Raw genomic sequence first — 57,671 nt, 5'->3', positions numbered from 1 at the left:
GACCAACATCCGGGCGGACGACGGCGTGGTCTGGGTCAGAGAACTAGGTCTGGGGATGAACCGCGCCTTCAACAAAGAGCGCACTGTGCGTGATATTGGTACTTATGAACGCATGTGCGGCATCCACTTGTCGCTAGGTTCCAAGCACGGCAGTTATGCCAAACCCCATATCAAACGCGGCGAAGGCCGTCATCATGTTGATGTCTTTGCAGTCACTAAATCGGTCAGGTTTGGTGATGATGAAGTGTATCGTGATGGACATTGGGTGGTCTGAGACCAGAATTTGTTTAAGTAAGCTTACGCTGCCGCATCAAGCTGACGCCTATTTCCAGAGTCAAATCAACAACATACCGACTGTTATTGTTTCCTTTCGGCAGATGTATTCCTTGCCGTATGCGAATGGTGGCTGCGGTTTGCCGCAACAAATTGGCCAAATCAGGTCAAAAACAATCGTTTATATCGACCAAGCGCAGACTTCTGCGCTGACAGGCGCTCTCTGTCAGAGATTCGCTGTTAAAATAATGCCCTTGTCCGTTAATTCTAAAAGTGCATCAACATGACTCGTAAGCTGTTCGTTACCACTGCTCTTCCATACGCTAACGCGCCCTTCCACCTTGGCCATATCATGGAATATATTCAGGCTGACGTCTGGGTAAGGCATCAGCGAATGTCGGGTAACGAGGTGCACTTTGTTGGTGCTGATGACGCGCACGGCGCACCGATCATGATTGCCGCTGAAAAAGCAGGCATTACGCCACAAGAATTTGTGGCACAGATTGCGGCTGGCCGTAAGCAATATCTGGACGGCTTCCATATACAATTTGATAACTGGCATTCAACGGATGGCCCTGAAAACCATGCTTTGTCACAAGACATCTATCGTAAATTAAAAGCTGCTGGTTTTATCACCAGCAAGACGATAGAACAGTTTTACGATCCAGTCAAAAACATGTTCTTGCCTGATCGCTACATCAAAGGCGAATGCCCAAAATGTGGTGCCAAAGATCAATATGGCGATTCTTGCGAAGTGTGCAGCGCTGTGTATGCGCCAACAGAAGTTATCAATCCTTATTCTGTCCTGACTGGTGCGACACCTGTCATGAAGTCTTCTGAGCATTTTTTCTTCAAATTGTCGGATCAGAAGTGCGTTGACTTTCTACGTGGTTGGGCTTTGCAAGACAATCGCTTGCAGTCAGAAGTCGCGAATAAATGCAAAGAATGGCTGGAAGGCGAAGGCGGTCTGGGCGACTGGGATATCAGCCGCGATGCACCGTACTTTGGTATTGAAATTCCTGATCAACCAGGTAAATACTTCTACGTCTGGCTCGATGCGCCAGTCGGCTACCTCGCCTCATTAAAAAATTACTTCGGCAAAACTGGTCGTGATTTTGATGCGTTTATGGCAGACCCAACGACCGAGCAGATTCATTTCATCGGTAAAGATATTACCTATTTCCATACGCTGTTCTGGCCAGCAATGTTGAAATTCTCTGGCTATAAAACACCTGACAATGTGTATGCGCATGGTTTTGTGACGGTATCTGGCGAAAAAATGTCGAAATCCCGCGGCACAGGTATTTCACCTTTGCGTTATCTGGAAATCGGCATGAACCCAGAATGGCTGCGCTACTACTTCGCCGCCAAACTGAACGCCAAAGTCGAAGATCTGGATCTGAATCCCGACGACTTCGTGGCGCGTATCAATTCCGATCTGATTGGCAAATACATCAACATCGCTTCACGCGCCGCTGGCTTTATCAGCAAGCGCTTTGATGGTGTGGTTACCACTGACTGGGCACATGCAGATGATGCATTCCTTGGCAATTTGTACAAAGCGGCACCAGAAATCAAAGCCTTGTATGAGGCGCGCGAATATGGCAAAGCCTTGCGCGCTGCCATGGAGCAAGCCGATCTGGTCAATGCCTACGTGGATGCCAACAAGCCTTGGGAACTGGCGAAAAAGGCAGAAAACGATGCCAAATTGCAAGAAGTATGCAGCCGCCTGCTCGAAGCTTTCCGTATTCTGACGATCTTCCTGAAACCAGTATTGCCGCAACTCGCAGCACAGGTCGAAGCACAATTGAATATTGCGCCATTGCAATGGGCTAATGTGACGGTAGCGATGCCGCATCAACATAAGATTCATCCTTATGCGCACCTGATGCAACGTGTAGATCCTAAGATTTTTGATCAATTGTTTGATGCTCCGGTGGTGGCGCCTGCCGCAACTGCTGCGCCTGTTACTGCGGAGGCTTCTGCTGTCGCCAATACAAACAGCACAGTTGCTGGTAACCCGAACGATATCGAGCCGTTGGCAGAAGAAATCAAAATCGATGACTTTGCCAAAATTGATCTGCGCATTGCAAAAATCGTCAACTGTGAACATGTTGAAGGCTCAGACAAATTATTACGCCTGACTTTAGATGTCGGCGAAGGTCGCACCCGCAATGTATTCTCTGGCATCAAATCAGCATACCAACCTGAACAGTTGATTGGCAAGTTCACGGTAATGGTCGCCAATCTGGCTCCACGCAAAATGAAATTCGGCATGTCTGAAGGCATGGTACTGGCAGCTTCCGCCGCCGATGAAAAAACCAATCCAGGTCTGTACATCCTCGAAGCGTGGCCAGGTGCACAGCCTGGTATGCGCGTAAGATAAGTAACACCTTACATTGAGTAATTAGTTCTCATAAATTGGCGGTCTGAATAAACAATTCAGACCGCCAATTTTTTTAGGTCTGCTTGTTTAAAAAGTACAGCGGCATTTTCTTGCCACTTCAATAAGTGCAAAATCTGCACGGCGGGCGCAGCCTGCGATGAGCTTACCGATTAGCTGATATTGGCAGCTTGTACCCGCCCTTGGCTTTCAGCATTAAATTAGGCGCATCCAGAAATTTTTCCAATGCAATTCAGAAGTTATGCGTGAATACTTAAGAAAATGACGAAATTGGCATATTCGGCGCATGGAAATTCACTTCAAGTATACTCAATCACTTCAATAAGCATTTATAGATACGTACTCCTGAAAGAACATGTCATGAACAGCCCAAGCAGCCCTAACGCCATCACCTCACCGATTCCTGCCCGCCTGCTGCAATTGCGCAGCGCAATGAAGCAACATGGTATAGATGCCACCATCATTCCTTCCGCCGATCCGCATTTATCAGAATATTTGCCGGATCGCTGGCAAGGTCGCAGCTATTTTTCCGGTTTCACGGGTTCCGTCGGCACTTTGATCGTGACAGCTGATTTTGCTGGCTTATGGGTCGATAGCCGCTACTGGAGTCAGGCAGAAAAAGAACTTGTGCCGACTGGCATACAGATGATGAAAATTGCGTCTGCTGGCTCAACCACGCATATAGATTGGTTGACGGAATCGCTCCAAGCCGGACAAACCGTTAGCGTTGATGGCATGGTGCTGGGGCTCATGACTGCACGGCTTCTTGAGCAAAATTTAAAAGCCAAAGCAATACATTTAAAAACGAATATCGACTTACTGCAAGAAATCTGGACCGACAGACCTGGTTTACCCTCGTCACCGATTTTTGAACATCTTGCACCGTTCGCGGTCATTTCTCGCCAGGAAAAATTAGCACTGGTACGCGAACAAATGCGCGTCAAAGGCACTGAATGGCACTTCGTTTCAACCGTCGACGATCTGGCGTGGATATTCAATCTGCGTGGTAGCGATGTCAGCTATAACCCGGTATTCGCTGGACACGCGTTGATAGGAATGAATGACGCAACTATCTTTGTAGCAGACGACAAAATACCCGCTGCTTTACAAGCAATTCTCGCGCAAGATCATGTCAAGATCGCCAGCTACAATAACGCAGCAGATGCACTTAAAGCGTTGCCAGCCAATAGCAGCATTCTGATTGATCCACGCCGTATCACACTAGGATTTCAGCAAGCAATTCCAGCGGGTATGCGTGTAGTCGATGCGATCAATCCCTCCGTTTTTATGAAGTCACGCAAAAATGCACAAGAAGCAGCATTTGTCCGTGAAGCCATGGAACAAGATGGCGCCGCCTTGTGCGAATTTTTTAGTTGGTTAGAAGATGCTTTAGGTAAAGAACGCATTACTGAACTCACCATTGATGAAAAAATCTGCGAGGCACGTGCACGCCAGCCCCATTTTATTTCACCAAGCTTTGGCACGATCGCTGGCTTCAATGGCAATGGCGCGATGCCGCACTACAGAGCGACACCAGAATCACACGCTGTCATTGAAGGCGATGGTTTGCTGTTGATCGACTCTGGTGGTCAATATCTGAATGGTACTACGGACATTACCCGTGTTATGCCTATTGGTACCGTCTCTGATGCACAAAAGCGTGATTTCACGCTGGTTCTGAAAGGGATGATCAATCTGTCCCGAGCAGTATTCCCACGTGGCACACCATCTCCAATGCTTGACTCTTTGGCACGAGCACCAATCTGGGCAGAAGGCATTAATTATGGTCACGGCACCGGTCATGGTGTTGGTTACTTCCTCAATGTTCACGAGGGTCCACAATCGATTTCGGCCGCTCTTCCGGAAGCACATACTGCAATGGAAGAAGGTATGATTACATCGAATGAACCTGGCATTTATCGACCTAATCAATGGGGTGTTCGCATAGAAAATCTTCTGCTGAACATTCCTGCACTGCAAACTGAGTTTGGTGAATATTTACAATTTGAATCGCTGACCCTCTGCCCTATCGACACGCGCTGTATGAACATCGACATGTTGAGAGAAGATGAAATTAAATGGATCAACGATTACCACGCACTGGTGTTTGAACGTTTAAGCTCACGCGTTTCAGGTGCCGCACTGAACTGGCTAACGGAGCGTACTCAGGCAATCGTCAAATAAAATCTACACTCACTAAAAATGCCACAGCGGTTATTCAGCTGCGGCATTTTTATTAAATGACATACGAAACTGTGATGCCGGCGGCACAATTTTGGAAGATAAATTGACCTAAAAAATGGTCGTTATTCAGAAGCCAGATTGGCGTAAGCATCCAGAAATTTTTTCAATTCCAGGGTCAACAGCTTTAATTCTCCAGCAATTTCAGTCAGTAATTCTGATGTGCCTTCGAAATTCTTATCCTTACCTTTCTGCTCTAACTTAAAAGCTAATTCCTCTATGGGATAAGCACAAAAATTACCCACGACGCCTTTCATCGTATGTGCGGAGCGATGTAAGAGTTCTGGATCCTTAGCTGTGACAGCATCAGAGAGTTCTGCAATATACTTATCACACACGTCAAGAAATGAATGTCCGATAATGTGAACAATCTCTGGATCCGCTGATTGCAAAGCATGTGCATAATCAAAATGGGGGAACTCCGCTGTGCGCTCATACGATACTTCAGTCATGTTTATATTCCTCTCTATTACCATCGGTGACGCGAGCTGCTGGTACTGACTCAAGAAGTTTTGCAAAAGTGCGGCTTTAATCGGCTTGGATAGGTAATGATCCATCCCTGCGTCAAGACACCTCTCCCAGTCACCGGGCATTGCATTTGCAGTCATAGCAATGATAGGTGTATGTTTGCGATCTTTTTGCTGCGCCTCTAACGATCTTATCTGTTGAGTTGCTTCTATTCCACCCATTTCGGGCATTTGCATGTCCATTAAAATCAGATCAAAATTTTCTTGCTGAAACTTCTCCAAAGCGACCAGACCAGTCTCAGCAAGCACAGCGGTATGGTTCCATTTTTTCAACAAAGACAAAACCAGCTTTTGATTGACCAGATTATCTTCAACTACCATTATTTTTAACGGTGCCAAGCCAGGCGATATTTCCGAAGCCGGTACTTGTTTTCTGACACCTCGTGACGCATTGCCGGACATAGCAGTAACAATTGAATCCAATAGCTCATGCTGACTAACAGGCTTAGTTACGTAATCTCGTATTCCCATATCCCGACATTTGCGTGCATCATCCGGTGACCCCGCAGAAGACAAGACGACGACTTTTTGCCGTACACAACCATTAACGGCTTGTAGCTCCTGTATAAAATGGAATCCATCCATCTCTGGCATGCAGACGTCGAGCAGAATAAGATCAAAACAATTTTCACCTGCTTGTTCGTCAGATAATCTCACCAAGGCATCAGCGCCGGAACTCACTGCAACCGGATGCATACCCCATTTTTTTAAAGTGTCTGAGAAAAAATGTCTGTTAATCGCATTATCGTCAACAATTAACACTCTCAAACCAGAAACATCTGGCACTGCAACTTCAGGTATATAGCCAACGCCCTCTTCAAAGCGAGCCGTAAAATAAAACGTACTCCCCTTACCGAGCACACTATTGACCTCTAACATCCCGTGCATACTTTGCACCAGGCGAGAGGAAATAGTAAGCCCGAGACCGGTACCGCCATATTTACGCGTCGTTGATGCATCTGCCTGGCTAAACGCACTGAAAATACTTGCTTGCTTATCCAAAGGGATACCAATACCGTGATCCGTCACCGAGAAGTAAATATCGAGCGATTCCGTGCTTTGATGGACAAGCTGAACGTCAAGGATAATTTCACCTTGCTCACTAAATTTAATGGCATTCCCAACTAAATTAGTAATAATTTGATGCAAACGCCCGGGGTCACCAAGAATAACATCAGGAATTGCACCGTCAATTTTATAAACTAACTCTATGCCTTTTTGAGAAGCCCGGATTGCCAACGCCTTAAGGCAAGAGGCAAGTAACTCCCGGATTTCAAAATCGATCTTTTCAAGTACTACTTTGCCCGATTCAATTTTGGAAAAATCCAAAATATCATTGATGATACCGAGTAAAGAATAAGAAGAAAATTTAACTAACTCGAGATATTCTCTTTGCTCAGGTGCAAGATAAGAATCCAAAGCCAGTTCGGTCATTCCTATGATGCCATTCATGGGCGTTCTGATCTCATGACTCATCATGGCCAGGAATTCACTCTTGGCGGTGTTGGCCGCCTCCGCATCTTCCTTTGCCTGTATCAATGCAGACTCAAATCGCTGACGCTCAGTAATATCACGACAAGAACCATAGATGCTGCCATCGGGAAGTAAAGCAGCATTTAACTCCACTGGAACTAATTCGCCATTTTTCTTTAATAGTAAAATTTCTATGCGTATAATTTTTTGTTCTAACAGGCGATGCAAGAAACTTTTTTGTATTTTTTCACGCTGTTCGCGAGGAAGTAAATCATAAATACTTTGACCAATTAACTCTTCCCTGACGTAACCTAACATATTGAGCGCAAGGTCATTCACATAGGTCCAACGCTCTTGTGTATTGGCGACAAACACTGCATCGGCGGCGTGATCAAGTAACATGCGTTGCTTAGTTTCACTTTCGCGTAGCGCCTTATCAGCTTTAATCCGACTGGAAACATCTTGAAAAGCTGCCACCGATCCAACAATAATGCCATGTTCAAAAATAGGCGAAACAACAATCGCAACCGGAAACAAAATGCCGGATCTGTGCTGAAAATACTCCAACTCTGATCGGAATACCTTACCCGCTGACACTGCCTGATCAATTGCGCAGTCTTTCATTTCCACACAGCGACCATCTGGTTGAATCGCGTGAATAAGGTCATGCATGCGCTGACCAAGTAGCTCAGAGGCGTGATAGCCGAGTATTTTTCCTGCTTCAGGATTTACGAACGTACAGAATCCTTTAGCATCGAGGGTATAGACGCCCTCCCCAAGGGTATCCATGACGTTTTGCAACAATTGCTGGCTAGTCTGAATTTTTTCACGTAAGCGTAACTGCTCAGTAATATCAGTGCGAATTGAGATGTATTGATAAGGCTGATTATCCTGATTCAGGAAAGGCACGATGGTTGCATTGGTCCAATAAAATCCTCCTTCTTTATCGACATTGCGGATTTCACCATGCCACACATTACCTGATTGAATGGTGTGCCACAGATTTTGGAAAAATTCTTTGCTGTGGAAACCAGAATTGACGATGCGGTGATTTTGACCGATCAATTCTTTCGTTTCAAATTTACTGATGGTGCAAAATTTTTCATTTGCATAGATCAAGGTGCCTTTTGCATCTGTGATGCTGACAATAGCATGCTGATCAAGCGCAAATTTTTGTTTTTCAACCTCTGCTAAGGCACGTTGAACATCTTTTCTGGCGTCGAGTAACTCGGTAACCAGGCCGGACAATAATTGCGACAAGCCTTCAAGACTACGATCATCATCAAGATGTTTACCCAATTGAGCAAGAACTTGATTGGTGGTATTGCGTAAAGTTACCAGCACCTGCTGACGTGCCTCAGCATCTTGCCGTAAGGTTTCATTGGCCTGACTCAATTCATTGGAACTCAACTCCAGACTAAGTTTTCCCAACGCCAAATCGCGATCGGCCTGATGGTAGGTTTCCTCGACATGCGATAAAAACTGCCGGAAACCTGCAAGCGCGTTTTTTGCTGAAGCACTGATTAACTCAGTAGACGCCAGCGTTTCAAATTCTGACAATACGGCTTCAAGTTGAACTTCATCTGCGATGCCAAGCAACCTTTTGTACTGACGTGAGGATAGCTTGTGTGGCATCAGCTTAACTCAGCCAAATAGGTTATGGTCATCGTCTGATTATGTAGACTACATGCTTCCAACTTATATCCGGGGCAAATCTCACCGTTCGAATAAAAACCACACAGGACTGTATTTTTTCCCAGGATGTCCTGAACAGCTTCAACCTCTTCGTCGACGCGTCCACCCATCACTAATTTTCGCCCTACACAACTAACCAACAAACCCAAACTCTGTCCACTTGGGCTTGGTAAGCCATCTACTGTTGCATGCGCTGCCATTTCAGCTCCATCGACCAAATCATTGGTATGCGCGTGCATTAAACGCAGGTAACCGTCGGGGTTAATCGCACCAGCTAAAATCAAACTTCCATCACCTTCGTTGATGCCAAGAATAGTGCGTATCTGCCCCAATGATTCGCGACTATCACCTAGCATTTCGAATGGGAATAACAAACCCGAACCAGGCAAATCCTTTGCATAGTCGCCCAAATAGCGCTTATACACATCGAGTGCAGGATTGCCATCAAGTTCATATAGAACGTTACCCACACATTTTGTTACTTTCCTGGTTGGACCAAAAGCCCTCCACCCGCCGAAGCTACCATGTGAGAACAGTAATTTTTCGCCTTTCAAGCCAATTGCTACGACATCAGACGTCGACACACCTTGAGGTGAAAGAATGAACGTTTTAGAAAATGCCCCATCATCACCAGCCAAACCACCGGTAACCGGCAAGCTGGTTCCAAGAACATTCACCAGTCCCTCAATCAAGGCGCTACCATTGATATTGACCCCTTGCCCGAACAACATAACCGCCTTTAAATCTGACGATTGCAATTGATGTGCCAATACCTTACCGGCCTGAAATGATGCATCCATCTCCTTGAGTTCAGCCGTTGCCACCTGAAAACTAGCTGATTCAAAATGTATTGCCGTAATGATTGATGTCGAATTGCTGACTACCGCGGAAGATATTTCCCCAGCCGTGGTGCAGCCGACCATTTCAGCTGCAGGAAATGCAGATTTCAGTATTCGAAAAAAATCCGGATGAGAAAAATGCTCAACGCAGCCAAAGACCAGTATCAACTGCGGAGAGATTTCTGCTAAGTGCGATAGCTTTCCAACGATCCCAGAAATATCCTGAATTGCGATTTGTGATATTTTCATATTCAGCTCACGAAATTGAGAGATTTGACGCAGACCATGATCTACATCGTTTTTGCATAGGGTATTGCCACAGACACGATAAATTTTGATAATTTTTGAGAAATCGAAACGATTACAAATTCCACTCAGCGCCAAAAGTTTTTTTGTCGTCGTTTTCTTCGCGGTAGCGATTTTTAATTTCGAGAATTTGTTCCAAGCCAGCATTAAAAGCTGCAATGCACTTAGGATCAAAATGATGTCCAGCACCTTCTTCGAGAAAAGCAAGGGCTTTATCTATCTCCCACGCTGCCTTGTAAGGACGTTCGGAAGTAAGTGCGTCAAATACGTCCGCAACGGCGACTATTCTCGCAAACAAGGGAATATCATCGCCTTTCAAACCACCAGGATAACCACTGCCATCATATTTTTCATGGTGAGCTAAAGCGATCACGGCCCCCGCATTTAACATCTCCGAGCTACTACCAGCAAGAATTTCATAACCCAGGCTAGCATGCCGTTTCATGATCGTGAATTCATCGACTGTGAGCTTGCCAGGTTTCAGCAAAATACTATCAGGGATACCTACCTTGCCAATGTCGTGCATGGGAGCGGCTTCCAGCAACAATTGCTGATCAGCTTCTGACAATCCAAGATGTTCGGCAATGATTCTGGAATAATTCGCCATACGCAAAATATGGGCGCCGGTTTCTGGGTCGCGGGAGTCTGCGGCTTTGGATAAACGGAAGATCGTTTCTCTCTCTCGAGCGCGAATTTCAGACGTGGCCTTTTTAACTTCAACGTCCAGCCAAATGGCACGGTCTTCAAGGAAACGTTGGCTTTTTCGCAGCGCCAACATATTTTTGGTACGTGCCAAAAATTCGATTTTATCAATAGGCTTGATCAGGAAATCATTTGCGCCAACATCTAAGGCTTGATAACGCAATGCCAACTCGTTATTGGCAGTAATCATCAACACGGGGATATCATGGCATCCGGGTAATTCACGGAAACGTCGTATAAACTCAACGCCATCCATGGTCGGCATCATGTAGTCGACCATGACTAAATCAGGGACATTACCAGCACACCAGAGCAAAGCAGGCTCAGGCTCTATAAAAGAAACAGAATTACAATTGTCTATTTTCTTTAGCAAAAGACACAACAGGGTCACGTTGATCTGCGCATCGTCAAGCACTAAAACGTTCATCTCCATTGAACATCCTCCCACGCCGAACCCAGTTCGCCAACGACCTGTTGAATAATCTCAAATTAGTTTGAGTGTACCGTATTTAGAACCCAGAACAAGCCAGGTATAACAAAATTTATATATTCTGGCATGCTTGAATAACAACGATTTTAAATTTTTAGGCGTCAATGACAATTGCCGGTGGGAATTGAACTGCAAATTTACTACCTTGATCAGGCACGGAATCAATGAATAAATTCGCGTTATGTCTCAATAAAACGTGCTTGACAATCGCCAAGCCCAAGCCTGTTCCCTGAGTTTCTCGCGAGCGGCTCTTATCGACGCGGTAAAAGCGTTCAGTCAATCGCGAAATATGCTCCGGACTAATTCCTATGCCATTATCGATCACCAGAAATTTAGGGCCTTGCGGGGCATTGCACCACTGAATCTGGATTTCACCGTGTTCTGGAGTGTAACGGATTGCATTTGTGACCAGATTGGTCAATGCGCTACGAATTTCATCGGTGCTTCCACGAATGTCCGGCCCCTGACAATCAAGCGTGATTTTGTGTCGGCCAGCAGAAAGTGCATGAGCTTCTTGTAAAATTTGCTCAAGCAGCCCCCGCATATTAATTGATTCCGTCCTCAACAGATGATCCATCGACTCGAGCCGTGTCAATGTCAGCATATCCTCAACCAGACGTTGCATGCGCTCGCCCTGTTCGGACATCAACTTTAAATGCGCATTTCTGGTCGGAATATCGAGATCCGGCTGCAATGAAGCAATTTCTAAAAAACCATTGATCACCGTCAAAGGGGTACGCAATTCATGCGAAGCGTTGGCAATAAAATCGCGCCGCATCATATCAATACGCTCAGACTCTGTAACGTCATGCGTGACCAGAATTTGCCGGCGGTTTTCAAATGGAATAATGTGTGCAATCAGCTTGCGGTCGCGGAATGATAAGGTCAAAGGAGTATCGTAGCGCCCCAGAATAATATAGTCCATGAACTCCGGACTGCGCACCAGATTGGTTACGCGCATACCCTTGTCTTTTGTCAGACTCAATCCAAGGTGGCGTTCAGCGGCGGGATTACACCATTCTAGAAACAGAACGTCATCCATAATCACCACGCCGTCAGGCAACAAGGTCATCGCCTGCCGGAAACGCGCTAACCACTCAGTGAGTTCTGTTTGATTTTTTTCGTCGCCACGACGCAATTTATACAATCTGGAAAAAATATCAGTCCATGCACCCCAGCCGTCTGGTAAGCGCGAACTAGTGGGATGATCGAGCCAGTCTGCCAATCGTTGCAGATAAAAGAGTTGCACCAGTACCAACGATGCCATTGCCAGGATACCCAACAACAAACCTATAACGGTACCCCACATATAGCAGGCAGCCGCAGTGCCCATTGCCACTAACAAAATACGTACTGAATTCGAAATCCAGAATATAAGGCGAGACGACATGTAATATCCCTGATATTTTTTTAATTGGGAGTATGGATAGAGAACTAAAAGAACAATATGTCTTCTTAAATAAGTCTTATCAGTCTGAATATCTTAAGATGTTAAGATTCAGAGGGATCGCAATGCATTCAACAATAGCTGGTAGATTGCATTAGTGCTCATCTACAATTTATCTACAACTCATCTACAATTCATCTACATCCATTTGAATGCGAACCAGGAGGATTTACAGTAAGCACAGCATCCTCCCGACAGAATTTTAAGATTACTTCTCAGACAACATATAGCCAACGCTACGTACTGTTTTAATCAAAGACTCGGCTGATTTCAAGACTTTTCTCAAACGCAAAACGTGTACGTCTACAGTACGCTCTTCAATCACCACGTGATCACCCCAGACTTTATCGAGCAATTGGCTGCGCGAGAATACACGCTCAGGATGTGCCATAAAAAACTTTAATAGTTTATATTCAGCATGCCCGATATCGACTTTTTGTTCTTCGATTTTCACTGTACAACTGACCGGATCAAGCACAACAGTTCCTGCAGTTAAAGCTGTCTGTGAATGTTCAGGGCTCTTGCGTCGCAAAAGAGCTTTAATGCGTGCAGTCAGCTCGCGCGGTGAAAATGGTTTTGTAACATAGTCGTCAGCGCCGTGATCGAGACCGGCAATCTTATCTTCTTCCATGCTTTTAGCAGTGAGCATGATGATAGGAATTTCATTGAACTGACGATCAGAACGAATTTTAGATAACAAGCGTAAACCGCTTTGGTCAGGCAACATCCAGTCCAGCAAGATCAGTTGTGGCGTACGACGCTGGATAAAATCCCAAGCGTCTGCCGTGTTGTTGACGGAAAATGTGTTCCATCCGGCGGCACGCAAGGTAAAGCTCACCAGCTCAACAATTGCAGGCTCGTCTTCGACGATTAATATTGTGGTATCAGCAGCCATTATCCGTTATCAACTTTTTGATCTTGTTTAATTGCGACATAATCAGAATGTCGGATATCTTTACCTTCAACGATATAAATCGTATGTTCAGCAATATTTTTTGCGTGATCTGCAATACGCTCAATGGCTTTGGCAACCCACAACGTATTCAGAGAAGATGTAATCGTGCTTGGATCTTCCATCATGAATGTGATCAGATTACGCATGATAGAACGGAAATCATTGTCAATAATTGCATCTTGTGCGATTAATTGCACCGCTTTGGCGTCATCCAGTCTGGCAAACGCATCCAATGAATGATGCAACATGTCGGCGACACTGCCAGCCAGCACGCGCACTGTTTCATAACCATTAAACATTGCAGTACCACGGCGATTAGCATGTGCCTCTTTGGAAATCCGAGCAATCTTCGTTGATTCATCACCAATACGCTCGAGGTCGGTAATCACCTTTCCTGTCGCCATTACTGTGCGCAAATCATTTGCTGCAGGTTGACGCTTAACAATCAGGTGGCTACACATATCGTCAAGGGAAACCTCAAGGCGATTGACTTCCAGATCAGATTGAATGACCGCCTCGGCCTGATCAGCATTACCAGTGCGAAAACATGACATCGCATCATGGAAATGACTTTCCACGAGCCCGCCCATTAACAATACCTTAGAGCGTATCGTCTCAAGGTCATGATCATATTGTTTTGAAGAATGTTCGCCAGTCAAGGTAGTCTCCTGAATTCTGTATCACTAAGGATAGGTTATTAACCGAAACGGCCGGTAATGTAATCTTGAGTTTCTTTTTTCACCGGATTCATGAAAATATGATCCGTCTCGCCAAACTCAACCAATTCGCCCAAATACATATAGGCAGTATAGTCAGAGCAACGTGCCGCCTGTTGCATGTTATGTGTCACAATGGCAATTGTATATTCTTCTTTCAACTCACTGATCAGTTCTTCGATTTTTACCGTAGAAATCGGATCCAGTGCTGACGTCGGCTCATCTAACAATAAGATTTCTGGTTTCACAGAAACGTCACGAGCAATGCATAAACGCTGCTGCTGACCACCGGATAAGCTCAAACCACTTTTATGTAATTTATCCTTAACTTCAGTCCAGATCGCTGCTTTTTTTAATGCCCATTCAACGCGTTCGTCCATTTCGCCTTTCGACAAATTTTCATAAAGACGCACACCGAACGCAATATTGTCGTAGACAGACATAGGGAAAGGTGTTGGTTTTTGAAACACCATACCAACTTTGGCACGCAACAAATTAATATCCTGATCAGCGTCCAGAATATTTTTACCTTTGTAGATAATTTTTCCCTCGGCACGTTGACCTGGATACAAGTCATACATGCGATTCAAAGTACGCAACAAAGTTGATTTACCGCAGCCTGAAGGCCCGATAAATGCCGTCACTTTTTTATCAAAAATATTTAAATTGATATCGCGCAAACTACGGGTAGCTCCGTAGAAAAAATTCAGCCCATCAATCTCGATTGCTTTTTTTTGTGTATTTGCTGGTGTAGTAGTCATATCGATGTCCAGATTAATGCTGTGATTTTTGATTAAATAATGTACGTGACAAAATATTCAGACCCAGAACGCTAAACGTAATGAGTAAAGCACCGCCCCAGGCAAGGTCACGCCAATTATCGTAAGGACTCATTGCAAACTGATAAATTACCACTGGCAAGTTTGCCATGGGCTTATTCATATTTCCATTAAAGAACTGGTTATTCAACGCGGTAAATAACAATGGCGCTGTTTCACCGGAAATCCGCGCAACAGCCAACAAAATGCCGGTAATCACGCCCGCTTTTACAGCACGCAAACGTATCATCAGCGCGACTTTCCAACGTGGCGCCCCAAGTGCAAATGCCGCCTCCTGAAGACTAGCTGGCACCAGACCCAACATATTATCAGTGGTGCGAACAACTACCGGAATCGCAATCAAAGAAATCGCAATACTCCCTGCCCAACCGGAAAAATGTTTGACGTTCGCAACGTAGATTGCGTACACAAACAGGCCAATAACGATCGACGGTGCAGACAACATAATGTCAGTAACAAAACGTGTAACGGCACCAAACATGCTCTTGTTGCCGTATTCCGCCAGATAGATACCAGCAAGAATACCGATAGGAGTGGAGATCAATGTAGCACTGCCGACCATCATAAAACTACCAACGATCGCATTCATCAAACCACCACCTTCGCTACCAGGCGCAGGAGTGCTTTCGGTGAACATCGCAAAATTAATTGCCGACACACCTTTAATTAACAATGTAAATAAAATCCACATCAAGAATGCGACGCCCAGTGCCATCGCTGCGGATGATAAAAAGATCCCAACTCTATGCACCCACAAACGGCGACGGTAGACCGGGTTATCAGGTGACTGTGTCAACGTGTCGTTCATTATTTTGTTCCTTCTTTACGGCTCAGACCCAACAACATTAATTTAGCGGCAGACAACACAATGAATGTGATCACGAACAAAATTAAACCCAACAAGAATAATGACGACACGTGTAGTGGTGTTTCAGCTTCCGCAAATTCATTCGCCAATGTCGATGCGATACTATTACCGGCGGCGAAAAGTGACCATGACAATTGATTCGCGTTACCGATCACAAACGTAATCGCCATGGTTTCACCCAAGGCACGTCCTAAACCCAACATGACGCCACCAACTACACCGATTTTGGTATAAGGCAAAACAATTTTGCGCACCACTTCCCATTTTGTACAACCCAGACCGTAAGCAGATTCTTTCAACACTGGTGGAACGACTTCGAACACGTCGCGCATGACTGAGGAGATGAATGGGATGATCATAATCGCCAAAATAATACCGGCAGACAAAATACCGATACCTATCATAGGACCTGAGAACATGGCGCCAATGACCGGTAAATTACCCAATGTCGCGTGTAAGACTGGCTGAATATATTTCGCAAAAAGCGGTGCAAAAATAAACAAACCCCACATGCCGTAAATAATACTTGGCACGCCAGCCAACAGTTCAATCGCAGTGCCCAATGGACGCTTGAGCCAGGCAGGGCAAATTTCAGTCAAAAACAAGGCAATACCAAAGCTGACCGGAAAGGCAATCAACAACGCAATGATAGACGTTGTGAGCGTACCAACAATCGCAATCAAACCACCGTATTTATCATTAACAGGATCCCACTCTACGGTAGAGATAAATGCCAGACCAAATTCCTGCATCGCAGGAATGGCGCGCATAAACAACGAGAAAATAATTCCAAGCAAAACCACCAACACAAAAGCGGCGAAACTCAGAGTTAATTTATGGAAAAAGAAATCTTGCCAACGTTGGCGACGCATCACTTTAGCCAGCTTTTCATCACTGAGTTGGTTACTTTGTGAGTAATCTGGACTGGAAATGCTAGGACTTGCTGAAGGTACGGTCATATTGACAGAGGACATTGGAGTTGGCATAGGTGCTTTTTCACTGAAAGGCAATTCAACACGGGTCGAATTGCCTTTGCAAGAATCGTTCAACTAAATACAAAAATAAAATTGACCACTAACTATGGTGAATCCTGATTTACCAGACAGCTTTACCAGATGCATCCTTGATATTTGCTTTCCAGCCTTCTTGGATTTGCTTCACCAGTGCTGGAGGCAATGGAACATAATCCAATTCAACCGCCATTTCTGCACCATTTTTAAAAGCCCAGTCAAAGAATTTCAATACTTCTTTTGCTTCAGCTGGTTTATCCTGAGATTTGTGCAACAAGATAAATGAAGCGCCAGTCACAGGCCAGGATGCTTTACCTGGCTGGTTGGTGAGCACCAAGAACATACCAGGCGCCTTCGCCCAATCAGCATTTGCTGCGGCGGCTTTAAAGCTATCATCTTCTGGCTCGACAAACTGACCATCTGCATTTTTCAGTTGTGTATAAACCATTTTATTTTTCTTCACGTACGCGTACTCAACATAGCCAATGGTGTTTTTGATACGCTGAACGTTAGCGGCAACGCCTTCATTACCCTTACCACCTAAGCCAACAGGCCATTTAACTGCCGTGGAAGAACCGATTGTAGATTTAAATTCAGGGCTTACTTTACTCAAAAAATCTGTCCACAGGAACGTTGTACCAGAACCATCAGAGCGGCGAACAACGGTAATATCTTCCGCTGGCAGCTTCAAACCCGGATTGATTGCAACGATCTCTGGTGCGTTCCACTTGGTAATTTTGCCTAGATAGATGGAAGCCAGAACCTCACCCGTCATTTTCATCTTGCCTGGTGCAACACCATCCAAATTTACGATAGGCACTACGCCGCCGATAATTGCCGGGAACTGAATCAAACCTTCCGTGTTCAATTCATCTGCCTTCAGTGGCATATCTGAAGCACCGAAATCAACGGTTTTTGCTTTAATTTGTTTAATACCACCACCAGAGCCAATAGACTGATAATTCAATCCGTTACCTGTTGCTTTTTTATAAGCATCAGCCCACTTTGCATAAATCGGATATGGGAATGTTGCTCCAGCACCAGTAATATCAGCAGCTTGCGCAACATTGATTGACGCTGCAACACCTACCATAGCAACTAAAGTTTTAATAACACGATTGATTTGCATATTCACCTCAAGATTCGATTGCAAGGGGGGATTTTCTAATGCCGCAACTCTACAATCCAATTATGACAATACGATGACTTCATGAAATATTTGTGAAATATTTAATTTTCTTATCACGTTTTTTGTCATAAAATTGTCATGCGAAGCAACTAAAATAAGGTCGTATATATATGCAAGCCTTTATGACAAGCAGGGAAATATGCCAAATCAAGAAGTAAATCCATCGACCGAAAATATTGTGACAAAAAAAACAACTCGGGAAGATGGGGCCGTCATTACCAATTCTGGTGAGCAAAAAAAGTCATCAAAAAACACCCCCCTTGCCACCACACAAGCGGCACCCACGGAACTATCAAGATCAGTGATATTTCTCGATCGTGAGATGTCGCAAATTGCCTTTAATTGGCGCGTTCTGGCACAAGCTGAAGACCGTACTATTCCATTATTAGAGCGCCTGAAATATCTTTGCATCGTTGGTAGTAATCTGGACGAATTTTTTGAAGTCAGAGTAGCCAGCCTCCTGGCGCAAAATACCGTGGATGGAGAACTAGTCCAGCATCCAAATTTTCAGGCCAGCCTCAAACGCATCAGTACCGAGTGTCATCAACTCGCACAACGTCAATACGAATTACTGAATCAAGAAATTCTGCCGCAATTATCCAAAAAAGGCATTAATCTACTGCGTCACTCTGAAAGAAATGAAGCGCAACGTGCCTGGGTAAAACAGTATTTTGAACGAGAAGTACGCCCACTTTTAACACCAATCGGTCTTGACCCAGCTCACCCTTTCCCGCAAGTCGTTAATAAGAGTCTCAATTTCATCGTTTCCCTCGCAGGAAAAGATGCATTTGGGCGCGGCACCGGAATTGCCATCGTGAAAGCACCGCGCGTGTTACCGCGGATTATACGGTTGCCAGATGAACTCTCTGAAAAGGGCATGTCATTTTGCTTGCTCTCTTCTGTTATTCACTCGCACATTGCCGACCTGTTCAATGGTCGCGAAGTGATTAACTACTCTCAGTTCCGCGTCACCCGCGATAGTGATTTATGGGTAGATGAAGAAGAAGTAAAAAACCTTCGTCAAGCTTTGCAAGGAGAACTGCAGACGCGTCAGTTCGGCGCCGCAGTCAGGCTCGAGGTTGCCAAAAACTGTCCCGACGATTTGGCACGCTTTTTATTGGAACAATTTTCACTCAGCGAAGATCGCTTGTATCCAGTCGACGGTCCGGTCAATATGGTTCGCCTCGGCGAATTGGTCGACCACGTCAAACAAGCTAATTTGCGCTTCCCTCCTTTTTCTCCAAAGGCGATTGCGAAATACTCTCACACAGATATTTTCACTCTGCTGCGCAAACAAGATATCTTATTGCACCACCCGTTCCAACCATTCCAGACGGTCATCGACTTTATCCGTTCCGCCTCGCTCGATCCTAGCGTCGTAGCCATCAAGCAAACCATTTATCGCACGGGAATGAACTCGGATTTGATGGAATCCTTGATTACCGCGGCGCGACTGGGCAAAGAAGTCACCGTCATTGTTGAATTAATGGCGCGCTTTGATGAAGAAGCGAATATTAATTGGGCAGATAAATTACAACGTGCAGGAGCACAAGTTGTGTATGGCGTCGTAGGACTCAAAACGCATGCCAAACTCGCACTTGTTATTCGCCGCGAAGAAGGCGGAATCCTGCGCCACTACGCTCATTTAGGAACGGGCAACTATCACCCGTCCACTACCCGTTTTTACACGGATTTTGGTTTACTTACTGCCCATCCAGCAATGGCGGCGGAAGTTAATGAAGTGTTCATTCACTTAACTGGCCTGACCAAACCAAAGAAATTAGATTACCTATGGCTGGCACCGTTTGCATTGCAGCCGCAATTAATCAAAGCGATACGAAACGAAGCGCGCATTGCCCGCGAAGGCCGCCCAGGCAGAATCATTGCTAAAATGAACTCCCTATCTGATGAATCTGTCATTCGCGCTTTATACGCCGCCTCCGCTGACGGGGTGAAGATAGACCTGATTATTCGTGGCGCCTGCACTTTGCGGCCTGGTGTGCCAGGATTATCGGAAAACATCCGGGTACGCTCGATCATCGGACGTTTCCTCGAACATAGCCGGATTTATTATTTCCGCAACGACCTGGCGCATGACATTTATCTGGCCAGCGCCGACTGGATGAACCGCAATTTGTTCCGCCGCATTGAAGTAGCATTTCCGGTATTAGACAAATCACTGAAAAAACGTATTCTTGCTGAAGGACTTGACCCCTATCTGAAGGATAATATGAACGCTTGGGTGCTCGACTCCAATGGCCATTACGAACGCAAGAAAGCACGCGGACAGCAAGCCAACTTCTGCGCCCAGCAATACCTGATGCAACAATTAGGCTCCCTATCAACTGCGGATAATGAATAATGGACTTAATACTCTGGCGACATGCGGAAGCCGAACCGGCAACGGAAGAAATCACAGATGAATTCCGGAAACTCACCGGCAAGGGATTAAAGCAGGCCAGTAAAATTGCTTACTGGCTTGACAGTACATTGCCAGAAACTTGTCGTATTCTGGTCAGCCCAGCTGTACGCACGCGCGATACCGCCGAAGCGCTGAATGCCAGTGGAAGAAAATTTAAGGTTGCACCTGAGCTGGCCCCTGACGCAAAAATCGAGGATGTGCTACGCCTGGTGAACTGGCCGAATAGTCGCGAACCAGTCATGATCATTGGCCATCAACCCTACCTCGGCCAAGTGGCGGGTGAGTTGCTCGGACACCCTTTACAAGAATACAGTATTCGCAAGGGCAACGTCTGGTGGATATCACAAAAACAAAGGCAAGGTGAAGAATTACAAACCTACCTTAAAGCGATCATGTCGCCAGATTTGGTTGTTAAGTAAAATATAGGTGACCAGCTAACCGAATTTATTTTAAGCATACAAAATAAAGCGCCCCAAAAAATGCTGGGGCGTTTTATTTTAGAAGACTTGTATTTTTATACCGCGATGCTTATTTCACCATCTATTTCAACATCCGCATCCATATCTCCAACTGGCAGATTTGCAGGAATAGCATGCATAATGTCATGCCAGGTTACTAAGCTCAATTGTCCCTGAGCATCCTCGACCAATGCCGATAAGCTCTCGACCCAGTCACCATCATTGCAATACAAAATGCCGTTAATGTCTCGAATTTCGGGCTTATGAATATGGCCGCAAATAATGCCATCCACTCCTTTTCTACGCGCCTCGTCAGCTAATGCATCCTCAAACTGAGTGATATAACTCACCGCATTTTTTACTTTTAACTTCAGATATTGCGACAGCGACCAGTAAGGCAAGCCAGCTCGAGCACGCCAGTTATTGAATACCTGATTGAATTTCAAAATTACCGTGTAGAGACTATCCCCAACATACGCCAGCCATTTAGCACAAGCAATTACACCGTCAAATCGATCGCCATGCAGCACCAACATACGGCGACCATCTGCCGTCGTATGAACCAGCTCATCTCTTACTTTAATGCCACCAAAATCCAAGTCGATAAACTGGCGGATAGACTCATCATGATTGCCAGGAACAAAAATAACGTTGGTTCCTTTTTTAGCCTTCTTAAGAACTGTTTGCACAACATTGTTATGCGTCTGGTCCCAGTACCACCGGCGTTTCAATTGCCAACCGTCAATAATGTCACCCACCAAGTACAGGGTTTCAGATTCAGTTGCGCGCAAAAACTCTAACAGTTTTGCTGCCTGACAACCGCTAGTCCCAAGATGCAAATCAGAAATCCAAATCGTCCGGAAGCGAGTAACATCTCGCTTCCCTGTTTTGTGCATTTTCTTGCTCAGGAACTGTTCTGCTGGCTTCACAATTACTGATCTCCTGTATTGTAATGACGCGCATAACGATCATCCAGATTCGCCAATGGCAACATCACAAACAAATCAGCACTATGGAAATCAGGATCCCATGCAGGATCTCCGCACACCCACGCGCCTGCGCGTAAATAACCTTTTAATAACGGGGGTATTCTCGCTTCGACGTTGCTAGTATCGATTTCGTCCAGTGGGAAAGGGACATGTGGTGTCACGCGATACTCTAAGGGACAAAAGTCTTTTTCAGTCAAGCTACGATAAATCGCAGCGGCATTCTGGCCGCCGTCAGTAAGGCTGATACTTGCACAACCAATCAAATGCGAACAACGTTCACGACGCATATAAGCTGCCAGGCCTGCCCACAGCAGCATAATCACAGCGCCGCTACGATAATCCGGGTGAATGCAAGCACGCCCCGCTTCAGCAATAGAATGACGAACGTTTTGCAGTCGGGACAGATCAAATTCGGTTTCCGAGTAATAGCGACCAATTTCACGCGCGGCGTTAGGCCCCAAAATCCGATAAGTGCCGACTACCTTCAGTGTTTTGGTGTCACGCACAATTAAATGGTCGCAATGAGCATCAAACTCGTCTTTATCCAGACCATCTGGATTGGATAGGGCTGATAAGCCCATACTTTCAATGAATACTTTGTAGCGCAAACGCTGCACTTCTCTCACTTCTTCTGGCGTCGTCGCCAGGCTTAGATTGAGTTTGGAAAAACTGGGATTAGCATCCGCGGGTATCGTGAGTAATCGCATTCATCGTCCTTGTTATGTCTCAAGATGTCGTTGGTTCAACGAACGAAGAATAGAGGACGATTACTTCAACAAGATGACAGATTCATGTCGGTTTTATGACAAACAAAAAAACAACAAGCCTTCAAAACAGAAAATGTCTTGAAGGCTTTTCAGAAAAAAACTCTGAACAAAATATTATTTTTCTTTTTTCGGGCGACCTGCTTTCAGAGGCGCCAACTCGCTAATGAGTTTTTTCAACGCAGGCACATCAGTTTTATTTAACAATGCCAAACCTATGCGCAATAACTGACTTTTCTTGACTTCAACACCCGCTTTCAGGCATGCGCGTTTAACGTGCCCCAATACAGCGTATTCAGCCTCTGGCATAGTGAAACTATCCCGTATTAACTTGGCTTTTTTTACCTTGTCGACAATTTCAACTGCCGATTTAGGCACATCAGCTTTCGCCGCGACTCTTCTGACAGTTGACTTGGCAACGCCATTTGCTTTTGCTATTGGTTTTTCCTGCGCATTTTTTTTCTCAGAAGCAACAACAGGCTTCTTTGCAACGACTTTTTTTGCCACAGGTGCTTTTACAGCTGCAACCTTCACTGCAGATACTTTTGCTACTGTTGCTTTTGCTATCGGTGCTTCTTTTTTGCTTGTAACGGTTGCCATTTGAGCCTCCAAGTTAAATGCGTATAAACAATATAAACAATATGTGCATAAACAACAAGGCTTAAGCATAACCGCATCAGATGACAAGCACATTACCAAAAATACACTCAAGCAATTCATTTACTGTCATGCGATAATCGCGCCGACAATTCTGCCACTATTGCTTTTTATTATCAAAAACCTATGAAATATTCATACTACCTACTCTCTGTTGCCCTATTGCTTACGCAATCAGTACAGGCTATCGAATTACATGGTGCAGGATCCTCTGCTGCTGCACCACTGTATAAGATATGGGCGGAAGCATATGCTAAAAATGTTGACAGTAATATCGTTTATGAGGCATCTGGTTCGTCTTCTGGTATAAAAAAGATAAAAGAAAGCAGCATAGACTTTGGTGCAAGTGATGTTGCTTTACCACAGGCAGATTTGAAAAAATTCAAACTTATCCAATTTCCATCGGCAATTTCTGGCGTAGCGGTCGTCATCAACCTGCCCGGTTTAAAATCAGGTGATGTAAAACTAAATGGCGACATCGTCGCTAAAATTTTCTCAGGCCAAATCGACCAATGGAACGACCCCGCAATTGTTGCATTGAACCCGAACACCCGCTTACCATCAAAAACAATTTTGCCTCAGGTGCGTCAAGATGGATCAGGCACTACCTACAACTTCACAGATTATCTCTGCAAAGTAAGTAAAGCATGGCAATCTGGATTCGGCAAAAACTTCACTATTACGTGGGATCCCAAATTTACTCAAGTCAAAGGTAGTGGCGGAATTTCTGCTGCGGTTCGTAAAAATCCTTACACCATCAGCTACATCGATTACAACTATGTGCTCCAAGATAAACTCGATGTGGTGCAAATTCAGAACCGCGATGGACGTTTCGTGATGCCTTCGCCTGAAGGTTTTTCAGCTGCATTAGCGGCAAGCAATTGGAAAGCGCAGGGGACGTTTGAAGAAATGTTGACCGATAAGGCAGGTCCAAAAACGTGGCCGATTACTATGGGCACCTTCATTATTCTGCAACAGGCGGCCAAAAATATCGACAAATCAACTGCAACCTTGAAGTTCTTTACTTGGGCATTTATGAATGGCGATCGTTTCGTTAATACCGTTGACTTTGTACGCCTTCCAGATCCGGTACAAGCCCGCGTGTTTAAGGAAATGACCACTGTAACCGATACAACAGGCGTTCCATTGAAGTGGAGTCTGCAATAAGCTGATGCCATCCATACCCACTTAGGCTAAGTGAATAACAAAAAAAGGAGAGCGATAATTATTCGCCCTCCTTTTTTTTATTTCACTTGCTCCTTAATTCACAGGCGCATTCCGATAACGATTTACTTCCGCCACAGTCACGGCACCTGCCTGATTCCCCCAACTATTACGAATATAAGTGAGTACCAGAGCGACTTCATTATCATTGAGCACCGGACCGAAGGGGGGCATGCCATATGGCCTGGTATATTGCCTGGAAACAGGTGGAAAGCCACCGGTCAAAATAATACGAATCGAATTCGCGATACCAGGCATAGTGACAGAGTTATTTTGCTTCAGTGCTGGGTAAATACCGCTAACTCCCTCCCCCGAAGTTCCGTGACAATCAGCACAATGTGTCTTATATAAAGCAGCACCCTGCGTCATCAATTGGGAAAATACTTGCTGAGAATATTCGGTTTTATAAGATTGTGTTGAGTCGGGCTTTGAAGCTAAAGACCTTAAATACGAAGTCATCGCTTCCAGATCAGTAACCTCCAAATATTGCAAACTATTGGCAAACACTTCCGCCATCGGTCCGGACATCGCGGCATTGTTTGCAATCGCGCGATTAAATAAACTACTGGATTCAGTCTCACTCAACTTTGCCAGATGTGCTTCATTCATGCGCAACAAGGAAGGCGCGTACCACGCAATCCCTGGCATTGGACCACCATCCAAATCCTGTGTTCCGGCATTGGCACCAAGCATATTGCGACTACTATGACAAGCACTACAATGTCCTAGCCCATTCACCAAATAGGCGCCACGATTCCATGAGTTGGATTTTTCGGGAACAGTTTCGTAAGCGTGAGGCTTAAAATACAAGGTACGCCAAACAGCCAGCAAAGCACGCTGGTTGTACGGAAACGCCAATTGATGCGACTGTGATATCTGACTTACTGCAGGAATACTTTTGAGGTAAGCAAACATCGCGTCAGAATCACCACGCGACACCAACGTGTAATTCGGATACGGAAAAGCCGGGTACAACAAACTACCATCGCGAGCCTTACCAAAATGTAGCGCACGCCAGAAGTCGTCCGCCGTCCAACCTCCTATTCCTGTTTGTATGTCAGGCGTAATATTAGGGGAAATAAAATTACCAAATTCTGATGGTATTAATTTACCGCCAGCATAAAGTGCACCACCACGGGCAGTATGGCATCCCATACAATTACCAACCCGCGTTAAATATTCGCCACGTTTAATCTGTTCACTAAGTGCAATATCGTTCGTCAAGGTGGACTGACGCTGAGCATGATCTTCATTGACATCATCATGGATAAGATAACCGACTTCGTAAGCATACCACCCCAAACCGAATACCAGCATCACCATTCCTGACATAAAATACTTTATCGCTTGTGTCATCACTTATCCATCTCTGTGATTGTATTCAAATTCATGACATTCATTACGCGCATAAATCGCCCCTAAAAACGTCTCTAAAAATGCTGGCTTAGGCGGATGAATCAACTGCCCGGTATGCTGCCGCAAGCCAGAGGAAAGTGGCCTTTAACTTTACCGCTGAAGGCCTCCGCTATACCATCGTCAGCCACGTATTGCATTGCCAACCAACCTGATAGTGCGCCAATATCTTCGGGTCGCAATTTTTTTGCAATCGACTGCATACAATCGGGTACAGCAGCATGTCTGCTCCCTGTCTGCCACGCACCTAGTTGGGCAATCAGATAGTCCCTGGGCAATCCTGCAATACCTGGCACAAATGGCGCCAGCCCCGTCAATTTTTGACCGTGACAACCAATACAAGCCGGTATCTTTTTTTGCTCATCACCATGCAGCACCAATTGACGCCCACGCTCAAGCAAACCGGGCTGTATATATGGCTTTTGCGGTGCTGCATATGGCGGATGTAGATTCGAAAAAAAAGTCGCAATTTCATGAAGATAATCATCACTCATATTTGCAACCATATAAGTCATCATGGGAAATGTTCGCTTACCATCGCGAAAATTTTTGAGTTGATTAAACAAATACCCTTCTGGCTTACCAGCAATTCGTGGATAGTAACCATCGGTTCCTGCACGTCCTTGCGCTCCGTGGCACGAGGTGCAAGCCTTTAATCGCTGTTCAAGTGTATCGGGTACATTTTGCGCACTCGCTGTGATTGAAAACAACAGCGCTATCGACAGAAAAGAAAGTCGATACGAGAAACGACGCACAGATCGAAAGTTGACAAAATTTAACATTATTGAATGCGCAAAAAAAAGAAAGGATTGAAAAAGCAGATTAGCAGCTTATCAAAAAAGCCATGCAAGTTTTTAACCCCGCTTACTTGAGACCAATAAAATGAAGTCTCCGCTCACATTAAAAGCTTTTCAGTGTCAAAAAACCTTATACATCCAAACAAGATCCAGACAATATTTAATAAAAAATAATGTGTATTTTATTTATGCCAGATAACGTTATTTTTTAACAAAGCCTTATTTCACAAGGCTTTTGGAGCAACAACTAATATCGATACACAATATTGCATCAATTTTCTTTTCAAGAAATGCAGACAATCCTTGTCAAGAAGTGCTAAGCCGAGGATAATTCTGCCCTCGCGTCTCTTTCCGAGATCTAGTTTGAGCAAGATGAATGAATCGCCTTCATCAGCGTGGCCCGCTTTTACCAGCGGGCTTTTTCGTCCGTGTCGGCCGTTGATCAGAAAATATGATCGTCAACAGCCTATCGCCATTGCCATCGCCATATACTATTGACAAGCTTTTGTTGTCGCACTCGATTTTGTTACATGAAAAACAGCTTAACTGACTCAACTATTTCTATTCCCAAAACAGGCTCTACTCTCACTTTAGGTAAAAAAACCCTCCAGTTGAATCGTCCTGCTACTGCCTCGCAACCAAGTGCTGCGAAGCCAGTCGACGCCCTAAAAGTGCAGAACGAACAACCACAGCAGACAGAACCCCTGTTGGAAGTGGATGCAAGCGCATCCACCGCTCCCGCAATAACCGTACTGACCAAACGTCGCTCACGTATGCAGGCAGTCACGACTGAGGCCATCATCGCGCCGGCAAAAGCCTGGACGGCCGAGGATATTGAAGCCATGGCCGCCATGCCTTTTGACGCTGCTGAATTAACAGCAGAGCCAACTGCAAGCGATGAACCTGTCACGCAACATGACAACGAAGTAACCGCAGCAAGTGAAGTAGCTACTGACGTAACAGAAAATTTTGCCAAGCCAGAAATCAAAGCGGAAGTAAAAGCAGAAATTCGCGCCGACTTAAAAGCTGGATTACAGACACTCTCAGGTGCTGACATCGCCAAACCGCGTGCCGCTGTTATACGTAAAACGGCACCAAAAGTCGCAAAGAAATTATTGCTATCCGATCAGCAAGCATCAAAACCTGTTGTGCCAACAATCAAACGTGAAGCACGCATAGGATCAGGTAAATTTGCGCCTGCAGCGCCTGTCACAACATTAAAGCCAATGGCAGCTACCACCACTATCCGTGCGGCAGCACCTGCGGAAAAAGTGATGGCAACCCAAGCAGTTGCAGCGACACTGATGTCCAAACCTGCTGCTGTTCCGGTAATGACTCGGGATACTACTCCAGTTGTTGCGGATAAATCGTTTTTCGCAGAATCAATGAGTGCAGTACCAGTCGACAAGACGATGGCTGCGCCTTCGATCGCAGTTGAAAAAATCAACGTCGTCTCAACAGAAAATAACATTAACACCGTTGACACTTCAAAATACGTATTACAAGCCAATAAAGAGCCTGCAAAGCGCGGTCGTAAGCCTTCTGAATTTCAATTTGAAAATGATGAAATCCAGGCCTTAAATGCAGCCGAATCTGCCGAGTTAAAACGTGCTGCCCGTGCCAAGTCAAAAAAACCAGGTACATCAGCCAACACCGAAGAACAACTCGAACAATATCGCAAGCAATTAACAAAATTAATTCGCTTAGGTAAAGATCGCACGTATTTGACTCACGCTGAAATCAATGACCATCTGCCAGAAGAATTAGTTGATCAGGAAACGATACAAGACGTAATCAGCACCCTCAACGATATGGGTATTGCTGTCTATGATCGCGCCCCTGATGCCACCATGATGCTGCTCACCGACAACGTCGCAACCGCGGTCAGTGATGATGAAGCCGAATCCGTGGCCGCTGCAGCGCTGGCGACCGTCGATTCCGACTTCGGTCGTACTACCGATCCGGTACGTATGTATATGCGTGAAATGGGCGGCGTCGAATTACTGACACGCAGCGGCGAGATTGAAATCGCCAAACGCATAGAAGAAGGTCTCAAAGACATGGTGCAGGCAATTTCTGCCTGCCCGGGTACGATCAAAGAAATTCTGATCATTGCCGACAAAATTTCGGCTGATGAAATACGTATTGATGACATCATTGATGGCTTGATCAGTCCGGAAGATAACGATGCAATGGCATTGGCAATCGCCGACAATGACGAGGAAGACGAAGACGATGATGAAGCTGTATCAGACAATGTCGGCGGTATCAGCGATGAACAACTGTTGCAATTAAAAACTATTTGTCTGCAAAAATTCGCTATCGTCGCTAAAAATTTCGAACTCATGCAATTGGCGCGCGAAAGAGATGGCTACCAATCAGCCGCTTATGTCACTGCACAACAAGCAATCTCTGCCGCATTGCAAGGCATGCGTTTTACTGTAAAAACCGCAGAAAAATTGTGCGACACCTTGCGTAAGCAAATGAAAGATTTACGTAACACTGAAAAGCAAATGCTGGAATTGCTGGTTAATAAATGTGGTATGCCACGCAGCTATTTTGTCGATATGTTGCGCACACATGCAACCAATGCAGCCTGGCTAGAACATGAAATGCAAGGCACACAAGCCTATGCTGCCGTGCTTGGACGTCATATTCATGCTGCACGTGAATTGCAACAAAAATTTATTCAGTTGGAACAGCGTGTAGAACTGCCATTGAGCGCATTGCGTGATATCAATAAACAGATGATCGCCGGTGAAAAACGCTCGAGCGAAGCGAAACGTGCCATGACTGAGGCAAACTTGCGCCTGGTCATTTCCATTGCCAAAAAATACGTCAATCGCGGCCTGCAATTTCTGGATCTGATTCAAGAAGGTAATATCGGCTTATTAAAAGCTGTAGACAAGTTTGAATATCGCCGAGGCTATAAGTTCTCAACCTATGCCACCTGGTGGATACGCCAAGCAATTGCCCGCGCAATTGCCGATCAAGCGCGCACTATCCGCGTACCGGTACACATGATAGAAACGATTAACAAGATGAATCGCGTCCGCCGTCAGTTATTGCAAGCCACTGGCTTAGAGCCAGAGCCAGCTGCGATTGCGGAAAAAATGGGCTTACCTGAAATCAAGGTACGCGAAATTCTTAAAATCGCAAAAGAGCCAGTCTCGCTTGACGTACCTATCGGCGACGATGGCGATTCGCAATTGGGCGACTTTATCGAAGACAGCATGACCATGTCACCAATGGCAGCAGCAATGCAAGCGTCGGTTCAAGAGAAACTAAAAGAAGCACTTGACTCTCTGAGCCCACGCGAAGCCAAAGTATTGCGCATGCGCTTCGGCCTGGAAACCACCAGCGAATTTACCCTCGAAGAAGTGGGCAAACAATTTGAAGTTACCCGCGAACGGATTCGTCAGATTGAAGCCAAAGCAATGAAAAAATTGCGCCACCCAGGCAAGGCGGATCACTTGAAGAGTTTGATGGAAAGCCAGTAAGATCAACACTCTACAAATAAAAACCACTCAATGACGAAAGTCTGAGTGGTTTTTTATTTTCATCAATAAGTAGCAAAAAAAAATAAACAAAGTTATTTAGAACGGGAGCGAGCCACACTACGCTTGAGTCTGAACTGCTTCGGCGGGTCGCACGCACACGACACGCGAACCTATGCTTTTCTCAAGTCTTTATGTTCACTTTGTTATATGCGGCAGCCACATCATCAATGCCGCACCGAAAATTCCAATATCCATTGCGATAGTGAGTAGAAATATCCCCGCCGCTGTAGTCAATTGCGCAGCAGGACGCTGGTCATCTTTAACACGCAGATATATCTCTAAAACAGTCAATGGAACGATATATTGAGCAAAAGAGAGAATACTCAAAAACGGTCCGGTAAAGGTGTCCGGATTAAATCCAACGGCACCTCGATTGACGATTAAAGAAAACATGAGTGCGACTCTAAAGAACCATACGCCACTGACCGCCAGATAAAGACGCAATGCCCAGCGTCGATGTATTGCAAACTGTCCCGCCAGAGCATGTCGCAGGGTAAAAAAGGCACATAATACAATCACCACTGCGTTCGATGTCGTACCAATATGCTGAGCAAGGTCACCAACAATCGGGCGCGTCCAGACCATGTAAGATCCAACAACACTCGTGATGACGGCAATCGATAAATAAATCCTTCCATTCCAACGATGAAACCTTGGAAACCTGACACGTAGCTTTGGCATGAGTTGCAATGGACCACTGGCAGTAATCAATGCGGCGATTACAAGGTGAATAACAAGCGCCACATTACCCATAGTGTCACCGCGAATATAGCCCGCAACGAGTACTTTATTCACCCGCATTAAGTCTCCACCCAATACCGCCCCGCCATAGAAAGATATGATGTACACGAAAAGAAATGCCTGGCCTATGATAGCCGCCACAAACCAAAACACTGTTGCGGCAGACAGTGTTTTTGTCGCAAGCTCCCTCAGTGAACGCTTTTGCGGGAATTGCGTTGTTGATGCAGATTGTGATGCAGGATCTGACGATCGATTAGTGCTTGTTTCTGTTATACCTGAGATAGACATCGACATACTCCCTTATAGTTAATCACCGTTGATAATGAACTATCGCCAGATAAAACCATAAGAACCAGTTAAATGCGACGAGCTACGACCCTATCGGGACAAACCACGGCAGATGACGATGAATGACGAGTAGCGTAGAACTTTTGGAGTTTGCCTATTTAAAACAAAGTCTGTTCTATCACCATCAGCGGTCACATACTAGATTTAGCAAAGAGCGTCGAATATACTTGGCGCATGTTGACGACAAACACAGCATTCAATTCAAAAAAACCTGCACGGGGCATTGCAGCACTGTTTAGCTGGCCTCGTCTGCGTTTTACGATTGGCGCCTCAATCCTTATTGGGATACCACTTACCATAAGCTTTGCTTCGGCAATATCGCGCTCGATTCTGCTAGGACTTCTTGCGATGACGGTGTTTGGTATTATTGAACAATGGCCAAAACACTTACCAAAATGGATGGCACGCTGGGTATTACAAGTGCTACTCGTGGGATTGGCTATGCCGATAGGAACCTACCTGATCTATCGGTTTAATACTCCCTTAGGAGCACCGCCCTTCTGGCAGGACATGAACCGTATGCGCGGTTTTGCGGGGCTTACCTTGGTAAGTATGTTAGTTGTTCCTTGGATAGCTCTTGGCGCCTTGGTGCGACAAAAGGATGCGCTCGCGCGCCATCAAGCATTGACCTTCGAGCTTGAGCGTAGTGAACTGGAACGGAATGCGCTCGATTCACGTCTGCGCCTCTTGCAGGCGCAAGTTGAGCCACACTTTTTATTCAACACCCTGGCAAACGTACGGGAGCTGGTCGACTCAGGATCACCAAAGGCCTCTCATGTGCTCGCCAGTTTAATTGCGTATTTGCGCGCCGCCGTACCTCGCCTGCAAGAGCAAGCCACGACGATAGGGCAAGAAGTAGAATTGGTTCGCGCCTATCTGGAACTGATGCATTTGCGCATGCCGGATCGACTGCAATTTATTTTAAACGTCTCCGAAGACGCATTGATACTGAAGTGTCCACCGACGACATTGTTGACCTTGGTGGAGAACGCCGTACGTCATGGCATCGATCCAAGCGAAGAAGGTGGTTGTATAGAAATACATGTATCCACGAGCGGTGACCGGTGCCATGTAAAAGTCTCCGATACTGGCGTTGGCATTGAACCAATAAGCACCAACCCGCCGCGAAACGGACGCTCCACCCGGGGCACAGGTACAGGGCTGGCTGCACTTAAAGAACGGCTCGAATTAACATTCAATGACGACGTAGCGCTTTGCCTGACTGAAATTGAACCGCATGGGGTATCAGTCTCAATTGATTTTCCTGCGCAATGGAGTAATGCATGAATAGCACAAATCACAATTTCAATGTTACTGCATTAATCGCAGATGACGAACCACTCTTGCGACAGTCGCTATCACGACTGCTAGCGCAGCAGTGGCCGACACTAAAAATAGTAGCGCAAGCACGCAATGGTCGTGAAGCCATAGAGCAATTCGACCTGCTGCAACCGGACATTTGTTTTCTCGATATTCATATGCCGGGAGTGAGCGGGATAGACGTCGCCCGACGGATAGCCAGACGGGCGCACATTGTATTTATCACAGCACACACTGAGTATGCCATTGACGCTTTCAAGCATGGTGCTCTCGATTACCTTGTTAAACCAATTGAGCATGAACGTTTCGCTGATACTATCGCGCGTCTTCAAGAAAGATTGAATTCGTCACATCCTGCATCGAATACTGAACAATTGATCGAGCAATTGGCAGCGCAATTACAAAGGCCAAATACCAATGCACCTTTACGTTGGATCCGCGCTTTGGTGGGCCAGGCGCTGTGCATGATCCCGGTCGACAAAATCGACTTTTTGCGTTCTGACGAAAAATATACTTTAATTGCCTGGCGCGATGAAACGTCCAAACAGTGTGAAGCGCTGATTCGTACGCCTTTAAAGGAACTGATAATACAATTGGATACCACACAATTCGCGCAAGTACATCGAGCGGTAGTCGTCAACCTTGCCGCAATCAGTCATGTTACCCGCGCTGAAAATGAAACTGCTCAGATCGCATTGAAGGGTCGCGATGAAATCCTACCGGTAAGCCGCAGCTATCTTCATTTGTTTAAACAGATGTAAAGTCGGTATTGATTGATCGTGATAAAAATCAATATCGCATCACCAAAACATCAATTATCAAATCACAAATGGTGCGTAAAATCGCAATAAGTGCACACTAACTTCACCGATCATTGCATCAAAAACGATAAAGCAAACTCCACCTGCTGCACACGATCTTTCAGGCTTCCCTCAATTAACATATGCGGAATTTCACGCTCTTCTAAGATCTCCAACAACTGCTCATGAATCATCTGCCTGACCGCTGGCGACTCGCGTTGCAGGCCGTCCGGCATCCATGGAAAATCAAGAGCAGTCACCAATGTGAATGCGTATTGCTCTGCGTGGGTCGACGATAAATCGACTAAATCTGGTTCCGCCTCGTCAAAATAATGCTTGCTATATATCTCAGTCATTAATGGTGTCGTATCGCAAAACAACCATTCACGCGCATCGACCATCGCTTGCTCTTCGCGTCGCACTTGCGTCATGGCGATCAGCAATTGCTCATCGGAATTTGGCACGCGTGCTTGCACTTCGACAAATTCACGCAAATATTCTGGCACCCACAGCGTTTTGTAATGCGCAGCCAGCGCCTCCGCCAACGCGGACTTGCCTGAAGATTCAGCGCCGAGTATCGCGATTTTTTGCACCCGCTTTAATGATAAGTCAGTCGATAAATTTTTAGTTATTTTTGACATGCTTTACTCCAGGAACGTAAGCCCATGACGGCCATCACAACAAACACCGCATACAATAAAGCAGTCAGCTGCAAATTTTTAAACACATATAAACCGACATATAAAATATCGACAATGATCCAGACTATCCAGTTTTCCAGCTTTTTACGCGACAATAAAAATTGACCCAATAAACTTCCTGCTGTGAGAAACCCGTCCGCATAAGGCACATCGGTATCGGTAAATGTCTTCAGAAACCATACCAAGGCTGCAAAGGATAGCAACCAGAAAAAAACTGAAGTGATCTTATGTTGCCAGGTCAGACGCGCCACGTGTAAAGGAGTTTCTCCATCAATCCCTCGCCACCACTGCCACCATCCCCACATCGAAACCAGAATGAATACGAACTGCAAGCCCATATCGCCGTAAAGTTTGGCATCAAAAAACACAGCAGCATACAAACCGGAAGAAACGATAGAAAACAACCAGCCCCAATGGATCTGGCGTATAGTTAATGCGACGGTGATGACAGACAGCAAGAATGAAACAAGCTCCAGCCAACTTGTACTAAACCCCCATATTGTTAACGTCTCACTCATCATAATTTTCGTTTTTTTTGAATGCCGCATTATCGGTCAAAGTATCGCTGGTGTCATGCTAACTTGCATTGCACTCGTTCGTTGTTGACGACGATGTTCTATTTTCTATGCATTAAAATGGGGGCGCAACTATTGCGCATTTCAATTATATTGTCTGCATATTCGTCATATTCTCAGCCTATGAAAAAACATAATGGCTTTACATTGATAGAAATGTTAGCGGTTATCGCAGTTATGGCGATACTCGCCAGTATTGCTATGCCCTCGTTTTTATACAGAATCGTGCGCAATCAAATCACACTGGCACTGCCATTAGCCGATCTAGCAAAGAAACCAACCGAAGCCGCCTGGTTGGCTGCACTCCCCTTCCCTGCCAATAACACTGAAGCAAATCTGCCTCCAGCGGAGAAAATCGTCAGTAGTTACATCAGTGCAGTCAACGTAGAAAACGGTGTCGTCAACATCACTTTTGGTAATCAGGCCAACAATGCAATCAAAGGTAAGATACTCTCGTTAAGACCTGCAGTGGTAGAAGGCACCCACCTTGTTCCAGTGAGTTGGATATGTGCAAGTGCGCCAGTTCCGGCACAAATGACGGTCTTGGGGGAAGATAAAACAACGATCGCAGCGGATTTTTTACCCAATCAATGCCGCGCGAAAAGTAATTAGTTTCACCTTGTTCATTTTCTAAAAATGACGGCACATAAGCAAAGAAAAATCATTAAACTCGCAAATCTGTTACATAGGTAATGATTTCTTGTTATTGATTGTTATATTTTGCAAAAACTCGACGTTTTAAGGAATTAGTCAATAAAAAAGCAAATTTCTGGATATGATCATAATTACGACTGTGAAAAATCAAAATTAGGTTTAAAATTGATTTTGATGCTATTTTTTTAAATAAAATTTGGGCTTCAAACTTGAATAAGCCTGCGTCTTAACATAAGATAAAGATCAAGAAGTATGCAATCGAAAGCGTTAGGGGGAACACTGATGAAACATGAACACAGTAGAGCGCCCGGCTTATTAATGAGCAACATTGTTGCTGTAAATGCGAAGCAAAATTCGAGCGCACGCATACATTCTGCAAACTCGGTATTCTTGAGTTGCTTCAACCATGATGGAGGATCTTCTGCATCAAATGCAGATGACATCATTGATTTTCTTGAAGAAGACAATCAAAATTTTGCTCCAAGAGCAAATCTTCATCCCTGGAAAATTCTGATTACCGATGATGATGCCAATGTACATGAAACAACCTTACTTGCACTCAGCGGCGTTCGCATTCATGGTAGACCGCTAGAATTTTTACACGCTTATTCTGCAAAAGAAGCAAAAGGTATCATCATTGAGCACCCTGATCTGGCGCTCATCTTATTAGACGTCGTGATGGAAACGGTTGATGCAGGTTTGAAGCTGGTACAAGTGATACGGGATGAATTGCACAAAGCAGACTTGCGCATCGTCTTACGCACGGGTCAGCCTGGCTATGCACCTGAAGAACAAGTGAGCCATCAGTTAGCGATCGATGGATATACGACCAAATCAAAGCTAACCCGCTCATTGTTGATTTCTGTTTTGAACGATACTCTCGCTGGACCAGACAAAAATCCAGGTTTAGCCAACTAACCTTTAATAAGTAACCCGATGATTGACTTTTGACGTCAATCATCGGGTTTGTTTTTTACGCCCCTGAATTTACTCTGCGTCTGGCTGATTGGCTGGCATCGCGCTTACGAAAGCAGGATGTTCAAGGCAATTTTGATTAATCTGCATCAACGTCGGCAAGGCCGACAAATCACAATTAAAGCGTTGCGCATTGGCAATTTGTGGGACTAAAAAACAATCCGCAAATCCTGGCGTATCTCCAAAGCAATACTTCCCAGCTTTTCCAATCTTTAATAAGGTCTGCTCCAAAGTCGCCAAACCTGTTTCGCACCAATGACGGTACCATGTGTTTTTCTGTTCATCGGTCACACCGAGAGTATTGGTCAGATACTTTAAGACCCGCAAATTATTAATCGGATGAATTTCGCAAGCGATAGCCAACGCAAATGCACGGGCTTCAGCACGCGAAAGCGGATTGGCAGGCAATAAAGGATGTTGCGGGTACACTTCATCGAGGTACTCAATGATTGCCATAGACTGCGTCAGAACCCTACTTTCCCCTTCGTATTCGGCGACAAATGCTGGCACCAGGGCTTCTGGATTCAGGGCTTTAAAAGCCTCAGACAGTTGCTCTCCGCCATTCTTCACCAAATGAATTGCCGTTTGTTCGTAATCCAAACCTTTTAAATTGAGTGCAATGCGCACACGGTAAGATGCTGAACTTCTAAAGTAGCTATACAGTTTCATGATGTCCCTTACAAATTTTATTCATTCTAATGTTACGCGTTATCATTACATTAAATACCACGCAAAGTTTTTTGCGCTCGCCGGAATCAGATAATTTCCACTTTCAACGATTCTAAACCGTCTATATCGGCTTCCAGTACGTCGCCACGAACAACCGCAGCCACACCCTCCGGCGTACCAGTAAAGATCAAGTCGCCAGGTTGCAGAGTATAAAACTGAGACAGTTGAGCGATAACCTCAGAAACATTCCAGATCATTTTATGGATCTCACTGTGCTGACGCGCAACACCATTGACGTCTAAATGAATCGCTGCAGATTCAACTTTACTCAACTCTGCCACCGGAACGAGAGGACCAATCGGTGCTGAATAATCAAAACCCTTACCTGTACACCATGGTCGCCCCTGCTGCTTCGCTTCCGATTGCAAATCGCGTCGGGTCATATCCAGACCGACCGCATAACCCCAAATATACTGCGCAGCATCGGCCACAGCGATGTCACGCCCACTTTTTCCGATAGCGACCACCAGCTCAACTTCGTGATGCAAATTCTTCGTCATCGGTGGGTAAGGCATCTTGCCCGTTGTACCAGAGGCAACAGCCAATATGGCATCGGCTGGTTTCATGAAAAAGAAGGGTGCTTCCCGCCCCGTGCCGCCCATTTCTTTTGCATGTTCGGCATAGTTGCGTCCCACGCAATAAATTCTATGCACAGGAAACAATGCGTCCGATCCAGCAACCGGAATCACCGGCGCTAATGGTGCTGCAAAAGTTAGTTCCATATGCTCTCCGTATTAATTGAAGTTAATCATTTTATTTGAGCGTTCTTTGTAAATTGAACGAACTTAAATTCGACAGATATAATGCAAGTTCACCATGAGGACTGCTATGACACAAATTACCTGCCTTCATCCCGCCTATTTGTTACCAATAGAGCCAGACACGACCGTTCTGTTAAAACACTCATTGGTCATGGAAGATGAGAAAATCATCGCTATTTTGCCAGAATCTGAGGCAAGACAGATTTACCCAACTGCAAATCACATCAATCTCGATAAACATGCCCTGCTACCAGGGTTTATTAATCTGCACGCACATTCAGCAATGAGCCTGTTGCGCGGTCTTGCGGATGACCTGGCATTAATGGAATGGCTCAATGAGCATATCTGGCCAGCAGAGAAAAAACATGTCAATGACGAGTTTGTTTTTGACGGCACAGTCTATGCAATGGCAGAAATGATACGTGGCGGCACGACGACTGTGAATGACATGTATTTCCATAATGACGCCGTCGCGCGTGCGGGCATACATAGCGGCATGCGTACCATCGTTGGCTGTAGCGTACTTGAGTTTCCTACGGGATATGCGCAAAATGCTGATGAATATCTGACCAAGGGAATTGCTGCAAAATCAGAATTTGAACATCAGCAAGGTATTTATTTCAGACTCGCGCCGCATGCACCTTACACGGTCGCAGACGAAACCTTCCGTAAAATCATTGCTCTATCAGAGCAACATGAGATGGGGATCCACTGCCACATTCATGAGACTGCGCAAGAAATTACCGATAGTCTGAAACAATATGGCGTAAGACCGCTTAAACGCCTGCACAATCTCGGGTTATTGAGTAACAAATTGATCGCCGCGCATATGGTGCATGCGAACGATGAAGAAATCGTTACGCTGGCACAAACCGGAGTGCATATTGCCCATAACCCAGCCAGTAATTTAAAACTTGCTTCCGGTTTTGCACCAGTTCATGCAATGCAAATGGCTGGTGTGAATGTGGGCATCGGCACCGACGGTGCGGCCAGCAATAATAAGCTTGATCTGATGGGCGATTTGCGCATGGCGGCTTTGCTCGCGAAAGCGCAATCCAATAACCCAACGGCATTGGGTGCACATGCTGCATTGAAAATGGCAACATTAAACGGCGCCAAGGCATTGGGGCTCGATAAAGAAATTGGCAGCCTGATTCCAGGCAAGTTCGCCGACCTGATCGCCATCGATCTGAGCGACATTGAAACCCAACCCTTGTTTGATCCGGTTTCTCAAATTGTCTACGCGGCCAGTCGCGATCAGGTCAGTCACGTCTGGGTACATGGACAATGTCTGATGTTCAATCGTGGTTTAACGCGCATGGATCAGGACGAGTTGATCAATAAAGCCCATTGGTGGCAGCAGCGCATTTCTGATCAAACCGCACAATAGGACATATTTCATCATCTACGCATAGTGTAAGATAGTCGGTTCATTTCCGAAGCTTTGTCCGAACCACATCTTACACTCGCAAAAATGATAAAACGTCGTCCTGTCACTCTTGCTTCAACCTTTGCTTTTGCACTTACTATCTCAAGCAATTCGACTTTTGCCCTGGAAAATCTCAGCACTACTGCCGAACAATCAGGATTTCAAAAAACCGGTCGTTACGAAGAAGTAGAAAACCTTTGCCGTAATTTCCAAAAAAATTATCCAAAAATGGTACGTTGTCAGGAAATTGGCCGCTCAGCAGAAGGCCGTCCTATGATGGCGATCATTGCGACGCGCACTAACATTTTTGTGCCCTATCTGGCAAAGGATAAACAAGTTCCGGTGACGCTGATACAAGGCGGCATTCACGCAGGAGAAATCGATGGTAAGGATGCGGGTTTTCTGGCACTAAGAGAAGCACTAAACAATACTGCAGCAAAAAATGCGCTCGACAAACAAGTCCTCATCTTTATCCCGGTTTTTAATGTTGACGGGCATGAGCGCTTTGCCAAATGGAATCGCCCGAATCAACGCGGCCCAGAAGAGATGGGTTGGCGTACAACGGCACAAAATTTCAATTTAAATCGCGACTATGTCAAAGCCGATACACCTGAAATGCAGGCCATGCTCAGACTTATTAATCAATGGGATCCATTGGTCGTCGTCGATTTGCACGTCACAGACGGCGCCAAATTTGAGCATGATATTTCGATTCAGATAGAACCATCTCATGCTGGTGATAAGGTACTCCAACAATCTGGAAAAACTTTCCAACAAAATGTCATCGCTGATTTGTCTGCACAAGGATCGTTGCCACTTCCGTTCTACATGGCATTTGAAAAAGAAGATGATCCTATGTCAGGTTTTGCAGACGGCGTTGCGTCACCGCGTCTCTCGCATGGCTATTTTCAATTGAGAAACCGTTTTGGCATCTTAGTTGAAACACATTCCTGGAAAGATTACGCAACGCGGGTAAAAATCACCAGAAACACGATAATTTCGGTACTCGATCAAGTCGCAAAAAATGGTGCAGATTGGCGCAAACAAAGCCTGGAAGCGGACATGCGCTCTGCGAATTTAGCAGGTCAGACTATTCCATTGACCTATAAGACGACTGATCAATTTCAGATGATTGATTTTCGCGGTTACGCGTACACCAGAAAACCATCGGACATTTCCGGCGCGTTGATGACGCGCTACGACGAAACTAAACCTCAGATCTGGAAAGTCAAACTGCGCGATGAGGTGGTACCTGACACAATGATTAATTTACCCAAAGGCGGCTACCTGATCCCTCCTGCCTATGCCAAGTTTGTGGTGGAAAAATTGCGTGCCCATGGCATTCAGTTTGAAGCGCAAAATGCAGCTTTGAACGATGTTGCTGTTGAGCGCTTCAACACGGCGAGCGCGACGATTTCACCAGACTCGTTTGAAAGCCATCAAACATTGAAATTACAAGGCAATTGGGTGGATGCACAACATAACTTTGTAAAGGGCGCGTTATTTGTTCCAGCAGCGCAGCCCAAAGCGGCATTGGTTGCAGCGATGTTTGAGCCTGCATCACCAGATTCCTTGGTTAGCTGGGGCTATTTCAATAATAACTTCGAGAAAAAAGAATTCATGGAAGCGTATGTCGCCGAAGATGTTGCTCGGGAACAGCTAGCTGCTAATCCAGCATTAAAACAGGCATTTGAAAAGAAATTAAAAGACGATAAAGACTTTGCCAAAAACCCTGCTGCACGACTCGAATTTTTCGCCCGCCGTCATTCATCCTGGGATCAGGAATATCAACAATACCCAGTGTATCGGACGAATATTGTGCCAAAGTAAGCGTTTTTCTTTTGCGTAGCACAGCGCTTCATGTCACCAAAAAAAATGCCACTGAGTGGCATTTTTAGTTTTGGAAACCGGTCATTCAACGTTGACGCAAAAAGCAAAAATTAGATCAGCTTAATTACCCACCAGACTCGCTGCAATATTGATAGAAAACCCTAATACCGCCACGTTAAAGAAAAAACTGAGTACCGATTGCACTAACACTGTTTTACGTGCGCTATGCGATGTCACCGCGACATCCGAAGTCTGCGCTGCAACCGCAATGGTAAAAGAAAAATACAAGAAGTCCCAATAATCGGGCTTTTGTTCATCATCCGGAAAACGCAAGGCACGGCGCGACTCTGGTGATCGGTAAAACAATAAGGCGTAATGAAAGCAAAAAACCACTGCGACTAACAACCAGGACCCCAGCACTGTCATGCCTGTGAACAAATATTTCATGGCACGCACCTCTGCACTTAGATCTTTTGTCCCGGACAACTCAACCACAATCGCACCGACACTGATCATCGCAGACAAAGAAATCAGCGCCAATACGGTCACAGCACTTTTGTCCTCACGTATAGCCATTGCTTTGACCCGATGATGATTCGCCCGCATCATTAACCATGCCATCAACAACAAATACGCCCAGACCGCAAGATTCCAGGCAAACAGAGCCCTGGTAGTCCAGAGCCATGCAGCTGGCAAAAAGAACACGCTGATAAATGCGAGTGAAAACGATATCAGCAAGCGAGGGCGATGAAGTAAAAAATTTTTAGCGGAATGCATCAATAAGTGAACAAAGAGAGGAGTGAATAAAATGCGCCACAATATTTATAAAAATGCATCATATTTCTATGCATTTCCAAGAAAGAATTTTATGCTGGGTGTAGTATAAGCCTAACGGTAATCAGTTTAAGACTAATGAAACCAAGCTGTGGTTTTTCGCTTTGTTAATAAATTGCTACCAATATTACTATTTTCGATATTGTATTGCTTAATAATTACCTGTTGCTAATGACTTGAGGCACTATGTCTCTACATGGCATTCTCGTGCGATATTTGAATTGCTGATTCAATGCCTAAGTATGGCTTTGGTGACCCGGACACTACTCTGAGGAATAGATTCGCTATGAGCAAACACAGTCAATATTTGGTGCTGGCTAAAGTTACTGAGGGCATGGTGCTCGCTGATGACCTGCTAGATAAAGTGGGTCACGTTCTGCTACCCGCCGGGGTCACGCTGACTGCCAGTATGCTCAAATCGCTCGCACATCATCATGTGCAACAGCTTTGCATCGAAAAAGAGGCTGTTAATGAACAAGAAGTCGAAGCTGAACGGCAACTTAAATTAGGTCGCATCGCCTATCTATTTCGCTTACAGCCAGATCAGGAACCAGCTAATACTTTAAAACAATACCTGATTCATTACCGCGAGGGGGAAACACTATGACCCATCAAGAGGAAACCCACGCACATCTGGAATCGATTGTTAAACACCTCAAAGACTTACCTACCCTTCCCGAGGTCGCGCAAGAGCTATTGACTGAACTTGACGACGATGAAAGCAGCTTAGAGTCAATTAGCGAAAAAATCGCGATGGATCAGGCTATCACCGCTAAAGTCCTGAAACTTGCCAATTCATCGCATTTTGGCGTCAATTCACGCGTGGTAACGATACAACAGGCCACGGCGATGCTTGGCGTTCAAAATATCAAAAATCTGATCCGGCTGACGATTATGGTCAACCGCTTCCCGGTTACAAACTGCCCTGGATTTGACTTTCGGGCATTTTGGCGTCATGGGATAGCGACAGCCAACTGCGCTGAATTGATTTCAAGGGCACTGCATATGAAGCATGATTTTGCTTTCACGGCAGGTCTATTGCATGACATCGGGCGTCTGGTGTTAGTGACACATTGCCCGGCCGAATATGCAGAAGTGATCCGTTACAGAAATCAAAACAAATGTGAATTACTGGACGCAGAGCGGCATATTCTGGAGGTTGATCACATCGAAGCGGGCGTTGTTCTGGCACACCTATGGAATTTTTCGGATGCGGTACAAGACGCAATCAAAGGACATCATAATCCTGATATCCCTGGCATTAACGCACTTGCCTCGGTTGTGCATGTTGCAAACGTGATTGTCCATGCTCTGGATCTGGCTCAACAAGAAAATGAGCTCGTCCCCTTGCTGTCCGCGCACGCTTGGGATACGCTAGGGCTTAACGAAGCCGAATACATTGCTATTTTCAAAGAAACGGAAATGCGCTTTGAAGCTTTAAACCAAATTTTCATTTGAACGCAAGTTGACTCATGTATCTGGATAAAACAATTTTGGAACAACTGATGTATTTCAAAAATGCAGAATATCGAATTGAAGACATCCACTTATTTCGCGATCTTGATCAAGAAAATCTGGCTTTAAGTCACGACATTATTAAAGATTGCCCCGTCGTCAAAGCGTGTAAGGGACAAGTCGTTCTCGACGCCAATAGCTCAGGATCCAGGCTATTCATTGTGCTACATGGCGCCCTTGGAATCACCAAACTCAATGAAGACAATAATCACATTGAAAACTCCATCACCCAATATTTGCCAGGCGAATGTGTCGGTGAAATTTCAGTTTTAGATGAAGAAATTCACTCCGCCACCATTTCTGCGCTATCCGATAGTGAGCTGCTGGTCATCGAGGCGGACATCTTATGGCGCCTGATCGATGAACTCAATGGCGTAGCACGAAACCTATTGCAATTATTATCATTCCGTATCCGTGCTGCCAACGCGCAGATTCGCAGCCGCCAGAAAGTCGGTGAATTTTATCGCCAGCTTTCGATGGTCGACGGACTCACAGGCTTGCATAACCGCGCCTGGTTGAACGCACAGTTGCCCGGCCTGATAGAGAATGCCCATGCGACTGGCAACGCCCTCAGCATCATTATGGTCGATCTGGATCACTTTAAGCGCTTCAATGATGAACACGGCCACCTCTTAGGCGATGACGCCTTACAAACAGCAGCGAAGGTCTTAAATGCTGGCTTACGGCCCACCGATTTTGCCGCGCGTTATGGTGGAGAAGAAATGATGGTAATCCTGCCGGGTACTGCACAAAAAGCCGCAATTGGGGTTGCCCAAAGGCTTTGTACCAAACTCAGCAAGACAAGAGTATTTTTAGATAATCGCAAACCGCTCCCGCACATCACGGGTTCATTTGGGGTAGCAACGTTGGAACCAGGCATGGATAGCGCGCAATTGATGACCGCAGCAGATACGGCGCTTTACAGAGCCAAGGATGGCGGGCGGAATCAGGTTGCTCTATAAATAGCAGCGCAAATATTCCACTTACCTTAAATTTTTGTTGGATTTCAGCGATCGTCAGCAAAAATTAAAAGCCAATAAAAAACGCGTAACACTTCAATTTGAGTGTTACGCGTTTTTACTTCATCGGCCTGCATTCGATCAGCCTGAAGAAATTCAGGCTGAATTTCTTCAGGCTGCATTTCAGGCTAATTCACATTACTGATAGTCAGACAATGGTACGCAAGAGCAGAACAAGTTGCGATCACCGTAGACGTTATCAGCACGTCCAACTGGTGCCCAATACTTCTGATGACGCAAAGTTGCCACTGGGTAGGCGCCCGCTTCACGGCTGTATGGACGATCCCATTCGCCAGAGATCAAGGTTTCGATTGTATGCGGTGCATGTTTGAGCGGATTGTTTTTCGCATCAAATTCACCGCTTGCGACTTTAGCGATTTCTTCACGAATGGCAATCATCGCATCAATGAAACGATCCAACTCAGCTAAGGATTCACTTTCTGTTGGTTCTATCATCAGCGTACCAGGCACTGGGAAGCTCATGGTTGGCGCATGGAAACCAAAGTCGATCAGACGTTTTGCCACGTCTTCATTGCTGATGCCTGTTGCATCGGTCAATGGACGCAGGTCCAGAATGCACTCATGCGCAACCAGACCATCATGGCCTGAATACAGCACTGGATAATGTGGCGCCAGGCGTTTAGCAATGTAGTTCGCGGCCAGAATCGCCGTCTCTGTCGCTGCTTTCAAGCCTTCAGCACCCATCATGGCGATATACATCCATGAAATAGGCAAAATACTGGCAGAACCAAACGGTGCGGCACTCACAGCGGAGATACCTGCTTCACCACGCAAATAGCCGGTCGATTTTTGGTTAGGCAAGAATTTTGCCAAGTGCGCACCAACAGCGACTGGACCAACACCTGGACCGCCACCACCGTGAGGAATACAGAAAGTTTTGTGCAAGTTCAAGTGACTGACGTCACCACCAAAATGACCCGGCGCTGCAACGCCAACCAGCGCGTTCATATTCGCACCGTCAACGTAGACCTGACCACCGTGGCTATGCACGATTTCGCACAATTGCTGGATACCTTCTTCAAACACGCCATGTGTTGAAGGATAGGTCACCATCACTGCTGCCAGATTAGCACTGTGTTTTTCAGCTTTCGCTTGCAAATCCATCAGATCAACGTTACCGCGCTCATCACATGCAACCACAACAACTTCCATACCAACCATCGCGGCAGATGCTGGATTAGTTCCATGTGCGGAAGATGGAATCAGGCAGATATTACGATGTGATTCACCACGAGACGCGTGGTAGGCCTGAATGACTAACAAACCGGCGTATTCACCTTGTGAACCTGCATTTGGTTGCAGAGAAACAGCTGCGTAACCAGTCGCCGCGCACAACATCGCTTCCAACTGATCGATCATCTCGCGATAACCAACAGTCTGATCGTTTGGTGCAAACGGATGGATATTGGAGAACTCTGGCCAGGTCACTGGGATCATTTCGCTGGTTGCGTTGAGTTTCATGGTGCAAGAGCCGAGCGGAATCATGCTGCGATCCAACGCCAGATCTTTATCGGACAGGCTACGCAAATAACGCAACATTTCATGTTCGGCGTGATAACGATTGAACGTTGGATGTGTCAGGAATTCGCTGCTGCGGATCAAGGATGCTGGGATCGTATCCGCACCATTGCTGACTTTTGCTTCGACTGTATTGAAGTCTGGTGCAGCTTTACCCAAGGCAAAGATAGTCCAGATATTCGCTACGTCATCACGACTCACAGTTTCGTCGAAGGACACACCAACTTGTGTAGCGCTGATTTGACGTAAATTGTAGCCCTTTGCTACCGCCGCTGCATGGACAGCTGCCGCATCAGCAACATTGACTGTCAGGGTATCAAAGTATGTGCTATTCGCCAGTGTCAGGCCGATCTCTTGCAAGCCAGCAGCCAACATGCCAGTGTAGCGTTGTACACGTTGAGCGATCTGACGCAAGCCTTTTGGACCGTGATACACAGCGTACATGGAAGCAATCACTGCTAACAACACTTGTGCTGTACAAATATTGGAGGTCGCTTTTTCACGGCGGATATGTTGCTCACGTGTTTGCAAAGCCAGACGATAAGCTTGTTTGCCTTGCGCATCAATCGTCACGCCAACCAAACGGCCTGGCATACTACGCTTGAACGCATCGCGTGTGGACATATAACCTGCGTGTGGGCCACCAAAACCAAGCGGCACACCAAAACGCTGGCTGTTACCAACAACCACGTCAGCACCCCATTCGCCTGGTGGCGTGATCAAAGTCAATGCCAGCAAATCTGCCGCAGCAATCACCATGCCGCCTTTAGCGTGAATCGCTGCTGCGTATTCACGATAATCGCGAATTTCGCCATCAACGCCTGGGTATTGCAATAAGACGCCAAAGCATTCGTTATTCAAAGCATCTGTACCGTGGCAGGTGCGAACTTCGATACCCAAAGGTTTTGCGCGTGTAGCAATCACTTCGAGTGTTTGCGGTAAGACGTCTGCCGCAACATAAAACACGTTAGAGCTGGATTTGCCAACGCGCTGCAACAAGGTCATTGCTTCTGCTGCCGCAGTACCTTCATCCAACATCGACGCATTCGCGATATCCATACCAGTCAGATCTGTGATCATGGTTTGGAAATTCAGAATCGCTTCGAGACGGCCTTGAGAAATTTCTGGTTGGTACGGTGTGTATGCTGTGTACCACGCTGGGTTTTCAAACACATTACGCAACACTACGCCTGGCGTGTAAGTATTGTAATAACCTTGACCAATGAAAGATTTCAGGACGCGGTTTTTACCTGCCAATTCTTTCAACTGCGCTAAAGCAGCTTGCTCAGATTTTGGTGCAGTAAAACTTGCCAATGGCAACACGTCGTGGCGACGAATATTCGCCGGCACAATCGCATCGATCAATGCGGTACGGTTGGAGTAGCCAAGCACTTCCAGCATTTTTGCTTGTTCAGCATCGGATGGCGCAATATGGCGAGCGATGAAAGCATCTTGTGCTTCCAGTTGATGTAATGAAGGACGAGTCATGATTTGGGCAGAATTGGAAATACCGAGGAGATAAGAAAGCGGCACGGACAAAAGCAGACTGGCGGCCGCGCCGCCAGTCTGCTATCAGAATAAATTAGCCGATATTTTTTGCGTAAGCTTCAGCATTCATCAAAGCATCAACATCAGCGATGTTGGTTGGCTTCAATTTAAACAACCAGGCAGAGAATGCATCGGTATTGATGGACTCAGGCGCGTCGGTCACAGCATCGTTCACTGCAACAACTTCACCAGACACTGGTGCATAGATATCGCCTGCTGCTTTAACGGATTCCACCACTGCGCAGTCTTTACCTGCAGTCAAAGCAGAACCAACTTTTGGCAAGTCAACAAAAACGATATCACCCAACGCATCTTGCGCGAACTCAGTAATACCAACGGCGATTGTACCGTCTGCTTCAACGCGTACCCATTCGTGGGAGGATGTGTATTTCAATTCTGCTGGGACATTCATGGTGGGCTCCAAATAATTAAATTGTAAATAAATTGTGTTGATTTTGTATTCGATACGGACTCAGGCAACGAGTACTTTGCCATTACGCACAAACGGCAGCTTTACAACGGTTGCCGCTAATTGTTTGTCACGGATAACGACCTGAACGGTGTCACCAATCGCAACGCCCATAGGCAAACGTGCTAAGGCAATCGCCTGCTGCATGCTTGGGCTAAAAGTACCACTGGTGATTTCACCATCACCGTGGGCAGTAATGATTTGCTGATGAGCGCGCAATATGCCGCCTTTTTCGCGCAGAATCAAACCAAGGAATTGTGCTTTTTGACCTTGTTCTTGCAACGCTTTTTTGCCTACGAAATCTCGTTCGCTGACCAAATCGATGGTCCATGCCAGACCAGCATCGAGAGGATTGACAGTTTCATCCATGTCCTGACCGTAGAGGTTCATACCAGCCTCTAAGCGCAAGGTATCGCGGGCACCGAGACCGGCTGGCTTCACGCCCACCGCAACTAAGGCATTCCATAAGTCAGTCACACGATCGGCAGGGACAGCGATTTCAAAACCGTCTTCGCCGGTGTATCCAGTACGTGCCACCATGACTTCACCAAAAGAGGTGTTCTCCACGATCACAGCATTGAATGGTTTGATTTCTGCACTAGCAGCTTTGGTTTCTGGTAACACTTCCCACGCTTTGGCACGTGCATTTGGACCTTGAACAGCAACCAATGCAAACGCATTGGCGCCATCGCGGCGTTGGGTAATGGTCAGGCCACTGTTGGTTTCGACGTTACGGGCATTCATCCATGCCACGTCTTTTTCGGCGGTACCGGCGTTGACAACCAAGCGGAACCAGTTTTCACTGAAGAAATAAATAATCAAGTCGTCAATCACAGTACCTTCAGGTTTGAGCATGCATGAATACAGCGCTTTACCTGGAACTTGTAATTTATCGACGTTGTTAGCAACCAGACCGCGCAAAAAACTGCGGACATTGTCGCCACGAAGATCAACGACGCACATATGGGAGACGTCAAACATACCGCAATCAGTGCGCACCGCGTGGTGTTCTTCGATTTGGGAACCGTAGTTGACTGGCATATCCCAACCGCCAAAATCGACCATTTTTGCGCCAGCCGAACGATGGGCTGCGTTGAGAGGAGTTGCCTTGAGTGGTGTCGCTTGCGTCATGTGAACCTCATTACCAAAATAGAAGGGACGAACAAACACACGCTGATGGACGTCGTCCATCGCATGCGAAAATCGCATACCCCTCTGTCCTGGTACCTGAGAGATTACGAGAGCAATCGACCTTTGCGATCTGATTGCCAGCTCGTGCGCACCTTCGGTGGGTAGTCCGGCGCATGTGCCGCTACCACTCTCCAGAGTGTGGGGAGTATTTAACCACCCCGTTGATCGGTCCTTTTGCCTGAGAGTTTTTGGGTATTAGCCCCTTCGGCGGCAGTTTTACTTTTAAGTGGTTCTCCAACAAAAACCGATTAAATTCAAACTACTCTCTCCCGATCAAGTAGCGCGATTATATAAGGCTTGCATGAGCTTGGATATATTCAAAACCAAATAATTGCTGAAAGCCGGTTTAAATTAGTTTTAAGATAATCATATTTAATGAGATTGCAACACCAAATGCTCTCGTGCATGCGCTTGCACATCAGCACTATCTGTATGCTCATTTACATAGTTGCCATTCGCAAACATTTCAGCCTGATCATTGTAGTGGACATCAAACAACACACCACTCTGCCCGACCGGATTAATGCCCAGCGCTTTACTGCTATCTGCAAAATCAATCAAACGGCGTGTCGATGGCCCATATGCCACATTCCAAGGGGCAGGCCCGATGGGGCCAGACAAGTTATTCGGAACTTCTCGACCACCCGGAACAACAAATGGCCCGATATTAAACAGCTTATCCAAAGGTTGTTGCTGCCCCAAAGGATGACGATGCGTCAGGGTATGCGCATGTCCCCATAACCATTGCGAGCTATCCCCACCTAAGGTTGAGCGCAAATGGGCAAGACTATCATTCCATGCTGCCAACACCATTGTTTGACGCGCATCCATATTGACATTAGCTGTTTTACCCCACCATGGCGAATGTGGGTCATCGAGCAAACGTGGTACGGCAAAGTCCAGTGCACGCGTTCTCAATAAGTTCTGAAATTGCGTTGCCCCCACTTTTTCAGCCATCGCGTTATGCGCAATCTGATAAATCAATTGACTAAACAAAGTTGGAGCAATGCTTTTTGTTTGAAAATTTCCATCCCATTTGCTCAGACTGTCCAGAAGACGCTTATCTTCCGGCGTAACCAATACCTGATTTAATATCGGTAGCAAGGGGCGTAATACGCGCGCTGCATAATTTGTTTGAACATCAAGCTGCAATGCCTGACTGTTTTTGGCGTCCCATTTCACACCAGGCTGGCTGAGTAAGTGATCGAGCCTTTGTCCGCGGTCGTATAAATTGTAATAACCTGGAATAGCAATACCACTTGGCGACACTGGCTGAAAATTCGCTGAAACGATGTAACCACGCGCCGGATTCTCTTCATGCGGGTTATCGGCAAAATCATAAAATGCCGTTTTATCTGCGTCAGCGGTGGAACCGTCAAGAATAAAACTTGGGTTAATATTTGCTGGTCGCTTTACCAGCTTGGCTGCCGCCCACCAGGCAATATCGCCCTTGGCATTTGCCCACACTACATTCAGACCCGGAGCGCCAATTTTACTCGCTGCTGTCCGCGCTTTTTCCAGGGTATCCGCACGATTTAGCTGATAAAAAGCGTCTAGCACTGGATTGTCTGCCTCCAGAAAAGTCCACCACATCGCAATCGGTGCGTCTCCGTAATTGTCTTTAAATGCATCGGTGATGATCAACCCATGCGGCGACTTGCGCAACACCAGTTTGACTGGGGCGGCTCCCTTAACCTGAATCGTTTCTTCTCTGCTGGTCAGTTCCACCCATTGATCATGAAACATGACCTGATTTGGATTTTGCGGATTGATTTTTTCTGCCACCAGATCGATATCATCGTTTTGAAACATCGTCAGACTCCAGCCAAATTGCTGGTTATGCCCCAACAAGGCCATAGGATTCAGAACCTGAAAATGACCATACAATTCAAAGCCCGGGGACGACAACTGTGCCTCATACCAGACAGCTGGCGCCGAATACGCGATGTGAGGATCGCCCGCCAACAAAGGCTTTCCGCTTGCAGTATGTTTGCCAGAAACAACCCAGGCATTACTACCTTCTAGTTGCGGAATCGCCAGTTGTTCTATGCCTGCCTGACTCAATTGCGCAATCTTATCGAGTTGCATCCATTCGTGCTGCGCGAGCGCGGGTACGGTTTGCGTCACACCTGAAGGATGCCAGTCCAGATCAAACACCTTTAAATAGTCAGCACCTAGCTTATCGCGAATCGCCGTTAATGCAGGCTCAGTCCGAAATGCCGCCGCAAAGCTATACGCCATATAACCCGAGACAGCAATAGTGTCTTCAATTGTAAATGGACGTTTTGGGATATGTAAGAGATCAAATTCCAACGGCGCTGGGTGCGTTGCCTGGAACTGATTAATGCCATCCAGATAGGCCGTCAACGCTTTCGTGGATGGAGAATTTTTATCCAGCTTTGCTGTGTACGCGTCGGCAAATGCGCGCAAACCCAGGGTACGGAATAAGCGGTCCATATCAAGCAACTTCGGGCCGAGAATTTCCGCTAGCTCGCCACGCGCGAGGCGCCGCACCATTTCCATTTGAAACAAGCGATCCTGCGCATGCACATAACCCAAAGCACGATACAAATCGGCTTCATTTTGCGCCTGAATATGTGGCACACCACGTTCGTCATAACTGACCTGCACATTGACAGACAGCCCCACCAGTAAGGCACTCCCGTCGCGCTGCACCCTTTTGGTGTGCAAATACCACCCTAATGCAATAAACATTAAAACAAGTAGTGCCAGCAGTACCAGCGCACTTCGCTTCAGAAGTCGTCTCATTGTCAGGCTTTCCGCTTTTAATTTTAGGTTAAGGGAGTATAAAGATTCTACACTTAACAATAATTTCCCTGCACACAGAAATCGATGTAGCATGAACTTCGTGACAAAAATCAACAGACAACGTTGCACTTTAGTGAAAGTGCCACATTTGCAGCAATCATTTCAGACTGCATAACATCGACGACATGTTTATATCGATTTCCTCAGATGACTTACGCCCCAATAAAAAATTTCAACCAGGATATAGAAATTATAAAAAATGAAAATTTCGTTGTTGCACTACGTTACATGGCAAGCCAAGCGATAATGAGCTCTTGAAATAATACAGATGACCATCAACTAGCGTGTCACTGCGACAGAGACACAACTGAAATTTGGCATCCACGCCCACTCAAATATACTCGAGTATCTGGCGCATACTCCCACCCTGTACTACTACATACAATTGCATGAGCACACCTAACTCTTCCCCGGCAAGTCAGCGCAGCAGCCTGAGCACGTTGAAAGGCTTACTTCCTTTTCTACGCCCCTATCGTGCACGCTTTTTTGTGGCAGGAATTGCGCTTGTCGTCGCAGCATGCGCTACCTTAGCCATCCCAGCGGCATTTAAACAAATGATAGACATGGGGTTTGGCGGTACGGGTGACCATAGCATCAAACATGTTGACCTGACGTTTCTTGCCTTGTTTGGCGTCGCTACAGTGTTAGGCATCTCTACGGCAGCACGTTTTTACATGGTGTCCTGGCTCGGTGAACGCGTTACCGCAGACATTCGCAGCAAGGTCTATTCTCATGTTGTTACGCAAAGTCCGGAATTTTTTGAAACTACGCAAACTGGAGAAGTATTGTCTCGCCTGACTACCGATACGACGCTCATACAAACCGTCGTGGGTACCAGTATTTCTATGGCGTTACGCAATATCTTACTGTTTATTGGCGGACTGGTGATGCTATTCGTCACCAGTATCAAACTGAGTTCCATCATCATTGTGATGCTAGCTTTGGTGGTGCTTCCTATCGTGATATTTGGCCGCAAGGTGCGCAAACTATCACGCGATTCACAAGATAAAATCGCCGATGCTTCTGCTATCGCAGGAGAAATTTTAAATGCCATGCCAACGGTGCAGGCGTTCACACATGAACATATCGAAGCCGATCGATTTTCTGGTTCGGTAGAAAACGCCTTTCAAACTGCCATGCGCAGAATCCGTGCTCGATCACTGTTGACTATGATCGCCATCCTGCTGGTATTTGGTTCTATCGTGTTTGTCTTATGGCTGGGCGCGCATGCGGTGCTACAAGGCAGCATGAGTGGCGGCGAACTGGGTCAATTTATTTTATATGCATCCTTAGTGGCTGGTGCTTTAGGCGCCCTATCCGAAGTCATGGGTGATGCCCAACGCGCAGCAGGTGCAACTGAACGATTACTTGATTTAATGGCGGTCGAGTCACCGATACAAAATCCTGCATCGCCAAAATCGCTACCACAGAACGCGTTTAAAATTCAAACTGGTGCCACGCTGAGTTTAAATGACATCGGTTTTCACTACCCATCACGTCCCAACACGCAAGCGATATCCCATCTTTCACTACAGGTCGCTGCCGGTGAAACGGTGGCAATTGTCGGTTCGTCGGGCGCAGGAAAAACCACATTATTTCAGTTACTGCTGCGCTTTTATGATCCGCAGCAAGGCTTTATTGAACTCAATGGCATCAATATCCGTGAACTGACCTTGCATGATTTACGCGATGCGGTAGGCGTCGTTCCGCAGGAAACCATTATATTTTCCGCTAATGCCATGGAAAACATACGTTACGGCAGAGCGAATGCGAGCGATGCGGAAGTCATTGCCGCCGCCAAAATGGCCGCTGCACATGAGTTTATCGAAAAACTTCCGGAAGGCTACCAATCTTTCCTGGGCGAACGTGGTGTTCGTCTGTCTGGCGGTCAACGCCAGCGCATCGCTATTGCGCGGGCGTTATTGAAAAATCCGCCTCTATTACTACTCGACGAAGCGACCAGCGCTTTGGATGCAGAATCGGAGCGTCTGGTGCAAGGTGCATTAGAAGTTGCCATGCGCGACCGGACGACCCTCATCATCGCCCACCGATTGGCAACAGTCCAACGAGCGGATAGGATCATCGTTATGGACCAAGGGAAAATTGTTGAAACCGGCACGCATAATTCATTGGTCGAACAGGGCGGGGTTTATGCGACGCTCGCAGCATTGCAATTCAACCTGCACCCAGACAGCGAATAAAGCAACAAGTGGAAACTAGCCACGAACCGATATCAGCTAGTTCTGAACCAGCAAACACGTTCGCGCTGGTTCAAACCTGCACCAGTTTGCTGTTTTTTTGTGCACACACTCTAGTCATTAAACTGACATTTTCCTTGACGTGAGCTTTACCAAATGCGTACACTCTCACGATCTTGCATTCTATCTCGACGCTGGTCGATGAGCCCCTGGTCCTGCCTATGAAACGATTACGCCCCTCTGTTCATCTTGCCGTTGTGTCCGCACTTCTGATATGGACGCTACCGCAACACAGTTACGCGGATACGCAATCCATTGTCGCCCTCACCAAAACGCCTGTATTTAATGATAGCAAAGGCTTCCAAAACTCCCCTGCCGATCTTTCTGCTCATACACCGACTGAAATCCCTAATTTCACCTATAACAGCAAAGAAAGCGATTTGTGGGAACGAGTACGTGCCGGTTACGCTATACCTGATCTGGATAATAAGCTCGTCAATAATCAGGTCACATGGTACAGCACACGCACCGAGTACATCCTCCGCACAGTTCAACGAGGATCACGCTATTTGTACCACGTGGTTGAAGAGTTGGAGAAACGTGGGATGCCAACTGAATTGGCATTACTACCTTTCATTGAATCCGCATTTAATCCGCAAGCAATTTCGACCACCAAAGCGACTGGTATGTGGCAGTTCATGGCGGCAACCGGTAAGGATTTTAATCTTAAACAAAATATGTTTAAGGATGAACGCCGCGGTGTCCTTGATTCTACCGACGCAGCATTGAACTATCTCGAACGTCTGCATGGCATGTTCGGCGACTGGCAGCTGGCGCTCGCTGCCTACAACTGGGGAGAAGGTTCGGTACAGCGTGCGATTAAAAAGCAGCAAGCCTTAGGTTTACCAGTTGATTTCGACAGTATGTCGGCATTGATGCCGCCGGAAACTCGAAACTATTTGCCTAAGCTGCAAGCAGTCAAAAATATTATTGCCCATCCTGAACAGTTCAATCTCGCTTTACCAAAGCTTGAAAATCAGCCGTATTTTGTCAGTGTCGATAAAACACGTGATATCGATGTCCGGGTTGCGGCACAACTGGCTGAACTGTCTCTGGACGAATTTAACGCGTTAAATCCGCAATTTAATCGTCCAGTAATTACTGGCAGTAGTAACACCAAAATTTTATTACCTACCGATAATGCAACACTATTCAAAGAGAATTTAAGCAAGTGGCAAGGTCCATTATCGAGTTGGTCAACACTTTCAGTACAAAAAACTGAAAAAATCGAAAACCTGGCATCCCGCATAGGTGTTAAACCAGAGTTATTGCGAGACGTGAACCTGATCCCAGCAAAGATGCTGGTAAAAGCAGGATCAACGATTCTGGTTCCAAAATCTGACAAGAACGAAGATAAAGATATTGCCCCGGAATTGGCAGACAAAGCACAGTTGGTGATTGAAAAGTCAGTTACCACGCGACAAATTACCTATAAAGTCGGTAAGCGAGATAATTTGAACTCGATTGCCAAACGATATCAGGTCAGCATTGCCGACGTACGTAGCTGGAATAATTTAAAACACGATTCCGTCACGACGGGCCAAACCTTGCATTTACAGGTGCCCGTTTTTAATAAAGCCGCCCGTACAACAGTGGCGTCACACGGTAAACCAGCAGTCAGAGCACAAGCGACGATGCGCAATTCCCATACAATCGTTGCGCACGCGAAGACGACAAAAAAACGTCACGGCTAAAATAATTAAGATGATATAAAAAAGGGAGGCAATTAAATTGCCTCCCTTTTTTTTGCCCAGCGGGTTGCCCTCCGCCCAGATTCAACTATCGAATCAATTACTTACCAGATTGGTTAGCATAAATAATCCAGTAGCGAGCCAGATCTGCAGTACCATCATTGCCTTGGACTGTTTTCAAAGTTTTGATCGCAGCTGCTTTTTTACCAGCTTGCAATTGCGCAATACCTAAGTGTAACTTCGCGTCATCAACGTGCTTCAGGCTATCTTTCTTGATGCCCTCTTCCATCATCGCCAGACCTTGGTCAAACTTACCAGCAGTAACATTAGCATAACCAATGTTCAATAAGCCTGTACCATCTTTGCTTTGCTGCGCATCAGCCTGAGCTGCCGCCAAGCCCTTATCGGCTTCCGCCTGAGCTTTGGTCGCCATATCGCGCAAACGCTTGTGACGCTCTGCATCAGCACCAGCACCCAAGGCACCAGCCTTGTAACCAGCGTCGATTATTTTGCTGGCTTCAGCTGGGAAACCGGCTTGAATGGCCATCAAAGAAGAATCCATAAAATCAGACGTTTTGGTCACTTGACCGAGCGCGATTTTCAAACGATACAAATCCAATTTCAAACGTTCAGAGTAGCCAGGTTTGCGCTCGATATTATTGAGCAGGTTAACCCAGTATTCTTTTTTGTTGTAGTAGGTAATCATTTTTTCCAGCGCACTGGAATAGCCAGCCATATCTTTTTGTTTCAATGCCGCATTGGCATAGAACTCGAGATTCGACAAGCTTGGCGCACGACCAGCTTTTTCATCAGCGGCCATATCGGCCATGACTTCTTTTAAAGCTTTAGAACTATCGCCACCTTGATTCATTGCTTGAATCATGTATGGACGCAAAGACTGATCGGTACCGCCTTCAGCAAAATAACGGTTGTAGGTAGAAGCCGCTTTGGAATAATTGCCTGCTTTATAGTAAGCATTCGCCAAAACCTGAATCATTTGCAATTGCTCTTTGGATGGCAACTTCGCAGCAGCTACAATCGCTTCAGCTGAACGTATCACCGCGTCATTGTCACCCGCAGCAGATGCAATCGACAAACGCATACGTTCTATCGTGAAATTCTCATTCACCGTCTTACCGCTAACGCTATCAGCTTCATGGATTTTTGATAAAGCGTCTTTGTACTTTTTCGCCTTATACAACTCACTGGAAGCCTGGACAATACGACCAATTTCAGGGCGCATTGCTTCATCTGCGTGGGCAGTATTGGCAGCAATATTAGTTAATTCTGGCGCGGCAGCAAAACCAATCGCTGCAACCAATACAGCGATACGAGACAAGCGAAGTTGCTTCATATGTTGATCTCTCAATCAATAAATTAAATAAACTCAAAAATCGTGCAGATTTCCCAAAAGAGAAAGCACAGATCTCTGCAAATATGAAAAAAGGCAGGGGTTACCCTGCCAATTTTCTATCATACATCAAGACTTAAACATTGAAGTGCTCAAATCACATTAAATGTACAGATCACTTCAAGAACTGCTCGTTGCCGACCATACCGATTTTGGTCACACCCAGACGTTGAGCTGCAGCCATTACAGCAGCGACCGATTTGTACGGTACGACTGCGTTCGGACGCAGGTGAACTTCTGGCTGAT

The 57,671-nt window shown here is 46.0% G+C and carries 46 protein-coding genes and 2 riboswitches (1 of these 48 running past the window's edge); of the genes, 18 read left to right on the top strand and 28 right to left on the bottom strand.

Going from position 1 to position 57,671, the window contains the following annotated elements; genetic code table 11:
- From ACO0KY_RS05070 to ACO0KY_RS05060, 3 genes are all read left to right on the top strand, one after another.
- A protein-coding gene (locus ACO0KY_RS05070; RefSeq protein ID WP_423044711.1) for a hypothetical protein crosses the window boundary here: on the top strand, window positions 1-274 show its 3' portion. 758 nt of this gene lie to the left of the window's left edge; the window shows 274 of its 1,032 coding nt (coding positions 759-1,032); its start codon lies off the left edge, out of view; its stop codon occupies window positions 272-274.
- Window positions 275-556: 282 nt separating this feature from the next.
- Window positions 557-2,659, top strand: a complete 2,103-nt coding sequence (gene metG, locus ACO0KY_RS05065) for a methionine--tRNA ligase (protein ID WP_423044710.1) — start codon at window positions 557-559, stop codon at window positions 2,657-2,659.
- Window positions 2,660-3,037: 378 nt separating this feature from the next.
- On the top strand, window positions 3,038-4,861 hold the full coding sequence (locus tag ACO0KY_RS05060) for an aminopeptidase P family protein (protein WP_423044709.1): 1,824 nt from the start codon (window positions 3,038-3,040) through the stop codon (window positions 4,859-4,861).
- Between the two features lie 122 nt (window positions 4,862-4,983).
- On the opposite strand, the gene ACO0KY_RS05055 is transcribed toward ACO0KY_RS05060, so the two are convergent.
- From ACO0KY_RS05055 to pstS (ACO0KY_RS05010), 10 genes are all read right to left on the bottom strand, one after another.
- Window positions 4,984-8,553, bottom strand: a complete 3,570-nt coding sequence (locus tag ACO0KY_RS05055) for a PAS domain S-box protein (RefSeq protein ID WP_423044708.1) — start codon at window positions 8,551-8,553, stop codon at window positions 4,984-4,986.
- A complete protein-coding gene (locus tag ACO0KY_RS05050; RefSeq protein WP_423044707.1) occupies window positions 8,553-9,701 on the bottom strand; it encodes an FIST signal transduction protein in 1,149 nt (382 codons plus the stop codon). The genes ACO0KY_RS05055 and ACO0KY_RS05050 overlap by 1 nt, the downstream gene beginning before the upstream one ends.
- A 112-nt stretch (window positions 9,702-9,813) precedes the next feature.
- A complete protein-coding gene (locus tag ACO0KY_RS05045) occupies window positions 9,814-10,893 on the bottom strand; it encodes an HD domain-containing phosphohydrolase (protein ID WP_343068047.1) in 1,080 nt (359 codons plus the stop codon).
- Between the two features lie 151 nt (window positions 10,894-11,044).
- On the bottom strand, window positions 11,045-12,340 hold the full coding sequence (gene phoR, locus ACO0KY_RS05040) for a phosphate regulon sensor histidine kinase PhoR (RefSeq protein WP_186913577.1): 1,296 nt from the start codon (window positions 12,338-12,340) through the stop codon (window positions 11,045-11,047).
- 265 nt (window positions 12,341-12,605) lie between these two features.
- Window positions 12,606-13,292 (bottom strand): phosphate regulon transcriptional regulator PhoB, encoded by a 687-nt coding sequence (gene phoB, locus ACO0KY_RS05035; RefSeq protein WP_186913576.1) that lies wholly within the window; start codon window positions 13,290-13,292, stop codon window positions 12,606-12,608.
- Complete coding sequence (gene phoU / locus ACO0KY_RS05030; RefSeq protein WP_186913575.1) at window positions 13,292-14,011, bottom strand: phosphate signaling complex protein PhoU; 720 nt, start codon at window positions 14,009-14,011, stop codon at window positions 13,292-13,294. The genes phoB and phoU overlap by 1 nt, the downstream gene beginning before the upstream one ends.
- Before the next feature lie 38 nt (window positions 14,012-14,049).
- A complete protein-coding gene (gene pstB, locus ACO0KY_RS05025; RefSeq protein WP_423044706.1) occupies window positions 14,050-14,829 on the bottom strand; it encodes a phosphate ABC transporter ATP-binding protein PstB in 780 nt (259 codons plus the stop codon).
- A 13-nt stretch (window positions 14,830-14,842) separates the two neighbouring features.
- Window positions 14,843-15,715 (bottom strand): phosphate ABC transporter permease PstA, encoded by an 873-nt coding sequence (gene pstA, locus ACO0KY_RS05020; RefSeq protein WP_186913573.1) that lies wholly within the window; start codon window positions 15,713-15,715, stop codon window positions 14,843-14,845.
- On the bottom strand, window positions 15,715-16,647 hold the full coding sequence (pstC, locus tag ACO0KY_RS05015) for a phosphate ABC transporter permease subunit PstC (protein ID WP_390311783.1): 933 nt from the start codon (window positions 16,645-16,647) through the stop codon (window positions 15,715-15,717). The genes pstA and pstC overlap by 1 nt, the downstream gene beginning before the upstream one ends.
- 223 nt (window positions 16,648-16,870) lie before the next feature.
- Complete coding sequence (gene pstS / locus ACO0KY_RS05010; RefSeq protein WP_186913572.1) at window positions 16,871-17,914, bottom strand: phosphate ABC transporter substrate-binding protein PstS; 1,044 nt, start codon at window positions 17,912-17,914, stop codon at window positions 16,871-16,873.
- Window positions 17,915-18,113: 199 nt separating this feature from the next.
- On the opposite strand from pstS (ACO0KY_RS05010), the gene ppk1 reads away from it, so the two are divergent.
- Window positions 18,114-20,336 (top strand): polyphosphate kinase 1, encoded by a 2,223-nt coding sequence (gene ppk1 / locus ACO0KY_RS05005; protein ID WP_423044705.1) that lies wholly within the window; start codon window positions 18,114-18,116, stop codon window positions 20,334-20,336.
- A complete protein-coding gene (gene sixA, locus ACO0KY_RS05000) occupies window positions 20,336-20,815 on the top strand; it encodes a phosphohistidine phosphatase SixA (RefSeq protein WP_423044704.1) in 480 nt (159 codons plus the stop codon). The genes ppk1 and sixA overlap by 1 nt, the downstream gene beginning before the upstream one ends.
- A gap of 95 nt (window positions 20,816-20,910) precedes the next feature.
- On the opposite strand, the gene ACO0KY_RS04995 is transcribed toward sixA, so the two are convergent.
- The 3 genes from ACO0KY_RS04995 to ACO0KY_RS04985 form a co-directional block, all read right to left on the bottom strand.
- On the bottom strand, window positions 20,911-21,783 hold the full coding sequence (locus ACO0KY_RS04995; RefSeq protein WP_390311769.1) for a UDP-2,3-diacylglucosamine diphosphatase: 873 nt from the start codon (window positions 21,781-21,783) through the stop codon (window positions 20,911-20,913).
- Window positions 21,784-21,785: 2 nt separating this feature from the next.
- On the bottom strand, window positions 21,786-22,550 hold the full coding sequence (locus tag ACO0KY_RS04990) for a GNAT family N-acetyltransferase (protein WP_423044703.1): 765 nt from the start codon (window positions 22,548-22,550) through the stop codon (window positions 21,786-21,788).
- A 174-nt stretch (window positions 22,551-22,724) separates the two neighbouring features.
- Complete coding sequence (locus tag ACO0KY_RS04985; RefSeq protein ID WP_423044702.1) at window positions 22,725-23,207, bottom strand: hypothetical protein; 483 nt, start codon at window positions 23,205-23,207, stop codon at window positions 22,725-22,727.
- A 183-nt stretch (window positions 23,208-23,390) separates the two neighbouring features.
- On the opposite strand from ACO0KY_RS04985, the gene pstS (ACO0KY_RS04980) reads away from it, so the two are divergent.
- Window positions 23,391-24,431 (top strand): phosphate ABC transporter substrate-binding protein PstS, encoded by a 1,041-nt coding sequence (gene pstS / locus ACO0KY_RS04980; RefSeq protein ID WP_423044701.1) that lies wholly within the window; start codon window positions 23,391-23,393, stop codon window positions 24,429-24,431.
- 93 nt (window positions 24,432-24,524) lie between these two features.
- Here pstS (ACO0KY_RS04980) and ACO0KY_RS04975 read toward each other — a convergent pair whose 3' ends face one another.
- Window positions 24,525-25,844, bottom strand: a complete 1,320-nt coding sequence (locus ACO0KY_RS04975; RefSeq protein WP_423044700.1) for a c-type cytochrome — start codon at window positions 25,842-25,844, stop codon at window positions 24,525-24,527.
- Between the two features lie 101 nt (window positions 25,845-25,945).
- Window positions 25,946-26,683 (bottom strand): c-type cytochrome, encoded by a 738-nt coding sequence (locus ACO0KY_RS04970; protein ID WP_423044699.1) that lies wholly within the window; start codon window positions 26,681-26,683, stop codon window positions 25,946-25,948.
- 545 nt (window positions 26,684-27,228) lie between these two features.
- Between ACO0KY_RS04970 and rpoD the strand changes: the two genes are divergently transcribed.
- Window positions 27,229-30,198, top strand: a complete 2,970-nt coding sequence (rpoD, locus tag ACO0KY_RS04965; protein ID WP_423044698.1) for an RNA polymerase sigma factor RpoD — start codon at window positions 27,229-27,231, stop codon at window positions 30,196-30,198.
- Between the two features lie 195 nt (window positions 30,199-30,393).
- Here rpoD and ACO0KY_RS04960 read toward each other — a convergent pair whose 3' ends face one another.
- Window positions 30,394-31,287, bottom strand: a complete 894-nt coding sequence (locus ACO0KY_RS04960; RefSeq protein WP_423044697.1) for a DUF2306 domain-containing protein — start codon at window positions 31,285-31,287, stop codon at window positions 30,394-30,396.
- A gap of 234 nt (window positions 31,288-31,521) precedes the next feature.
- On the opposite strand from ACO0KY_RS04960, the gene ACO0KY_RS04955 reads away from it, so the two are divergent.
- A complete protein-coding gene (locus ACO0KY_RS04955) occupies window positions 31,522-32,634 on the top strand; it encodes a sensor histidine kinase (RefSeq protein ID WP_423044696.1) in 1,113 nt (370 codons plus the stop codon).
- On the top strand, window positions 32,631-33,428 hold the full coding sequence (locus tag ACO0KY_RS04950) for a LytR/AlgR family response regulator transcription factor (RefSeq protein ID WP_422993698.1): 798 nt from the start codon (window positions 32,631-32,633) through the stop codon (window positions 33,426-33,428). Before ACO0KY_RS04955 ends, ACO0KY_RS04950 begins: the two co-directional genes overlap by 4 nt.
- A gap of 110 nt (window positions 33,429-33,538) precedes the next feature.
- Here ACO0KY_RS04950 and ACO0KY_RS04945 read toward each other — a convergent pair whose 3' ends face one another.
- Window positions 33,539-34,108: an AAA family ATPase gene (locus tag ACO0KY_RS04945; protein ID WP_423044695.1), complete on the bottom strand. Its 570-nt coding sequence runs from the start codon at window positions 34,106-34,108 to the stop codon at window positions 33,539-33,541.
- Window positions 34,096-34,686, bottom strand: coding sequence for a nicotinamide riboside transporter PnuC (pnuC, locus tag ACO0KY_RS04940; protein ID WP_423044694.1), 591 nt, complete (start codon window positions 34,684-34,686; stop codon window positions 34,096-34,098). Before pnuC ends, ACO0KY_RS04945 begins: the two co-directional genes overlap by 13 nt.
- A gap of 180 nt (window positions 34,687-34,866) precedes the next feature.
- On the opposite strand from pnuC, the gene ACO0KY_RS04935 reads away from it, so the two are divergent.
- Together ACO0KY_RS04935 and ACO0KY_RS04930 are read left to right on the top strand one after the other, a co-directional pair.
- Window positions 34,867-35,355, top strand: a complete 489-nt coding sequence (locus tag ACO0KY_RS04935; protein ID WP_423044693.1) for a pilin — start codon at window positions 34,867-34,869, stop codon at window positions 35,353-35,355.
- A gap of 324 nt (window positions 35,356-35,679) precedes the next feature.
- The gene (locus ACO0KY_RS04930) at window positions 35,680-36,315 is read left to right on the top strand and encodes a hypothetical protein (RefSeq protein WP_423044692.1); all 636 of its coding nucleotides are present in this window, start codon (window positions 35,680-35,682) and stop codon (window positions 36,313-36,315) included.
- Between the two features lie 69 nt (window positions 36,316-36,384).
- Here ACO0KY_RS04930 and maiA read toward each other — a convergent pair whose 3' ends face one another.
- Both maiA and ACO0KY_RS04920 read right to left on the bottom strand, forming a co-directional pair.
- The gene (gene maiA / locus ACO0KY_RS04925) at window positions 36,385-37,041 is read right to left on the bottom strand and encodes a maleylacetoacetate isomerase (protein WP_423044691.1); all 657 of its coding nucleotides are present in this window, start codon (window positions 37,039-37,041) and stop codon (window positions 36,385-36,387) included.
- 86 nt (window positions 37,042-37,127) lie between these two features.
- Window positions 37,128-37,823 (bottom strand): fumarylacetoacetate hydrolase family protein, encoded by a 696-nt coding sequence (locus ACO0KY_RS04920; RefSeq protein WP_423044690.1) that lies wholly within the window; start codon window positions 37,821-37,823, stop codon window positions 37,128-37,130.
- Between the two features lie 106 nt (window positions 37,824-37,929).
- Here ACO0KY_RS04920 and ACO0KY_RS04915 point away from each other — a divergent pair, with 106 nt between their 5' ends.
- A complete protein-coding gene (locus ACO0KY_RS04915; protein ID WP_423044689.1) occupies window positions 37,930-39,252 on the top strand; it encodes a TRZ/ATZ family hydrolase in 1,323 nt (440 codons plus the stop codon).
- Between the two features lie 84 nt (window positions 39,253-39,336).
- On the top strand, window positions 39,337-41,121 hold the full coding sequence (locus ACO0KY_RS04910) for a M14 family metallopeptidase (protein WP_423044688.1): 1,785 nt from the start codon (window positions 39,337-39,339) through the stop codon (window positions 41,119-41,121).
- 120 nt (window positions 41,122-41,241) lie between these two features.
- Here ACO0KY_RS04910 and ACO0KY_RS04905 read toward each other — a convergent pair whose 3' ends face one another.
- Window positions 41,242-41,898, bottom strand: coding sequence for a DUF1345 domain-containing protein (locus ACO0KY_RS04905; protein WP_423044687.1), 657 nt, complete (start codon window positions 41,896-41,898; stop codon window positions 41,242-41,244).
- Between the two features lie 343 nt (window positions 41,899-42,241).
- Here ACO0KY_RS04905 and ACO0KY_RS04900 point away from each other — a divergent pair, with 343 nt between their 5' ends.
- Genes ACO0KY_RS04900 through ACO0KY_RS04890 form a run of 3 tightly spaced genes read left to right on the top strand, consistent with a single transcriptional unit; the run spans window position 42,242 to window position 44,432 of the window.
- Window positions 42,242-42,562: a hypothetical protein gene (locus ACO0KY_RS04900; protein ID WP_423044686.1), complete on the top strand. Its 321-nt coding sequence runs from the start codon at window positions 42,242-42,244 to the stop codon at window positions 42,560-42,562.
- On the top strand, window positions 42,559-43,413 hold the full coding sequence (locus ACO0KY_RS04895; RefSeq protein WP_423044685.1) for an HDOD domain-containing protein: 855 nt from the start codon (window positions 42,559-42,561) through the stop codon (window positions 43,411-43,413). Before ACO0KY_RS04900 ends, ACO0KY_RS04895 begins: the two co-directional genes overlap by 4 nt.
- Window positions 43,414-43,460: 47 nt before the next feature.
- The gene (locus ACO0KY_RS04890; protein WP_423044684.1) at window positions 43,461-44,432 is read left to right on the top strand and encodes a diguanylate cyclase; all 972 of its coding nucleotides are present in this window, start codon (window positions 43,461-43,463) and stop codon (window positions 44,430-44,432) included.
- A 44-nt stretch (window positions 44,433-44,476) separates the two neighbouring features.
- Here ACO0KY_RS04890 and ACO0KY_RS04885 read toward each other — a convergent pair whose 3' ends face one another.
- The 5 genes from ACO0KY_RS04885 to ACO0KY_RS04865 all read right to left on the bottom strand — a co-directional run bounded on the left by ACO0KY_RS04885 (window position 44,477) and on the right by ACO0KY_RS04865 (window position 52,005).
- On the bottom strand, window positions 44,477-44,611 hold the full coding sequence (locus ACO0KY_RS04885) for a hypothetical protein (RefSeq protein ID WP_423044683.1): 135 nt from the start codon (window positions 44,609-44,611) through the stop codon (window positions 44,477-44,479).
- 16 nt (window positions 44,612-44,627) lie between these two features.
- Window positions 44,628-47,516: an aminomethyl-transferring glycine dehydrogenase gene (gene gcvP, locus ACO0KY_RS04880; protein WP_423044682.1), complete on the bottom strand. Its 2,889-nt coding sequence runs from the start codon at window positions 47,514-47,516 to the stop codon at window positions 44,628-44,630.
- A gap of 94 nt (window positions 47,517-47,610) precedes the next feature.
- Window positions 47,611-47,988, bottom strand: a complete 378-nt coding sequence (gene gcvH, locus ACO0KY_RS04875; protein WP_423044681.1) for a glycine cleavage system protein GcvH — start codon at window positions 47,986-47,988, stop codon at window positions 47,611-47,613.
- Between the two features lie 60 nt (window positions 47,989-48,048).
- Window positions 48,049-49,176: a glycine cleavage system aminomethyltransferase GcvT gene (gcvT, locus tag ACO0KY_RS04870; RefSeq protein ID WP_423044867.1), complete on the bottom strand. Its 1,128-nt coding sequence runs from the start codon at window positions 49,174-49,176 to the stop codon at window positions 48,049-48,051.
- A 74-nt stretch (window positions 49,177-49,250) separates the two neighbouring features.
- Window positions 49,251-49,381: riboswitch (glycine riboswitch) on the bottom strand.
- Between the two features lie 11 nt (window positions 49,382-49,392).
- Window positions 49,393-49,517, bottom strand: a riboswitch (glycine riboswitch).
- Window positions 49,518-49,608: 91 nt separating this feature from the next.
- Window positions 49,609-52,005 (bottom strand): penicillin acylase family protein, encoded by a 2,397-nt coding sequence (locus ACO0KY_RS04865; protein ID WP_423044680.1) that lies wholly within the window; start codon window positions 52,003-52,005, stop codon window positions 49,609-49,611.
- Between the two features lie 449 nt (window positions 52,006-52,454).
- Here ACO0KY_RS04865 and ACO0KY_RS04860 point away from each other — a divergent pair, with 449 nt between their 5' ends.
- Complete coding sequence (locus ACO0KY_RS04860) at window positions 52,455-54,266, top strand: ABC transporter transmembrane domain-containing protein (protein WP_423044679.1); 1,812 nt, start codon at window positions 52,455-52,457, stop codon at window positions 54,264-54,266.
- Window positions 54,267-54,484: 218 nt separating this feature from the next.
- Complete coding sequence (locus ACO0KY_RS04855; RefSeq protein ID WP_423044678.1) at window positions 54,485-56,017, top strand: transglycosylase SLT domain-containing protein; 1,533 nt, start codon at window positions 54,485-54,487, stop codon at window positions 56,015-56,017.
- A gap of 97 nt (window positions 56,018-56,114) precedes the next feature.
- Here ACO0KY_RS04855 and ACO0KY_RS04850 read toward each other — a convergent pair whose 3' ends face one another.
- Together ACO0KY_RS04850 and ACO0KY_RS04845 are read right to left on the bottom strand one after the other, a co-directional pair.
- A complete protein-coding gene (locus tag ACO0KY_RS04850) occupies window positions 56,115-57,368 on the bottom strand; it encodes a hypothetical protein (RefSeq protein ID WP_423044677.1) in 1,254 nt (417 codons plus the stop codon).
- Window positions 57,369-57,540: 172 nt separating this feature from the next.
- The coding region (locus ACO0KY_RS04845) for an ExbD/TolR family protein (RefSeq protein WP_423044866.1) at window positions 57,541-57,671 on the bottom strand (131 nt) is incomplete at its 5' end.

This window comes from Undibacterium sp. Dicai25W (assembly GCF_049340505.1).
Classification (GTDB): domain Bacteria; phylum Pseudomonadota; class Gammaproteobacteria; order Burkholderiales; family Burkholderiaceae_D; genus Undibacterium; species Undibacterium jejuense.
Note: the sequence above shows the minus strand (reverse complement) of the source record. Positions and strands in the feature narration are given on the sequence as shown.

Bases quoted from the DNA above. Each gene is read 5' to 3' on its own strand.
- metG (WP_423044710.1), top strand. From the start codon at position 557: ATGACTCGTAAGCTGTTCGTTACCACTGCTCTTCCATACGCTAACGCG.
- ACO0KY_RS05060 (WP_423044709.1), top strand. From the start codon at position 3,038: ATGAACAGCCCAAGCAGCCCTAACGCCATCACCTCACCGATTCCTGCC.
- ACO0KY_RS05055 (WP_423044708.1), bottom strand. From the start codon at position 8,553: ATGCCACACAAGCTATCCTCACGTCAGTACAAAAGGTTGCTTGGCATC.
- ACO0KY_RS05050 (WP_423044707.1), bottom strand. From the start codon at position 9,701: ATGAAAATATCACAAATCGCAATTCAGGATATTTCTGGGATCGTTGGA.
- ACO0KY_RS05045 (WP_343068047.1), bottom strand. From the start codon at position 10,893: ATGGAGATGAACGTTTTAGTGCTTGACGATGCGCAGATCAACGTGACC.
- phoR (WP_186913577.1), bottom strand. From the start codon at position 12,340: ATGTCGTCTCGCCTTATATTCTGGATTTCGAATTCAGTACGTATTTTG.
- phoB (WP_186913576.1), bottom strand. From the start codon at position 13,292: ATGGCTGCTGATACCACAATATTAATCGTCGAAGACGAGCCTGCAATT.
- pstB (WP_423044706.1), bottom strand. From the start codon at position 14,829: ATGACTACTACACCAGCAAATACACAAAAAAAAGCAATCGAGATTGAT.
- pstA (WP_186913573.1), bottom strand. From the start codon at position 15,715: ATGAACGACACGTTGACACAGTCACCTGATAACCCGGTCTACCGTCGC.
- pstC (WP_390311783.1), bottom strand. From the start codon at position 16,647: ATGCGTCGCCAACGTTGGCAAGATTTCTTTTTCCATAAATTAACTCTG.
- pstS (WP_186913572.1), bottom strand. From the start codon at position 17,914: ATGCAAATCAATCGTGTTATTAAAACTTTAGTTGCTATGGTAGGTGTT.
- ppk1 (WP_423044705.1), top strand. From the start codon at position 18,114: ATGCCAAATCAAGAAGTAAATCCATCGACCGAAAATATTGTGACAAAA.
- sixA (WP_423044704.1), top strand. From the start codon at position 20,336: ATGGACTTAATACTCTGGCGACATGCGGAAGCCGAACCGGCAACGGAA.
- ACO0KY_RS04990 (WP_423044703.1), bottom strand. From the start codon at position 22,550: ATGCGATTACTCACGATACCCGCGGATGCTAATCCCAGTTTTTCCAAA.
- ACO0KY_RS04985 (WP_423044702.1), bottom strand. From the start codon at position 23,207: ATGGCAACCGTTACAAGCAAAAAAGAAGCACCGATAGCAAAAGCAACA.
- pstS (WP_423044701.1), top strand. From the start codon at position 23,391: ATGAAATATTCATACTACCTACTCTCTGTTGCCCTATTGCTTACGCAA.
- ACO0KY_RS04975 (WP_423044700.1), bottom strand. From the start codon at position 25,844: ATGACACAAGCGATAAAGTATTTTATGTCAGGAATGGTGATGCTGGTA.
- ACO0KY_RS04970 (WP_423044699.1), bottom strand. From the start codon at position 26,683: ATGTTAAATTTTGTCAACTTTCGATCTGTGCGTCGTTTCTCGTATCGA.
- rpoD (WP_423044698.1), top strand. From the start codon at position 27,229: ATGAAAAACAGCTTAACTGACTCAACTATTTCTATTCCCAAAACAGGC.
- ACO0KY_RS04960 (WP_423044697.1), bottom strand. From the start codon at position 31,287: ATGTCTATCTCAGGTATAACAGAAACAAGCACTAATCGATCGTCAGAT.
- ACO0KY_RS04955 (WP_423044696.1), top strand. From the start codon at position 31,522: ATGTTGACGACAAACACAGCATTCAATTCAAAAAAACCTGCACGGGGC.
- ACO0KY_RS04950 (WP_422993698.1), top strand. From the start codon at position 32,631: ATGAATAGCACAAATCACAATTTCAATGTTACTGCATTAATCGCAGAT.
- ACO0KY_RS04945 (WP_423044695.1), bottom strand. From the start codon at position 34,108: ATGTCAAAAATAACTAAAAATTTATCGACTGACTTATCATTAAAGCGG.
- pnuC (WP_423044694.1), bottom strand. From the start codon at position 34,686: ATGAGTGAGACGTTAACAATATGGGGGTTTAGTACAAGTTGGCTGGAG.
- ACO0KY_RS04935 (WP_423044693.1), top strand. From the start codon at position 34,867: ATGAAAAAACATAATGGCTTTACATTGATAGAAATGTTAGCGGTTATC.
- ACO0KY_RS04930 (WP_423044692.1), top strand. From the start codon at position 35,680: ATGAAACATGAACACAGTAGAGCGCCCGGCTTATTAATGAGCAACATT.
- maiA (WP_423044691.1), bottom strand. From the start codon at position 37,041: ATGAAACTGTATAGCTACTTTAGAAGTTCAGCATCTTACCGTGTGCGC.
- ACO0KY_RS04920 (WP_423044690.1), bottom strand. From the start codon at position 37,823: ATGGAACTAACTTTTGCAGCACCATTAGCGCCGGTGATTCCGGTTGCT.
- ACO0KY_RS04915 (WP_423044689.1), top strand. From the start codon at position 37,930: ATGACACAAATTACCTGCCTTCATCCCGCCTATTTGTTACCAATAGAG.
- ACO0KY_RS04910 (WP_423044688.1), top strand. From the start codon at position 39,337: ATGATAAAACGTCGTCCTGTCACTCTTGCTTCAACCTTTGCTTTTGCA.
- ACO0KY_RS04905 (WP_423044687.1), bottom strand. From the start codon at position 41,898: ATGCATTCCGCTAAAAATTTTTTACTTCATCGCCCTCGCTTGCTGATA.
- ACO0KY_RS04900 (WP_423044686.1), top strand. From the start codon at position 42,242: ATGAGCAAACACAGTCAATATTTGGTGCTGGCTAAAGTTACTGAGGGC.
- ACO0KY_RS04895 (WP_423044685.1), top strand. From the start codon at position 42,559: ATGACCCATCAAGAGGAAACCCACGCACATCTGGAATCGATTGTTAAA.
- ACO0KY_RS04890 (WP_423044684.1), top strand. From the start codon at position 43,461: ATGTATTTCAAAAATGCAGAATATCGAATTGAAGACATCCACTTATTT.
- ACO0KY_RS04885 (WP_423044683.1), bottom strand. From the start codon at position 44,611: ATGCAGCCTGAAGAAATTCAGCCTGAATTTCTTCAGGCTGATCGAATG.
- gcvP (WP_423044682.1), bottom strand. From the start codon at position 47,516: ATGACTCGTCCTTCATTACATCAACTGGAAGCACAAGATGCTTTCATC.
- gcvH (WP_423044681.1), bottom strand. From the start codon at position 47,988: ATGAATGTCCCAGCAGAATTGAAATACACATCCTCCCACGAATGGGTA.
- gcvT (WP_423044867.1), bottom strand. From the start codon at position 49,176: ATGACGCAAGCGACACCACTCAAGGCAACTCCTCTCAACGCAGCCCAT.
- ACO0KY_RS04865 (WP_423044680.1), bottom strand. From the start codon at position 52,005: ATGAGACGACTTCTGAAGCGAAGTGCGCTGGTACTGCTGGCACTACTT.
- ACO0KY_RS04860 (WP_423044679.1), top strand. From the start codon at position 52,455: ATGAGCACACCTAACTCTTCCCCGGCAAGTCAGCGCAGCAGCCTGAGC.
- ACO0KY_RS04855 (WP_423044678.1), top strand. From the start codon at position 54,485: ATGAAACGATTACGCCCCTCTGTTCATCTTGCCGTTGTGTCCGCACTT.
- ACO0KY_RS04850 (WP_423044677.1), bottom strand. From the start codon at position 57,368: ATGAAGCAACTTCGCTTGTCTCGTATCGCTGTATTGGTTGCAGCGATT.